Here is a 56,943-nt window from a genome sequence, read left to right as displayed (position 1 = left end):
GTTGATACCAAATTTGCTCATCAAAATGGGCAATTTGCCGCCCCAAATCTTTGGCTTGTTTTGGGTGTTTGCTGGCAAGAATTTGCGCCAAAATCGCATTATCATCAAATAATTCCGCTTTTTTCGCCATCATAAAATGTTCGGCGGTGGGGTAAACAATATTGTCCACCACAAAATCTCTCGGAAACCATTGACTGAAAACCGCTTTGTCAATTTGATTGTCCGATTTGGGTGTGTGTCCCCAAAAAGGTAAGTATTTGAATTTTTTGCCTTGTTGATGTGCTTGTTGTAAATCTGATAAATTTTGAATTATCATAAAGAATCCTTTCAGGCTGCCTGAAAATATATTGTCGTGTTCATTTAAGCCGCCCGCAAACCGCCCCAAGCCACCACCGCCGCGCCCACAAAACACAAAGCCGCACCCACATAATCCGTTGGACGCAACGCCACGCCGTCCACCCAACGCAGCCACAGCAAAGCCGTTGTGATGTACACGCCACCATAAGCCGCATAGATCCGACCACTCGCGCTTGGGTGCAAGGTCAATAAATAGGCAAATGCCGCCAAACTCATCGCCGCAGGCAGCAACAACCACGCACTTTTGCCTTGCCGCAACCACAAATAGGGCAACCAGCAACCCATTATTTCCGTCAAAGCCGTGATAATAAACAGTAATAAAATTTTAAACATATTTGTTTTGCAATTTTCAGGCAGCCTTTCAGTACACGACAAAAATCTTTCAGGCTGCCTGTAACCTGTCCCCTCTCCCGCTTGCGGGGGAGGGGACAGGTTTGTGGTTATTTCAAAAAATTGTCGTGTACTGAAAGGCTGCCTGAAAAAATCAATTGTCATTTTCCAGCCAATTATCGGGCTGATTGCGGATAATAATGTATTGTTTTCTAAACGCCATGCCTTCGCCAGCCCATGTTTTCGCATAATTTTTCAATGAATCCAGCGCGTCTGCCCAATCTTCGCCATTTACACGACAATCGGCGTTGTATTCGCCCTCGTCATCGCGTGAAACAAAAATCCGAATGGCGTAATTTTCCGCAGATTTCAACAGAGGTTCAAAGGCTTGCAAACTTTGTGTGAACAAACAGCATTCGCAAAATTCGCCATGCGTTTCACAGCTTTCTGCGTTTTGTTCACTTTCGTCTGGGGCGGGGTAAAAGCCGACCGAACCCAATAAAACCAAGCGTTTCAATGCTTCATTTTGAAAATCCATGTTTAAATACAAGTGATTGGCTTCATCGGGGCGAGCCGCGTCCCACAAGGTTTCCCAATCGGTTTTCAACCAAGTATCAAAGCCGCTTAACAGGGCTTCGTTCAGCGTTTCGCGTCCGCCAAATGAATATTGGTATTCAAAAATCCCATTGGGGAACAATTCTTTATGATGAATTTGAATGGTGGACGCGCTGCTAAACGAGCCGTCATTCAATTCAAAATTCCACAAAGCAGGCAGAAAATAATAGCCCGTATCGGGTTGATACAGCCAATATTCGTCCACAATTTCGGTTGGAATGTGATTTTCCGCTAATTTTTCTTGCAATAATAGGGCGACATTGATGACATCTTCGCCTGATTCGCCCGATTCCGTTTGCCAAGTGAGCGTGATGATGCCGTCATGGGCGGGGTTGTTGTCTAATTTTTTTAATTCCATGATGAAATTTCCTTAAAATACAATGGAAAAATTTTTTCAGGCAGCCTGAAAACTTAAAAACTTATTTCTCCAAACTCAATTCTGTGTGCTGATTATCCGCTTCTTCATAGGCTTCCACGATTTTTTGCACAAGTGGGTGGCGCACCACGTCTTCGCTGGTAAAAGTGTGAAAATACAAGCCTTCCACATCACGCAATTTTTCGTTGGCATCGCGCAAACCCGATTTGATGTTGCGCGGTAAGTCAATTTGGCTCAAATCGCCTGTAATCACGGCTTTTGTGCCAAAGCCAATTCGCGTTAAAAACATTTTCATTTGCTCGGGCGTGGTGTTTTGCGCTTCGTCCAAAATCACATACGCGCCATTGAGTGTGCGTCCGCGCATATAGGCAAGCGGAGCAATTTCAATCAAGCCTTTTTCCATCAATTTGGTTACACGGTCAAAGCCCATTAAATCATACAGCGCGTCATAAAGTGGGCGCAAATAGGGGTCCACTTTTTGCGCCAAATCCCCTGGTAAAAAGCCCAATTTTTCGCCTGCTTCTACGGCGGGTCGCACCAAAACAATGCGTTCTATTTGGTGTTTGTCCATTGCGTCCACTGCTGCTGCCACCGCCAGATAGGTTTTGCCCGTACCTGCGGGTCCGAGTCCAAACACGATATCGTGATTGAGCAAGGCGCGTATGTAGCCGTTTTGACGCGGTGTGCGTCCGCCTATGCTGCCGCGTTTGGTGTGGAAATAGTAGGCGTGGTTTTTATCTGTTTTTTCAATGTGTTGATTGTCTGCGGTTTTGGCCTCTACGGCGGCGAGGTTGATGTCTTCGTCTGACAATTCGCGCTGCTCGGCAATTTCCATGAGTGCAACAAGGGCATTGCGTGCGGCGTGGGCGTGGCTGCCTGAAAAGGTGAAATGGTCAAATCGGCGGCTGATTTGCGTGTCCAACAGTCGTGATAGGGTTTGCAAATGTTCGTCTAATGCGCCGCATAATCTTTGTAGCGCAACTGGGTGGTAATCTTCAAATTGTAAATGAACAGTGTGGCTCATATTTTGCTTGGGCTTTCGGGTTGGGATTTGCAGGCTGCCTGAAATCATATTGAATCTATAGTTGGGCAGCCTGAAAAATAGGTTCACAAAAAAATTCCCCAAATTCTACACCTAAAAAAGCATTTCAGGCAGCCTGAAAATAGGCAAGTTAATCTTAATCTTTACATTATGATATAATGAAAAAAATTGTTAATAAAAACTTGAAAATCAGCACCATGAACACACAAAAACAAACACTCGTTTCCATTATGCTGGTGTCGGCGGCAACGGCGCACGCGGTGGATTTGCCCACCGCCACCCAGCAAGCCAACGATGATTGGCGCAATCAGCAACAAAAAATCCAAGAATTGCAACAAGAGCAACATGAAAAAGCCGCTTGGACTTTGCAACAAAATCAAGCCAATCAGCCTACCAAATCAGGCGCAGACCGCTTTATCAAATCCGATAAAGAACGCGCCGAAGAATTGCAAGCCGCCACCGAAAGCACGGAATGTTTGCCGCAAAGCAAATTTGTCATCACAGGCATGAATTGGTTAGACCCCAATGATTTCAGGCTGCCTGAAAATGAATGTTTGAGCGCGAAAACTTTGAATCAGTTAAGCCGTGAGATTACCGCCGCTTACATTAAAAAAGGCTATGTCAGTACGCAATTGGATTTTACCAATGAAGGCGACACGGTAACGATTGCCGTGCGCGAAATGAAAATTCGGGAAATCACAGGTGGTAGTCGTAAGGTAAATGTAGCAACCTTGTTTCCCAATCATAAAGATAAACCCTTAAACGTCCAATATTTAGACCAAGGCATTGACCAAGCCAATAAAGTAAGCGGCAACAATGTCAGCATGGACGTGTACCCCCACGATGACGGCACGGCAACCATTGAATTGAAAAATGAAGCCAGTAAACCATGGTTTGGGCAAATCACGGTGGACAATAAGGGCAGTAAATCCAATCGGGCGGTGGCGCGATTATCGGCGGGTGTGGCGAGTCCTTTGGGGCTTTCAGACAGCCTGTATGTGGGCGCGTATGCGAATATGGCGCGAAATGAAAACCACAGTCAGGGTGCGAATGTGTTTTACACCGTGCCGTATGGTGTGTGGACGTTTAGCGCGTATGGTAGCGTGTCAGATAGCCGCAGCGTAACCGAATTTGCGTCTGGTGCTAAATTAAATTACGACAGCAAAAACAAAGCGGCGGGCGTAAAAGCCGAGCGCATGATTTCGCGTGGACAAAAACACATTACCTATGCCCATGCTGGTGTGGATTATCTGAATATTTTGAGTGAATACGGTGGCAGCAAAATCGCCATGCAAAGCCCCAAATTGGGTGTGGTGCAAGCAGGTTTGTCGCACACGCAAACTTTGGATAAAGGCGTGTGGTTGAGCGATTTGACCGTAGAACGTGGTACACGTATGTTTGGTGCGAAAGACACCGATTTGTCGCCATTTACCAGCCAATTTACCAATTTTGTGGCAAATACCACCTTGTCGCAAAACCGCCGTTTGGGGCAGAGCAAATGGATTTTGCGTAACCAACACCGTGCTTCGGTGCAATTTAGCGATGATGATTTGTACAGCACCAAACAAATTGGCGTTACCGACCGTTCTTCTGTGCGCGGTTTTGCCAATCTGACTTTAAATGGCAATAAGGGTGCGTATTTAAACAATACAGTATTTGCAAGACGTTATTTGGACAATGGCTTTTATATTGAACCATATTTGGGTGCGGACGCTGGTGTGATTAAAGATGAAACAGGCTGGCAACGCGCGTTTGGCGGTACAGTGGGTTTAAATTTTGCTTATGGCAGTAATTGGCAAATTAATTTGGAAAATGCTTATGGTGTCGCATATCCGAAACAATCTGACAAAATTCGTCAGCAGCAAGTAACCGCGTCCATTAAGTTTTTATTCTAGTGAAAATGCGATTGTTCAAAAAAACGGTGTATTCCTTTTTATTTTTTGAGAATTATTATTAAATTTAGTATGGATTTCAGGCTGCCTGAAGATTGTCCATCTTTTGAATTATGCTGGAATCATGATTTTTGGTTTTTTTGTGATAGTAAATGTAAAGAATTGGCATGAATTATGCTTCATTAGGAGAACATCTAACCTCTGTTGATTCATTTTACTTAAAGGATTCAATTATGAATACTCAACACAAATTATCTACAACGGGCAAATTGGCTGTGGTTATTGGCTTGGCTTATGCCACCCCCACATTTGCAGCCAATATTGAAGCAGTGCAAGGTGGTGCACAAGTTAATCAAAAAAATGGCGTAGACATTGTTAATATTGTTAAGCCTAATGCACAAGGTTTATCGCATAACCAATACAATAAATACAATGTATCTGATAAAGGTGCAGTATTAAACAATGCTTTACAAGCAGGTCAATCACAATTAGCTGGTTCATTGCAAGCCAATAAAAACTTTAATGGTAAAGCAGCTGAAGTGATTTTAAATGAAGTTGTCAGCAAAAATCCTTCTTTGATTTTGGGGCAACAAGAAATTTTCGGTATGGCGGCAGATTATGTGCTGGCTAACCCGAATGGTATTACTTACAACGGCGGCAACATCATCAATGCACCACGTGCATCTTTGGTGGTGGGTCAAGCTGAAGTAGTAAAAGGCAAAATTGATAATTTTAAAACCACAGGTTCAGGCAGCCTGAAAGTGGATGGTGCTTTGGGTGGGGTGTCTATTTTGGATTTGGTTGCACCTAAAGTGATTGTAAATGCAGGTGCTAAAATTCATGCTGATAAATCAATTAATGTGGTATCAGGTAAAAATAAAATTGGTTACAGCAATGGCGCAGTAGAGGTCATTACACCAGAACGCAGAGAGCGTCCTTTAGATGGTCAAATTTTTGGTAGCATGAATGCAGGTGCAATCCGTATTTATGCTACTGATGTTCGTGGTGGTCAAACCGTGAAAGGTGCTAATATTAACGCTAACAATAGTGTAGATGTATTTGTAGGTGGTCAATTAGATGTTGCAGGCTCAGATGTGTCTGGGAAAAACATCAATTTGAATTCACAAAATACCACTATTGATGGCATCGTTTCACGTACTTTAAACAGTTTGCCCAATACTACAGAAAGTGGTACTTTGGCACAAAATGTTAAGTATACCAAGCAAGAAGATTCTAGCACTCAAACATTTAAAGCCAGCAATATTAAGGCTTCTGATTTGTTGAGTTTGAATAATACAGGCGATTTACAAATTAAAGGTGCTAATATTGATGCAGGCAGCCTGAAAGTAGATGCTAATAATGTCAATGCACAAACCGCCATTACAGCTAATGGTACTTACAGTAACTATAAACGTACCAAAGGTTTATGGCATAATATCAGTACATCACAAACACGTGATGAAACCGCTCATCGTACAGCAATTACAGTAAAAAATGATGCCGTTATTGCAGCTAAAAACACTGTTAATTTACAAGGTGTGGCTTTGGCAGCAGGCAATAATGTAAAATTATCTGCTCATAATAACATTAAATTAAGTGGAAAAGCTGTAACCGATAGCTCTGAAGAGGGTTTAGATGTACGTAATGAATCAGGTAAATTAAAAACAGGTACTGCTGCTAAAGCATCTTTAAATCAAGAGTTTGTAGCAACTGAAATCCATGCTGGTGGTAATATTGGTTTGCAAACACAGGGTACTTTAACTGCTCAAGGTGCGAAAATTGCCACAAAAGGTGATGCCATCGTAGATGCTGATAAAGTAAATTTGGGTACAACCCATACGCAAATCAGCCATGCAGTAAATGATAAATTCAAATATTGGGGTGGTTTGGCTGGTGGTAAAGAAGATGGTAAAACATACACCCAAGAATATTTACAAGCTACATCTCTGATTGCTGATGGTCATTTGGTGATTGGTGCAAAAAATGGTGTGAATGTTTCAGGTAGCACAGTTAAAGGTGTTCAAGATGCTTTGGTAAATTCTGGTAATGGTAAATTAAACATTGCCGCAGCTAAAACCAATACATCCTCTTCGGAGTATACACGTACAGGAACTATTTTCAATATTACCAAAGATAGTTCTAGTAAGAGTAGTGATGTTGAAGTTGTAACTGGTGCTGCTTTGGAATCAGATACTAATTTGAAATTGGCATCACAAAAAGACATCAATGTATTAGGTAGCAGCCTGAAAGCCGCACAAAGTTTGGGCATCAAAACGGCAGGCAATTTAAATATTGCAACAGTTGCGGCAAATAGTCATACAACAGATAAATCATTCTCTATCAAAGGTTTTGCTGAGGGTGATGCGAAAGCCTCTGAAAAAAATGGCGATGTTGTTGCTGAAGCAACTGGTGGCATTGGTGTGCGTTTCACTAAAAAATCTAATGACACACAAACTAGTGACCAAGTGGGTAGTAGCTTAAATGCAGGCGGTAACATTGATTTAAATGCAAATAATCATGCGCGCATCACAGGTAGTGATATCAATGCTTCAGGCGATGTTAATATTAATGCACAAAATGTAACAGTAACCGCCGCACAAGACATTACTGTGAGCAATGAGACTTCTCGTGTTACCGAAATTGGTTTAAGTGCAACCGCAAGTGCAACAGGTTATGACCCTAAAGTAGGTGTGAAATTAGGTGTAGGAAGCCAATACGAAAGTGTTACCACAACCAATGGTACAGCTCAAGTAAGCAATATCACAGGCAGCAATGTTAATGTGAATGCAGATAAAAATATTACACATGAAGGCACAAAAATCAGTGCATTCAGTGGCAATATCACACAGTCTGCACAAAACATCACACAAACCAATGCCAATAACATCAATAATGTTGATAAAGTTCAACACGCTGGTGGTGCATTTATTGGTGGCGAAGTGTCTAGCAGTAATGGCTTGAAAGTGTCTGCTGGTATCTATGGTAATGGTGGCACCGCGCAAGGCGTGAGCAATACTGCGGTTTCAGGCAGCCTGAACGCTGCAAACAATGTTACTTTGACTGCGGATAAAGTAACCGATGTAGCAACCAATTATGACGTTGCCAACAACGTGAAAATCACTGCAGACCAATACAGCAACGAAGCTGCAACCAGCAACAGCAGCTATACCGCAAATCAAGGCGGTGCATCTTTAACCTTGTCTGCTAACACCAAAGATTTGACCAATGTGAATGTGAACTTGGGTGCTAAAGTAAATTATCAACACTTGAACACTGAAGCGAGCAACGCAACTATTGGCAACATGACTGCAGGCAGTGTGGATATTGTGTCTAAAAAAGATGTGAATTTTGCGTCTAATGTGAACACAACTCAAGGTGTGAACATCAGTTCTACTGATGGCAATGTTACTTTCACACAATCTAATAACACATTGAGCAGCACTTCTACAGGTGTGGACGTAGGCTTGAATGTGGGTGCGACTGTGAACGTGGCAACTGGTGTGGTATTGCCTAAAGGTGGTGCTGGTGTAGAAGTAACACACGGCAAGAGCAACAGCAGCACAGGCACGGCTGGCACGATTACTGCTGACGGCAGCGTAAAAGTAACTGCCAACGACAATGCAAGCATTGCTATCAATGGTGCAAGCATTATCTCTAACGGTGCGGTGAATTTGACTGCGGGAAATGTGAGCAGCTCTGCTTTGGAACACAGCAAAGATTCTTTGAATGTGGCTGTAGGTGGTAACTTCAGCTTGGGTACAGGCATGGTTACTGAAACCACTGAACACACCGAAACTTATATGGTGAAAGATAACTACTGTGCACCTCCACGCGAAGAAACTGTTACTTACACCACCGAAGAAGAAAAATTGGCAATTGATAGCGTGAGCGTAGGCGCACATGCTGATGTAACCAAAGAAAGTGGCGTGAGCCATACAGCCAACAAAATCGTTGCTAAAGGTGAAGGTGGTGAAAAAACCAAATTGATTCCTGCTATTGATGATACAGGTCCACAAATCGTTAAAGTGAAAACCGATGGTGGCTTGACCATTAATGCGACCAATACAAATGGTACAGGTATTACAACTGCTGGCACGAATATGGAAGCTTCAACAGCAACATTGACGGCTGCAGGTGGCAATGTTACTTTGGGTAGCGCAGAAGGCAGCCTGAAACGCACAGGTGGTGGTGCAGGTTTGAATATTTCAGGTGATATTTGCGAAGATGGTTGCTTCAAACCAACTGCTGGTAATGCTTATGTTAATGTTGATTTAGCAAACAACAAAACCTACACAGGCAGCAGCTTGAATGCCAATAATGTGAATATTACTTCTGCAGGCGATTTGAACCTGAACAGCAGCACCATTACCGCACAAAATGTTACCGCTAAAGTAGAAGGCGATGTAAACATTGTTTCACAACAAAACATCGTTGATGAAACCAAAGTGGGCTTGGCTGCGGCTGGCGGCAAAGGCATTGACCCGAAATCTTTGACAACAACTGAAACCGTAACCACCACTATGGTGTACGATGTGGTAACAGGTACTTGGTGTGCGCCTGAACACAAAACAGTTGTGGTAGAAGAAACGCATGAAGAAACCTACGTTGATGCAGGTAAAGTAGCTGGTCAAGTATTGAGCGACTTGCAAAACGGCACCATTATGGGTGTGAAAGCAGAAGCGAAAATTGACGTGGACGTTGAGAAAAGCAAAACTTCTCAAGCAGCAGGCATTACCGCAAACACATTGGATGTGAATGCAGGTGGCGATGTTGCTCTGAAAGGTGGCACGGTTCAATACGAAAACGGCACAGGTTTTGGCGATAGCAAAGTGAGCGTAACGGACAACCAAGACAGCAGCAAAACCTTCACTTTAGGTGTAGACGTAGGTACAAACGTACCGAAGATGGTGTCTTATGGTATCCAACACGCAACAACGGGTACTTCTCCATTGTTCAACACCAGCGCAACCAGAGCACAAGCAGTGGTTTTGGGTGATTACACCAAAACAGAAACGCCTGTAGCACCTGTGGTGGATGTTGTAACGAATACAAATGTTGACCCATTTGACCCATTCTCACAACAACCGATTGTGATTGGCAATCCTGTACAACCTACACCACCTACACAACCTACAGAAGATGTAGAACCAGAAGTATAATTGATGCAATGATTCTGAATGTAGCATGAAGTAAGAATAGCCCCCCAATGAATTGCGTATTCAATTGATTGGGGGGCTTTTTATTGCGTAAAATATTTTCAGGCTGCCTGATTGTGTGAATTTGCGTGTAATGTGATGTAATTTCTTTATAGTAAAATCAATTCATTACAAAAATAAGCATATCTTTGACAAATTTAACATTTGCACTCAAAGCAATTAAACGCTAAATTACGATAAGGCAGCCTGAAAACCAGTTTGCCCATTAAGAAAAACACATAATGATTCATTCAAATCAAATTGGAGATTTCTCAATGTTACACATAGATCCTACCGAATTAAATTCAAATACCCCATTGAAAAAACAGAAATTTTATCAAATTCTGTATGTGCAAGTGATTTTTGCCATTGTGGTGGGTATTTTGCTGGGACATTTTTTCCCGCAAACAGGCGAAGCAATGAAACCGCTTGGCGATGCGTTTATTAAAATTGTGAAGATGATTATCGCACCTGTGATTTTTCTGACAGTAGTAACAGGGATTGCGGGCATGAACAATATGAAAACAGTCGGGCGCGTGGCGGGTAAAGCGTTTGTGTATTTCTTAACTTTTTCCACTTTGGCATTGATTGTCGGCATGGTGGTGGCAAATGTGATTAAACCAGGTTCTGGTTTAAATATTGACCCCGCCACATTAGACGCCAGCAAAGTGAGTAATTTCGTAGAAAAAGCCAAAGACAGCAGCGTGGTCGGCTTTTTGATGGACATTATTCCCACCACCGTGGTTAGCCCATTAACCAACGGTAATATTTTGCAAGTACTGTTTGTGGCGATTTTGTTTGGTGTGGCTTTGGCGAGTGTGGGCGATAAGGCACGCCCGATTACCAATTTATTGCAAGAATTGTCTGCGCCTGTGTTTAAAATGGTATCTATGCTAATGACTTTGGCACCGATTGGCGCGTTTGGTGCGATGGCATTTACGATTGGTAAATACGGCATTAAATCAGTCAGCAGCTTGTTGATGTTGGTGGGGACGTTCTACATTACTTCGTTTTTGTTTGTGGTGTTTATTTTGGGTGCGGTGGCGAAATACAATGGTTTTTCCATCATCAAATTAATCAAATACATCAAAGATGAATTATGGCTGGTATTGGGAACTTCGTCTTCGGAAGCAGCTTTACCAACTTTAATGCAAAAAATGGAAAAGGCTGGCTGTGAAAAATCAGTAGTGGGTTTGGTGATTCCAACTGGCTACTCATTCAATTTGGACGGTACCAATATTTACATGACGATGGCAGCCTTGTTTATCGCGCAAGCGGTGGGTATTGAATTGAGTTGGGGAGAGCAACTGACTTTATTGTTAGTTGCCATGTTGAGCTCCAAAGGCGCGGCTGGTGTGACAGGGGCGGGCTTCATTACTTTGGCAGCGACTTTATCTGTTGTACCGAGTGTACCTGTAGCAGGTATGGCATTGATTTTAGGTGTTGATCGCTTTATGTCAGAATGCCGTGCACTGACCAATTTGGTGGGCAATGCGTGTGCGACTGTAGTGGTGGCGCGTTGGGAAGGCGCGTTGGACAAAGAGCAGTTGGATAAAGTATTGAATGCTGCGGATAAATAACGGTATTTGTATCTATTTGAAATAAACAGGCAGCCTGAAAAACAAAATGGTGTTTTCAGGCTGCCTTATTTATGTTTGATTTTATAGTTAATTTAAAATATAGTGAATTCAATTTAAATCAGTACAGCGTTGCCAGTTTCCTTATGGGTCGCTGTCGCCTTGTCCTGATTTAAATTGAATCCACTAACAAACCCTGTTCCCCAGTTGGCAGCGTGCTGCTCATGTCCACATTTTGCCGCGCCAATAAACACTCGCCCACCGCCACATTCATGCTGCTTAATCCTGTGTACATACTGGGAGATCTTGATTTTCCCAAAATTATCAGTAAACGCTACAAAAAATAGGTAAACGCGTGTAAAATGTCGCGTTTACATCGTTTAGCGGTAAAAGTGGGCAAAAGCCATTTTTGCACCGAAACGCGGCACGTTTAACACGAGCGCATCACGTTTCAGGCAGCCTGAACACCTTTTCACTATTCCACTCATTCTTAAGGAAAAAAAATGCAAGTTTATTACGATAAAGATGCCGATTTGTCTTTGATTAAAGGTAAAACTGTTGCCATCATTGGTTATGGTTCACAAGGTCATGCCCATGCGGCAAACTTGAAAGATTCGGGCGTGAACGTGGTGATTGGTTTGCGTCAAGGTTCGTCTTGGAACAAAGCTGTGGCGGCTGGTCATGAAGTATTGAGCGTAGCAGAAGCCACCAAAAAAGCAGACGTGGTGATGATTTTGTTGCCCGATGAAAGCGCACCTGCGGTTTACAATGCCGAAATCCACGCCAATTTGAAAGACGGTGCCGCTTTGGCATTCGCGCACGGCTTTAACGTACACTACAACCAAATCGTGCCACCGAAAAATGTGGACGTGATTATGGTTGCGCCAAAAGGCCCAGGTCATACCGTTCGCAGCGAATTTTTGAAAGGCGGCGGCGTGCCATCTTTGATTGCGGTTTACCACGACAACACGGGCAAAGCACGCGACATCGCCTTGTCTTACGCGGCAGCGAATGGCGGCACCAAAGGCGGCGTGATTGAAACCAACTTCCGCGAAGAAACCGAAACCGACTTGTTCGGCGAACAAGCGGTATTGTGCGGCGGCGCAGTTGAATTGGTAAAAGCGGGCTTTGAAACTTTGGTTGAAGCGGGTTACGCGCCTGAAATGGCTTACTTTGAATGCTTGCACGAGCTGAAATTGATTGTGGATTTGATGTACGAAGGCGGCATTGCCAACATGAACTACTCCATTTCCAACAATGCGGAATACGGCGAATACGTTACTGGCCCAGAAGTGATTACGCCTGCAACCAAAGAAGCGATGAAAAAAGCCTTGTACCGCATTCAATCTGGCGAATACGCAAAAATGTTTATCCAAGAAGGTGCAACCAACTACGCGAGCATGACCGCTCGCCGCCGCTTGAACGCCGACCATCAAATTGAAAAAGTGGGCGCGGAATTGCGTTCTATGATGCCTTGGATTGCGAAAAACAAATTGGTTGACCAAGACAAAAACTAATCCATTCATGAATTGAATGACAAAATGAATACAGGCAGCCTGAAAAATGTTTCAGGCTGCCTTTCAGTACACGACAATTTTTCCAATCACAAATCATGTAGGGTGCGCCGTGCGCACCAAATGACTGAATAATTTAAATATTGTGGTGGATTTGGTGCGCACGGCGCACCCTACTGTTATTTTTGTCGTGTACTGAAAGGCTGCCTGAAACTATATGACAGGAAAGAAATAAAGAAATCATGAGCAAAATCCGTGTTTTGACAGGTGTAACCACCACAGGCATTCCGCATTTGGGCAATTATGTGGGCGCGATTCGCCCCGCCATTCGTGCCGCTGCGCAGGACAATGTGGAAAGTTTTTTGTTTTTAGCGAATTATCACGGCATCATCAAATGCCACGACCCGAAAATGATTGCCGAATCCACCAAAGCGGTGGCGGCAACTTGGCTGGCTTGCGGTTTGGATACCGAGCGGACAGTGTTTTATCGTCAATCTGATGTGCCTGAAATTTTGGAATTAAATTGGATTTTGACCTGTATCACAGCAAAAGGTTTGATGAACCGCGCCCACGCCTACAAAGCCGCCGTAGACAAAAATTTGGAAGATAAGCAAGACCCTGATTTTGAAATAGAAATGGGTTTATACAGCTACCCGATTTTGATGACGGCAGACATTATTATGTTTAACGCGCACCAAGTTCCCGTTGGGCGAGACCAAATTCAACACGTTGAAATGGCACGAGATATTGCCCAGCGTTTCAATCATCGTTTTGGCAAAAATATTTTCAGGCTGCCTGAAGTGGTAATTGATGAACAAGTGGAGTTGTTGGTGGGTTTGGACGGGCGCAAAATGTCCAAATCGTATGGCAACACGATTGAGCTGTTTCTCACACCTAAACAACGTCAGAAAGCGGTCAATCAAATCATCACGAATTTGAAAGAGCCAAGCGTACCCAAATTTAAAGGTGAAAGCCCCATTTTTGAAATGTATCAAGCCTTTGCCACAGCAGCCGAATACTCGGAATTTGAACGTGCATTAAATGACGGTTTGGCGTGGGGCGAAGCGAAGAAATTGCTCGCGGCGAAAATTGGCGCGGAATTGGAGCCTTTGACGGACAAATACCATGATTTAATCGCCAATCCGCAGCAAATTGAAGATATTTTGCAAGCGGGTGCCGCCAAAGCGCGAGCGGAAGCGCGTGAGACTTTGGCGCAAGTGAAAGAAGCGGTGGGAATTAAATCATTGGTTTAACTAAAATTTAAATATCAAGGCAGCCTGAAAACTTTTCAGGCTGCCTATTTTTATTACAACATCACAAAGTGATTTTGTTCAATATCCAAACCTGCCGTTACTTTGGCAAAAGTAACAAATTCGGCTTGCGTACCCTTGCCATCTTGGTCGTAACGCAATTCGCCTGTGGCTTTGTTGTATTGCATATAATCGCTAAATTGGGTCAATGTGTTTTCGTGGAACACGCTGGACAGGGCGATTTTGTCATCGTTCACATTGAAATCGGTGATGATGTCCACTTCGTTTGCTGCCCATGTGTTGAACACAAATTGGTCTTTGCCTGCACCGCCTGTGAGCGTGTCCACGCCCAAACCGCCGTACAAGATGTCATCGCCTGCATCGCCTTGCACTTGGTCGTTACCATTGCCACCCATTAAGGTGTCGTTGCCATCTTTACCTGCGATTTTGTCGTTGCCTGCACCGCCTTGAATCAGATTGTGCGCGGCGTTGCCTGTGAGCAAATCATCGTGGGCGGAACCAATCAGGTTTTCCAATTGTGTGCCGTAACCAATAAAGGACACGCCTTCGGCAATTTCGTGTACGCGAACCACTTCCGCTTTATCATCGTTGCCTGTGTAAGGCGTTAAATTGCCGTTTTCATAATCAGACCGTAATACGCTCACGCCTTTGAGTAAACCAAAGCTGGTGCCAGTATCGTTTTTATCGGCGTAAATCAATGAGCCAGGGCTTAAATTCACATTCACGCCTTGCGCTTCTTTGGACGCGTCAAATGTGTCCACACCTGCGCCGTCCCAAATGTAAATATCGCCATCGGCACTTTGTGGGTTGTAATCTTTAAAGGTGTAAGTATCGTTGCCAGCACGATGAGCCGTGTTCACACCATAGAAATAATGCAAAGTGGCAATATCATACAAATGCGGCTCGCGCGGATTATTGACCACATCACGCAAATAACTCATGGTGGTGAAGCTGCCTGAATCTTGTTCCGCAGAAAAATGTGGAATGCTGTTTGGTTCACCCTCATCTAAATGTGGATGTTTGAAGCCCAATGAATGCAAGGTTTCATGCACGGCAGTTTGAATGCCTTCATCGGTATTCAATGTTCTGCCTTTAATATGGAAAAAGCCACTACTTAAATACACATCACCGCCCATAGATGATTGACCTGCCTTGCCCACAGGTTTCCCATAGTCATCATTAAATGCGCCTGCACCGTTCACTCTAGTGAAATCCACCAAATAGAAATCCAAATTGGATTCTTTCACCGAATTGACTTCCACAAAATCCACATTGGCATATTTTTCAATCATTTCAATGGTGGTGTGAATTGCCTGTGTATTTTCGTTATTAAAGGCAACAGGATTCATCTGAAGCAACCTATCAAAATTATATTTGGCAAGAAAATCATAGGTAGGTTGTGCCCCCACATGGTTTTCATAATTGGTATCAAAGCCAAATTTCGTCCATGTTGCCTTATTGGATGGGCTACCTCGCATTTCATCCAATTCTGTTTGGGTGGGAATATGATAGGTAATCACACGTTTATTACCATAAATATGACCTTCTAAATAACCCAAATGCTGATTGGCACCATCACCATCAGTATGTTCATAATCATAAGCCAGATTTTTAATAAAATACGGTGCATTAATATCCGCACCCACAGGGTTTTCTACCGTTGTGGGCTGTGCGTGTTGATTACCTGCGACAAATTCTTCGGCTTTGGGAACAGGCTGCACCACCGTGTATGACAATACATCGGTTTTATCGGGCTGACGCGCCAATACCGCTTCCACTTTTTTGTCGCTGTCTTGCACCAAATCTTGCGTGGAAACTTTTGTAGTGAATTTGCCATTGCCATCTACGCTTGCGGTATAAGTTTGATTATTCAACAAAATATTAACCGCTTCCCCAGCCACAAACGAACCTTTCAGGCTGCCTGAAAGGGTTTCCGTATCTGTTGCCGTTTTCATATTGGCAATGGTATAGCTGCCCTGATTGCCAGAAACCACAGGGCTATTGAGCGTAATCGCCTCCGCAATATTATTCAGTTGGCTATTGATGGTTTGTGGAATGCTTGCTTCAAAACCAATGGAATCAGGATAGAAAATGTGATACTCGCGCTGATGTCCCACATCGTAGGAAATCGGCTGCCCTTGTAAGGCGGTTAATTCCTCAGTCGGTACATCAAACGTAAACGTATAACCCTTGCTTGCTTTGTCATACACCAAGCCAACGCGTTCAAAAGTTTTGCTGCCAATGGTCAGCGCAATATTTTGCAAAATGCCTTTGGCGCGGAAAATCGGTGCTTGCCCACTCACATCAAGGCTGCCTGAAATGCGCGTTAAAACAGGTGTTTCATTCAACGCCACCACATTATCATCGCTCACATGCTCCAGCGTTAAACTAACAGGTTCGCTTGGCTCAACCGTGTAAGTCGCCACATTTTGCGCCACAGACGAATTACCCGCTTTATCGGTTACGATAATTTTTGCGCTAATTTGTTTATCCGAATCCGCCGCCAAATCCGCACCGTTCACCATCGCGGTAAATGTGTTGCCCGAAACGGTCGCGTTCACATCTTTACCATTGACGTTTACTGTTACTTTTGCCGTTGCGCCACTTTCCAAATTGCCAATATTGCCCGTAACTTGCAAATCAGTTTTGGAAACTTCATTTAAATTCAAAATATTGTTTTCGGCAATTTGTTTAATTTCTACGCTAGCGGTAGGCGCAACAGTATCCACCTGATACACCAAAGGCGCAGATGTTGCTGTTTCGCCATTTGCTGTAACTTTCGCCACAATTTGTTTCAGGCTGCCTGCAACCAAATCTTGCCCTTTAACGGTCGCCGTAAATGTACCGTCTGCTTGAACCTGCGCTTGGGCAATGGATTTGCCATCAATCAGTAAAGTTACTGTGCCATTAGCGGCGTTGGTGGTTTTGCCTGAAATGGTGTATTGCGCGGTTTGTTCGGCGATATTGATGATATTGTCATCGGTAATTTTGTTGGTGGAAATTTGTACCGTTGGCATGGGCTTGGGTTGCGGCTCAACCCTATAAGTCGCCACATTTTGCGCCACAGACGAATTACCCGCCTTATCCGTTACGATAATTTTTGCGCTAATTTGTTTATCCGAATCCGCCGCCAAATCTGCACCGTTCACCATCGCGGTAAACGTGTTGCCCGAAACAGTCGCCGCAATATCTTTACCATTAACATTAATTGTTACTTTTGCCGTTGCGCCACTTTCCAAATTGCCAATATTGCCCGTAACTTGCAAATCAGTTTTGGCAACTTCATTTAAATTCAAAATATTGTTTTCGGCAATTTGTTTAATTTCTACGCTGGCGGTAGGCGCAACCGTGTCCACCTGATACACCAAAGGCGCAGATGTTGCCGTTTCGCCATTTGCTGTAACTTTCGCCACAATTTGTTTCAGGCTGCCTGCAACCAAATCTTGCCCTTTAACAGTCGCCGTAAATGTGCCGTCTGCTTGAACCTGCGCTTGGGCAATGGATTTGCCATCAATCAGTAAAGTTACTGTGCCATTAGCGGCGTTGGTGGTTTTGCCTGAAATGGTGTATTGCGCCGTTTGTTCGGCGATATTGATGATATTGTCATCGGTAATTTTGGTCGTAACAATCCGCACCGTTGGCTGTGGTTTAGATGGCGGTGTAGGATTACTCGGTGGCGGTGTGCTTGGTGCAGGATTGCTAGGCATAGGTGGTGTACTTGGCGTAGGATTGCTGGGTGTGGGTGGCGTGCTTGGTGCAGGGTTTTGATTATTCGTACTTTCTTCACCCGAACCACTACCGCCAGCCGCCGCCAACAAACCCACACCCAAAACACCCACCGCCCCCAAAGCCACTTTTGCGCCAGTCGTCATGCCAACTTGCGTTGCCACTTCCGCACTCGCCGCCGTAACTGTCGCGGTTTGCGGCGCAATCGGCATCAACACACTGCCATCACCCAAAGCCAGCGTGGTTTGCATATTCATCAGCTCGTATTTATCAACAATTTCCGCAAAATCACGATAATTTTCAATCACTAAAAATGGCTGCGTGGCATTTCGCTCGGCAAACACCAGCAAATCTTGCCCCGCCACCTGCGTGTGTGGCTCAATCATTAATGCGCCATGTTCATTGAGCAATTGATATTTTGCCCCTGCTTTGGCAGGAATGCGCAGGGTTTGATTGGCGCGAATGGGGAAATCTTGAATTTGTCCATTATGGATAACGCGTAAAGTGCTTACTGCCATGATATTGCCTTTCCTAAAATAAAAATGAATGATGTATTGTAAATAATTTTGCAGAAAAACGCTTTGATTTTTATAAAATAATCAGCCTAAACTAACGCATTTTTACAACACAAGCAATTTATAGTGAATTCAATTTAAACCAGTACCGCGTTGCCAGCTCCCTTATGTACTCAGTGTACACGGCGGTCGCTGTCGCCTTGTCCTGATTTAAATTGAATCCACTATACATTCCCAAAAATAAAGGCAGCCTGAAAACCAGTTTCCCTAGTTTTCAGGCTGCCTTATTGATTCAAAAAAACAATCAAGCCAAAGCCTTACGCGCCCCTGCAAACAAACGATACCACCCACTCAATTCGTTGTCGCGCCACTCATCGGGACACCAACTCATCTGCGCGGTGCGGAACACGCGTTCGGGGTGCGGCATCATAATCGTTACGCGACCGTCCGTTGTGGTAATGCCCGCAATGCCGTTGGGCGAACCATTTGGATTTAAAGGATATTCTTGCGTAACTTGACCCCAGCCGTCCACATATTGCAGGGCGATGTTCACATCATTTGGCACCGCACCATTTGAATTTAAATGCCCAAAATCCGCACGCCCCTCGCCATGACTCACGACCACAGGCAACATCGCGCCACGCATTTCACGCAAAATTAACGATGGCGAATCAGACACTTGCACCATGCTCAAACGCGCCTCAAATTGTTCCGATTGATTGCGCTTGAACTTCGCCCAATTTTGCGCGTTGGGAATGATTTCCGCCAAGTTGCTGACCATTTGGCAACCGTTGCACACGCCCAAAGTTAAGGTATTGGGATTGTTGAAAAATTCGGCAAATTCATCGCGTAATCTGGGGTGGAACAAAATGGATTTCGCCCAACCTTCGCCTGCGCCCAACACATCGCCATAGCTGAATCCGCCACAGGCTGCCAACATTTGCATATCGGACAATTTCACACGATTTGCCATTAAATCAGACATATGCACATCAATCGCTTGGAAACCTGCACGATGGAACGCTGCCGCCATTTCCAAATGACCGTTCACACCCTGTTCGCGCAAAATGGCGATTTTCGGTTTCAGGCTGCCTGAAATGTAGGGCGCGGCAATGTCTTCTTTCAAATCAAAGGGCCAATCGGCAAACAAACGCGCTTTTTCATCGCCAATCAAGGCAAATTCGCTGTCGGCACACGCTGGATTGTCGCGCAATTTTTGGATTTGGTAAGACGTTTCTTGCCACGCTTTTTGCAAATCCAACAAATCAAAAACGTGATTTTCATCGCTTTCAATTCGCATTTGCGTGTGATTGGGCTCAACCGCACCGATTTGGTAAATGGTTTCGGCAAAATCGTAATTTTCAAAAAGTGCTTGAATGTATTGCAAATCTTCCGCGCGAATTTGCAACACCGCACCCAATTCTTCGTTGAACAAAATGTCCAAATCCGACACATTGTTCACGAGTTTTTCCATGGCAAAATCTTCGTTCAAATCCAACACAATGCCGCAACGCCCTGCAAACGCCATTTCCGCCACCGTTGCCAACAAGCCGCCATCGGAACGGTCGTGGTATGCCAAGATTTTGTTTTCATTGATTAAAATTTGCATTAAATCAAAGAATTTTTTCAGGCTGCCTGCGTCAATATCGGGGCTTTCGCCGCCCAAATCGTTCCACACTTGGCTCAATGCCGAACCGCCCATGCGCGATTTGCCCATGCCCAAATCAATCAGCAATAACACGCTGTTTTCAATCGGTTTTAAATCGGGCGTAACGGTTTTGCGAACATCTTGCACGGGCGCAAATGCGGACACAATCAAACTCAAAGGCGAAACAACGGCTTTGTTTTCGCCATTTTCCTGCCACACGGTTTTCATGGACAGGCTGTCTTTGCCCACAGGAATGCTCACGCCAAGTGTTTGACAAAATTGGGAAACCGATTGCACGGTGCGATACAAATTCGCGTCTTCGCCTGCCACACCGCAGGCTGCCATCCAGTTGGCGGACAATTTGATGTTGCCGATGTCGCCAATGTTCACGGCGGCGATGTTGGTCATTGCCTCGCCCACGCACATTCTGCCCGAGGCGGGCGCGTCAAATAAGGCGAGTTGTGGTTTTTCGCCCATGCTCATCGCCTCGCCCTTGTGGGTTTGAAAGCCCATCAGCGTTACCGCGCAATCGGCAACTGGCACTTGATATTTGCCCACCATTTGGTCGCGGTGGGTCATGCCGCCTACGGTGCGGTCGCCAATGGTAATCAGAAAATGTTTGCTGGCAACGGCTGGCAAACGCATAACGCGGTAAACACTTTCTGTTAAATCATATTGTTGTGATTGGAATGCGCGTTTTTCAGGCTGCCTGAAAAGGTCGGTGCGTGTGGTTTTTGGCGGTTTGCCCAACAACACATTCAAAGGCAAATCCACAGGATTGTTGCCAAACACATCATCGCGCACCTGCAAATGACCGTCATCGGTTGCCGTGCCGACTACGGCAAAGGGGCAACGTTCACGTTCACAAATTTTTGTAAACAATTCAAGATTTTCAGGCAAAATCGCCAAAACGTAACGCTCTTGCGCCTCGTTGCACCAAATTTGCATGGGCGACAAACCGTGTTCTTCCAAAGGCACATCGCGCAATTTGAACACCGCGCCACGCCCTGCATCATTGACCAATTCGGGGAAGGCGTTGGACAAACCGCCTGCGCCCACATCGTGTATGGAAATAATCGGATTTTTGTCCGCGCCCAATTGCCAGCAACGGTCTATCACTTCTTGAGCGCGGCGTTCAATTTCGGGGTTGCCGCGTTGCACGGAGTTGAAATCCAAATCGGCTGCATTGCTGCCTGTGTCCACAGACGAAGCCGCGCCACCGCCCAAACCGATGAGCATGCCCTTGCCGCCCAGTTGGATTAACAATGCGCCTGCGGGAATTTCGTGTTTATGTGTTTGTTCTGCTTGAATATTGCCCAATCCGCCTGCAATCATAATCGGCTTGTGAAAACCGCGCACGCTGCCTGAATGCGCCATTTCAAAAGTGCGGAAATAGCCCAATAAATTGGGGCGACCAAATTCATTGTTGAAAGCCGCACCGCCAATGGGCGCGTCCATCATGATGTCCAAAGGCGAGGCGATGTGGTGCGGTTTGCCGTAGGGGATTTCCCATTTTTGTTTAAAATCAGGAATGTGCAAATTGGAAACCGTGTAGCCTGTCAAACCTGCTTTGGGGCGTGAGCCGCGACCTGTTGCGCCTTCATCGCGGATTTCGCCCCCTGCACCCGTTGCCGCGCCAGCGAATGGGGCGATGGCGGTGGGGTGGTTGTGGGTTTCCACTTTCATGATGATGTGGGTGTTTTCCTGATGAAATTCATAGGCTTGATGATTGGGATTGGGGTAGAAACGCGCGATGTTTGCGCCCTCAATCACCGAAGAATTGTCTTTGTAGGCAACGATGGTGCCGTTGGGCGATTTTTCGTGGGTGTCGCGTATCATGCGGAACAGCGATTTTTCTTGTTTTTCGCCATCTAACACAAAGTCGGCATTGAAAATTTTGTGGCGGCAATGCTCGGAATTGGCTTGCGCGAACATCATCAATTCCACATCGGTGGGGTTGCGGTTTAAATTTTGATAATTTTCAATCAGATAATCAATTTCATCGGGCGACAATGCCAAGCCCATGTTTTGATTGGCTTGTTCCAAAACACGTTTGCCACCGTTTAAAACATCAATGGTTTCAAAAGTTTGCTGATTGTGCTGTGAAAACAGTTTTTCGGCTGCCTGAAAATCGGACAACACCGATTCGGTCATGCGGTCGTGGAGCAAATCTGCCCATTTTTGGCGTTGTTCGTTGTTCAGGCTGCCTGAAAGCGTAACCGCCATGCCGCGTTCAATGCGTTCAATTTCTTGCAAACCGCAGTTGTGGGCGATGTCGGTGGCTTTGCTTGCCCAAGGCGAAATCGTGCCAATGCGCGGGGTAATCAGGAAAAAATTGCCCAACATTTCAGGCGCGTGGACGCATTGCGCCGCCAACAATGCCTGTAATTTTTGTACGGTTTCATCGCTCAAAGCGGCTGGCGATGACACAAAATACCAGTATTCGCTGGCAAATTGGCTTTCAGGCAGCCCCAAATTTTGGGCTTTTTGCAATAATTTTTCTACACGAAAAGGGGATAAGGCGGACGCGCCGCGCAGAGCGGTAATCACAGACATGGTGGGCGAACTCACGGAAGTTAATTAAAAAAGATGGAGCTTAATTATACCCTAAATTGTCTATTGGTTTTCAGGCTGCCTGAAATACGTTAAAAATTCATGTAGGGTGCGTATTGCGCACCGAAATTTTCATTATTTGAATCATTTGGTGCGTGATACCCACCCTACATTTTAGGTGTTAGTAAAAATTGTCGTGTACCCAAAGGCTGCCTGAAATACGCCATCACAAACCGCAATTTTGGATAGATGATAAATAAGTTTTCAATAATTCAGGCGTTAAAACGTGGCTGCCTGAAAGATTGATGTGCTTGACTTGCTTAATGGTTTTGGCGCGAATCTGATAATACGGGCGCGCGCTGCGGACGTGCGACCAATGCCACACTTCTTCGTCATGCCCCTTTTTGCGCCCCTGCGAATAGACTTGGCAAAAACCAAATTTTCGCGCATTTTTTTGCAACCAACGCAGCGTTTTTTTACCGTCCGCGCTCGCCCAATAGCTTGGTTTTAGGCTATTCAAATCCACATCACTCCCCCAATGGTGGCGGCTAAACGCTGGTGGACTGGAATAGCGCAACACGGCTTGCAAACGCGTTTTATCGTTGCCCGAAGTCTGCTGCCATTTGCGTTGCCACAGATTTTTTTGATGGTTATACGAGCGAAACGCGGAAATCACGCGTAAATTCACGCCATCTTTACGCGCGGCGAGTATCATGCGCTCCAAATCGGGCAGGACATTTTTTTGAATATACTCGGTTTTATTGGCGTATTTGCTGGGTATGCGTACCAAACGCGCGTCTTTTTGCGGCGAAACCATGCCGCTTACTTGATTGAGTGTGGGCGTGGTTGTGGATTTGGGTGTGGCTTTTGGCGCGGGCGTGGCTGCCCACAAACTGAAAGACAATATATTGATAAATAAAAATAAAAGAAACTTCATTTTCAGCATGGCATTTTAAATGGACAATTTGATGAGACAAGGCGTTATTGTAATGGATTTTGTTATAATTTTGCCCAACCCATTTTTTCAGGCAGCCTGAACCCATGAAACTCAATCCCCAACAACAAGAAGCCGTAGAATATCTCGGCGGTGCATTGTTTGTGCTGGCTGGCGCAGGCAGTGGCAAAACGCGCGTCATCACCGAAAAAATCGCCTATATGCTGCAATCGGGCTATAAACCCCATCACATTGCCGCCATCACCTTTACCAATAAAGCGGCGAAAGAAATGCAAGAACGCATTACACAGCGTTTGGGCAAGGAACGCACACGCGGTTTAACCGTGTCCACGTTTCATGCGCTGGGCATGCGGATTTTGCGCGAAGAAGCGGGACACATTGGTTATAAAAAGAATTTTTCCATTTTAGACAGCTCGGACAGCGCGAAAATCATCGCAGAAATGCTGGACACCACAGGGCGCGAAGCCATTTTTAAGGCGCAACACCAAATTTCCTTATGGAAGAATAACTTGCTTGAGCCAGCACAAGTCTATGCTTTGTGTGAGGACGAATGGCAAACGCAAATTGCCCAAGTATATACTTTGTATCAGGAAACTTTATTGCATTATCAAGCGGTGGATTTTGATGATTTAATCAGGCTGCCTGCCATTTTATTGCGCGATAACCGCGAAGTGCGGCAGAAATGGCAAACGCGTTTGCAATATTTATTGGTGGACGAGTGTCAGGATACCAATGCTTGTCAATATATGTTGTTGAAATTATTGACAGGTTTGGAAGCGCGGTTTACGGTGGTGGGCGATGATGACCAGTCTATTTACGCGTGGCGCGGCGCGAATATGGAAAATTTGCGCCGTTTGCAAGAAGATTATCCGCAGCTTAAAGTGATTAAATTGGAACAAAATTATCGTTCTACGGCGCGGATTTTGCGGATTGCCAATGCGCTGATTGGGCATAATCCCAAATTATTCCCGAAAACCTTGTGGTCTAATTTGGGCGAGGGCGAGGCGGCGCGGATTGTGGCGTGTCGTGATGAAACGCACGAAGCGGAGTATGTGGTCGGGCAAATTCAGGCAAATAAGGCAATTTATGGCGCAAATTATGCAGATTTTGCCATTTTGTATCGTGGTAATCATCAGGCACGTGTGTTTGAAGAGACTTTACGTGCGGCGCGGATTCCGTATCAAATTTCGGGCGGACAAAGTTTTTATGATAAATCAGAGATTAAGGACGTTTTGGCGTATATGCGGCTGCTGGCAAATCCCAATGATGACCCTGCGTTTTTACGCGCCGCCACCGCACCCAAACGGGGAATCGGCGACATGACTTTGGGCAAATTAAACGAGTATGCCAAAGCGCATGAATGCAGCTTGTGGGCGGCTTCAGGCAGCCTGAACGCGCTGGCGGAATTGTCCACGAAAAGTCGGGAAGCGGTGCAGCAATTTATGGCTTTGTTGCGCGATTATCAGCTACGCGCGGCGCAGGACGCGGCTGGCGATGTGATACAAGATTTGTTGGCAGATATTCGTTATGAAGATTATTTGATTGATTTGAATGCGGAAAATATTAAATCGGCAGAAAATCGTTGGCGCAATGTGCAGGATTTGTGCGACTGGCTGCGGCGCAAATCGGACGAAGATGGGCGCAATTTAATTGAATTAAGTCAAACCATTGCGCTGATGACACTATTGGAAGGCAAAGACGGGGAAGAGGTGGACGCGGTGAAATTGTCCACTTTGCACGCGTCCAAAGGTTTGGAATATCCTTTTGTGTACTTGGTGGGCTGTGAGGAAGGCTTGTTTCCCCATGCCGACAGCGTGGAAGAGGGCGGCTTGGAAGAGGAACGGCGGCTAATGTATGTCGGCATTACCCGTGCCAAACAACAGCTGACGATGACGTATTGCAAAAAACGCAAACGCGCTGGCGCGTGGCAATATCCTGAACCAAGCCGCTTTTTTGATGAAATGCCCAGCGATGATGTGGTGCAATCGGGGCGTGGGCAGGGGGCTGCGGTGTCGCAGGAACAGGGGCGGAAAAATTCGCAGGCGTTGTTGGCGATGTTGGATAGGAAAATGGGGAAATAGGGGGTTCAGGCTGCCTAACCGTAGGGTGCACCCTACGAATATTTCAGGCAGCCTGAAAAATCAAAACGCCCCTTTAATTATGCGTAACCAATCTTTCCAACCCAATACAGGTCTTTGATTAAAAACATCATATTTCACGCCGTCTAATTTCTGCAAAATCGTTTGCCCGCCCAACACAATCATACGCAATTCAAAACCCACGCGCCCTTTCAGCGTTCTGCCCAAAGGCGAACCTGCGTGTAGCATTTTAAATGCGCGTTCACATTCATACGCCATCAGGCGTTGAAAAGCGAAATCTGCTTTACCATCAGCGATTTGCTGTTCGGTTACACCAAATTTTCGCAAATCTTCTTGCGGAATATACACGCGATTTTTTTGCCAATCCACCGCCACATCTTGCCAAAAATTAATCAATTGCAAAGCGGTGCAAATCCCATCGCTTTGCCCCAAACTGCGCTCATCATGCACGCCATACAAATGCAACATCAGCCGCCCCACAGGATTCGCCGACCGCCGTGCATAATCCACCAATTCGCCAAAATTTTCGTAGCGTTTTTTCACCACATCTTGCGCAAACGCGTCCAGCAAATCATAAAAAGGCTGGAGCGGAATCTGGTGCGGCGCAATCGCTTCGTTTAATAAATGCTGCATCAGTGGCGTTTCAGGCTGCTTGTTTTGTTGAATTAAATCAAGCTCGTGGATTAATTTGTTTAACTCGGCAATGCGTTGTTCGGGGGCGATGTCGCCTTCATCGGCGATGTCGTCTGCGGTGCGGGCAAAGGCGTAAATCGCGTGGGTGGGTTTACGCAAATGGCGCGGCATGGCGAGCGAGCCAACAGGGAAATTTTCATAATGATTAACAGACATTTGGGGAAACTTTCAGGCAGCCTGCAAAATCGTAGGCGCGTATTCAAAAAATCAAAAAACATTCAGGCTGCCTGAAACAGACAGCCTGAAACCACATGAAGATTAATCCGCAAATTGCATTTTCATGCGTTCACGGCGTTCCTGCGCTTCCACCGACAAGGTGGCAGTTGGACGCGCCAACAGGCGTTTTAAACCAATTGGCTCACCTGTGTCGCGACAGAAACCGTATTCACCCTCGTCAATATCGCGCAGCGATTCTTGGATTTTGCTTAACAATTTGCGTTCACGGTCGCGAGTACGCAATTCCAGTGCGTATTCTTCTTCTTGAGAAGCGCGGTCGGCTGGGTCGGGCGCGAGTTCGTGTTCCTGCATATTGTTGGTGGTGATAGACGCTTTTTCAATTAATTCGTCTTGCAATTTAACCAATAATTCGCGGAAAAATGCCAATTGCGCCTCATTCATATAATCGTCTTCGGGACCATTCCAGTTCAGAATGTCCTGTTCGGTTAGTTTTTTAGTCATGATGTTGTTTCCTTTTGTTTTTTCGTGAAAAATGAAACTACTTTAAGATTGAAGCCGCGCATAGTAACACACTTTTGCAATTATCCAAAGAAACCCATCTTGACCTGTATCAATTTTTCCAATTCTTGCAACACCCTACGTCTGGCAACAAAGAAAATTAAATGGTCATTTTCTTGCAAAATATGGTCGTGGTTACGCCCCATAATCACTTCTTCATCGCGAACAATTGCGGCAATATGGCAGCCTGTGGGAAATTTGATGTCGCTGATTTTTCTGCCAACCAGTACCGAAGTTTTCTCATCGCCATGCACCACCACTTCAATCGCTTCCGCCGCGCCGCGTCGCAAGGGGTACACCGCCGCAATATCGCCGCGCCGCACATGTGCTAACACGCTGCCAATGGTAATTAAATGTGGTGAAACAACTATATCTATTTGATTACCCGTGATTAAATCCACATAACGCGAGCGGTTAATAATGGAAATCACGCGTTTTGCGCCCAGATTTTTGGCGAGTAGGGCGGACATAATATTGTTTTCATCGTCATTGGTAATCGCGCAAAATACGTCAATTTCATCAATGTATTCACGCGATAGCAAATTTTCATCACTGGCTGAACCTTGTAACACCAGCGTATTGTCCAAATTTTCTGCCAGCCATTCGGCGCGTTGGTGGCTGTTTTCTATGAGTTTGATGTTGAACTTGTTTTCCAATTGTTTCGCCAAACGGTAGCCAATATTGCCACCACCTGCAATCATTACGCGGCGGCGGCTATTGTCGTATTGAAACATGGAACGCATGACCGCTTCCAAGTGCAAACTATTGACAATAAAGCAAATTTCATCGCCTTCTTCAATGCGCGTGTCGGGATTGGGAACGAGTAGGCGGTTATTGCGGTAAATGGCGCAGATTTGACAATCGGTGTGTTCGGGCAAATCTGCGTTGATTTCTTGGATATTTTTATGTTTAATTTGGTCATACGATTTGGCTTGGGCGATGACCATTTTCACTTTATCGTGGGCAAAGGGTAATACTTGCAAGGCACGAACATAGTTTAATAAACCCGCCAAATGTTCCGTAACCAATTGTTCTGGGTGAATGGAATCTGTAATGCCAAACGCATTCAGGCAGCCTGAAATCTGGTCATCTTCATCAGATGACGGCTCACCGTATTCCAAATAGTCGGTGGAACGAACCCGCGCTATCCGATTGGGAATATTGAAAAAATCCGCCGCGATTTTGCACGCCACCAAATTGGTTTCATCGCTGCGGGTGAGCGCGAGCAACATATCGGTGTCTTTTGCACCAGCCTGTTCCATTAAAATGGGGGACGCGCCGTTGCCGACTATGGTTTGCACATCTAAATGATTGCTGACTAAACGCAGCGCGTGTTCATCGGTGTCAATGAGCGTGATGTCGTGATTAGACATGGCGGCAAGTTCGTGGGCAATGGCAGAGCCGACTTGTCCACTACCAAGTATAAGAATTTTCATGATTTTTTGATGATGGAGTAAGTGATTGGTGGGTTTCAGGCTGCCTAACAGTATGCGACAATAATATGTAGGGTGCGTACCACGCACCAAATCATTTAATTTAAATGACTTGATAATTCGGTGCGTAATACGCACCCTACATGAGTTTTGTGGTGTACTGTAAAGCAGCCTGAAAATCAATCCACCGATTGAGGCGCAGAAACGCTTAAAGTAGGCACTTGAGCTTTTAACATCACCGCACCACCTTGATTGGGCAACCATTTTTCCTGCACGCGCCACACACCTTGACCATCTTCCACGCGAATATACCAATGCACGGTTGGTGGCAAAGGCTCAAATTGCGCTGCAAATTCATTGCCATTAATCGCTTTTAATTCAATTGTGCGGTCTTCATCTTGGCGCGTGGGGTGCAGCAGCAGCAATTTCACGCCATTTTGCGCTTCAAATTGACCATTTACAAACACTTTCACCGCCGAACCTTCGGGATTAAACATCACTTGCGCCGAAATATTGCGTTCCAGCGCGTGATTGTCGCGGTCAATTTGTAAATTAATGTGTTTACCGTCTTTATAATAATCATCGGAAACCATGTCTTGCGCGTGCGTTTTTGCAATGCCAAAGCTGACAAAGGCAGCAATCACCACCAAAATCGGGCCACTCATCAACATCCAAAAAATCGGTTGGCGATAAAATGGCGCGTTGTCATTGTGTTTAGTTTGGGATTCAGGCGTTTGAGTCATTGTTTTTCCTTGTGAATGTGTTTTCAGGCTGCCTGAAATTTTATAATTGCCCCAATTTCAATTGCACCAATTCACGGCTAGCCGAATTTTCAGGCAATTTATCCAATGCCAATTGATATGCTTCTGCCGCTTCCTTATTTTTGCCTTGCGCGGCGAGTACATCGCCTTTCGTCTCGTTCATCAACGGCGCAAAACTGTCATCAACAGGCGTATTCAACACAGATAATGCTTCATCAAATTTCTTTTGCTGCAACAACACATTGGCTAAACTCTGCGCGGCGGCAGCCTGAAAAAGCGGTGCTTTCTGATTGTCCAACACCCAACGATACGCCGCCGCAGCCTCGTCTAATTTACCATTATCAAACAAAGTTTTAGCTGTTTCCAAACTCGCTTGCGCTGCCGCCGCCGATTTCCCATGCGATTGCTGCAACGCCGATAATTTCGCCGTATCGCCCTTCACTTGCGCCGCGAGCGTGGCGGCTTCCTGATTTTGGCTGTTTACTTGCCCCTTGTAAATCACATTGCCCAAATAACCCAAAGCCGCCGCCACCAAAGCCGCAAATACCCATTTGCCGCCCGTTTGCCATAAATGTTTTGCGTTTTCAAGTTCTTGCTGTTCATCATGATGTGCTGACATTATGCTTTCCATTCATTCAATTTTGAAATTAATTCATGAGCGGGAATCGTGATTTGCCCACGCTCGCCACGCAAATCTTTCAAGGTAACTTCTTGATTTGCCAATTCACTTTCGGCAATAATCAAGGCGAATTGTGCGCCTGACTGGTCGGCGCGTTTAAATTGATTTTTCAATTTGGTGCTGCCTGAAAATTGCGCCACGTCAAAGCCATTTTCGCGCAAGATTTTGGCGTATTTCATCGCTTGCAAAGTCGCGCCATCGCCTTGTTGCATAATGAAAACATCAGGGAAATCCGCCACTTGCAGACTGCCATGTTCGTGCACCAACAGCAACAAACGCTCAATCCCCATCGCAAAACCAATGGACGGCGCGGCTTTGCCCCCCAATTCTTCAATCAAACCATCGTAACGCCCACCGCCGCACACGGTCGCTTGTGCGCCCAATTTATCGGTTGTCCACTCAAAAACGGTGTGGTTGTAGTAATCCAAACCACGCACCAAACGCGGATTTTCCACAAATTGAATCTCCAAACCCGTCAGCAAATCTTTGAATGTTTGATAATGTTTTTTGGAATCTTCGCCCAAATAATCAATCAAACGTGGCGCATTATTGCAAATTTCTTGCAAATCGGGATTTTTCGTGTCCAAAACGCGCAATGGATTGGTGTGGAGACGGCGTTTGCTGTCATCGTCCAATTTGTCTTCAAATTCAGTCAGATAGGCAACCAAAGCGGCACGGTGGGCGGCGCGTTCTTCACGATTGCCCAAGCTATTGATTTCCAAAGTCAAATATTGCAAAATACCCAACTCACGCCACAAATCGGCACACATCGCCACCATTTCCGCGTCAATATCGGGGTCGGCAAAACCGAGTGCTTCAATGCCGACTTGGTGGAATTGGCGGTAACGCCCTTTTTGTGGGCGTTCGCGGCGAAACATCGCGCCCATGTACCACAATTTGCGTGGGGCTTCGTGCAAAAGATTGTGTTCCACCACCGCGCGCAGGCAGCTTGCCGTGCCTTCGGGACGCAGGGTGAGGCTCAATGTGTCGTTGCTGTCGGCAAAGGTGTACATTTCTTTGCCAACCACATCGGTTTCTTCGCCAATGGAGCGCACAAACAGGCTGGTTTGTTCCACAATGGGGGTGCGAATTTGCTTGTAATCAAATCGGCGTGTCCAGTTTTGAATTTTGTTTTCAAAGGCTTGCCAATAAGCCGATGTGAGTTTGAAATCTTTTTGTTCGGTGGGCAGAAGGTCGTTCATGCCTTTTACGGATTGGATTTTTTGTCCCATGGTTTTGTTTTTCCAGTAAAAATGGTTTTTCAGGCTGCCTCTCAACTTTTTTGAAATTAATTGATTTATAATATTAAAGTGATTCAATTGAAATCAAGACAAGGTGATGGCAACCACCATATACACCGAGTACACATAAGTGAGCTGGATAACGCTGTACGAATTTTATTGAATTCACTATAAAATCATTTTTTCACTTGTTTTCAATTAAATCAATTCTGGCAAAAGAGTTGAGAAAAGTGCTCATTATAACCGATTTTTGTCTCTTTCAAGTTGCCTGAACGATTGTGCTTATTTCAAATCAGAAAATAGGCAATAATAAACACATTCCCTCCCAATACATTAAAGTATTGAGAGGGAATATATAGATTTATTTATTCATTTTATTGAGTGTAATTAAGCGATTTAAAGCATTGTGCAATTCTTCTTCTGTGAAAGGTTTGCAGATAAAACCTCGTGCACCATACTGTAAGGCATGTAAAGCAGTTTCTTTATCCGCTAAAGCAGAGACGACCAAAATACTCACATCACTGCTTTCTGCCACAATTTGTTTGATACACTCCAAGCCATCCATTTGGGGCATGGTTAAGTCCATTGTTACTAAATTTGGTTTTAATTCCTTAAACTTATTCAATGCTTCCACGCCATTATTTGCGTGTGCCACAATTTCAATATTGCTAGACTGAAAAATGCGCTCAATACGATTACGGATAATATTAGAATCATCAACAATCATCAATGTATATGCCATAATTAGTCGCCCTTATTTTTGAGGAAAAGAAATATGAATTTGAGTAAACTGTTTAGCAGAACTGCTTACATTCATTTTCGCACCCATATCATGACTTAATTGTTTCACAATGTCCATGCCTACACCACGCCCCGCATCTTCATCCTGTGCTGAGGCGGTAGAAATGCCTGATTGGAACATTACATTCAACAAATCTTTGCTGGATAATTGAGCGACTTCTTTGGATGAATATAAACCAGCTTCTACAGCTTTTTCGCGTAATTTATCCCAATCAATACCCTTACCATCATCTTTCACTTGTAAATGGTCTTTGTTGTGATGAGACTCTAGGCTTAAAATGACCACACCTGTTTGTGGTTTGCCCATGGAATTACGTTCTGCAGGTGTTTCAATACCATGCACAATGGCGTTTTTCAATAATTGGGTGGTAATATCTTTATAGATAGACATAGTTTGTTCACTTCGAGCCATATCATCAAAGCCCAGCACTTGTACCACCACTTTTTTACCTTGACGATGAGCAATTTCTTGTGCGTATTGTGAAAAATAGCTTTTCCAATAGCTTACATTTTCGGATTGTGCATTGCTAGGTTCGCTAATACGAACAGAAGTACTGTCTTGTAAATTTAAGCGTTGTAGTAAACTTTCAATAAAAGACACCATATTAATCATTTCATCGAGTGTTACCGTAAAAGGTAAAAAATCATCACCTTTTAATTTCATGCGACTTTTTAATTGTTTTAGCATTTCTTCTTGTTTTTCAGCTAATCCAACTAAAGAGGCTAATTTCACGGCAGAAGCATCGCCCTTTAAACTATGAGTTTCGCGGTACAATTGTTCAGTTTTATCACGTAAATTTATAGTATTGTCTTGCTTTAAAATATTATTCATACGTTCAAGACGCTCTTTAGTTTCACTGATAAAGCGCAACAATTGATGGCTATCAGTATTAAGTAAATAGCCTATCATTTCAATTTGACTATCATGTTGAACGCGGTCTTTTTCCATTTGTTCTTGCAAGCGAATTTCTTTGGTGATGTCCACCACACTCACAAACACACTTTCTACTTGTGTTTGACTTTCGTCCAAGACACGTAAAAAGCTAAATTCCACAAATTTTTGATGGGCAAAACCATATTCATCTAAATAGGATACTGCAACTTTTTTCAAGGGATTTAAATCTTGAATTAACTCTTCCACTACCCAGTGATTGTACAATTGATCTACAAATAGTTTGGTAGTATTCATGTCTTTTTGGTTAATAATGCCTTGCAGTAAATCATACAATGTACGACCTGCAATGTTTTTTTGGCACAAAATTTCTTCTAATTTAGCTGAATATTGTTCAGCAATAACCAAATCTTTGTTAATCAAAAACAAGCCTTCGTTTACTGTGTTCATGATATCATCTGTTTGGCGTTTAGCGAAATCAAGTTGCGTATCTGTTCGCACCAAACGTTTTAATACACGGAACACAATTAGTGTAAAAATAATTACTGCTAAAATTACACCCAAAATTTGGATAGTACGTAAAATAGCGGCGTTATTAGATGTTGTAATATTTAGATTATTGGTAATACTGTTTAATTCAGCTTGTAGAGGTTTATTATACAAACGTGTATAATCTACCAAATAATCGCTGATGTTCTTATCTAAAATTTTATTTTGAATACCATTGGAGAAGTTAGCAAGTAAGCCTTCATAGGGTATCCAAATTTGCTCAATATGGTTTAAATGATTCAGAATTTCTACATCATCTGCTCGTTCTAATTCCACTACACTGCCATCTAACATATTGACACGACCGCCTTCTTTCAAGGCTTTTAGTGTATCATTAAATATTACTCGCGCTTTTTCAATATCGGCAATACGATATAATGCCGTTTGTGGCAAAGTATCAAACGGAATTTGTGTGGCGATATTTTCAGGCTGTGTATTGACTTGGCTGGCAGCAGTTGTTGGTATGGCTGTTTGATTGTTAGCAGGAATAGTTGCAGCAGAGGCAGCCTGAACAGCAGTATTGGCTGCCAATTGATTGGTACCATATAAGTTAATATTCAGCAGATTTTGCGTTAATTCTTGTGTAATTACAGATTGTTGTAACAACACTTTTTGTGTGTTTGCTACTTGTTCAAAACGCTTGGTGGTAAAATAAGTGAGCAATGCCAAAACCAAAATTAAGGTAAAAAATGAACCCACTAAGATTAATAAGCTGCTGTATTTTTTAACAATATTCGTTTGAATAGAATTGGGGGTGTTGGTTGTCATCACATTTCCATTCTAAAAAATTATTGATTGGCTTGATTATTATTTGACACAATAAACGGAACAAGTAATTGTTTATCATAAATATGATAATCTAAACCTTGTGTCAAAGGCTGCTTATTGGCTAAATTCATTGCCAATTGCATGGCTGCGGAAACTTCATGGTAAAAATCTGTTTCAATAGAATCCACTATTTGCCCATTTTTAATCATAGCTTCAGTAGGGGTAAGGCGGTTTACACTAAATAAAGGAGTAGTGGCTTTTTGATTTTTTTGCATCGCATTGACAATACCATAACTCATACTGTCTGCACTACTCACAATGACTTCAACTTGTTCAAATGTGGGGTCAGTTATCCATTTATTGGCTGTTTCTTCCGCCACATTGGTTTGGAATCTGCCTATGCCTGTCAATAAAATTTGAGCCTTGGTGTTTAAAACAGGATAGTTTTCAATGGTAGATATTACCCAATCACCACGACTTTTGGTGTGTGCTTGAGCAGGGAAAGCATCCATAATGGCTAATTGGATTTTACCGTCTTTGTTTTTATCCCATTGTGGATTTTTCTTCCAGTTTTCCAAAATGGATAAACCCAGTGCTACCGAGCCTTGTGCTGGGTCGCTATTAACAAAATAGGCATCTTCGCAGGCTGCCATATTTTTGTCTCCTGGATTAATTACATAGAATACCAAAGGTACTTTGCCACAATATTTTTTAATGTATTCACCACCTTTGCTGCCATCAACTAAATTAATGATCAGTGCTTTGGCACCTTGTTCAATCATTTTATCTAGATGAGCGTATTGTTTATCTACACTGCCTTCAGCATTTTCTAACAAGAGTGTGAGATTTGGGATGCTCTGTTTTGCTTGTTCGGCGGTTTGATATACTTTTTGTAAATAGGGGGAATTATGGTCATTGCGTGCTACCACAAAACCAATGGTTGTGGGCGGCACTTCGGTAGCTGCTGTATTGTGATGGTGCTTGTGTTCTGAACAGGCTGATAGAGCCAGTATGGCAAGTATGTAAGCGGTTAGGCGATGTTTTTTCATTTGAACTCCCATTGTTGAAGAAACGATAAAGTGAAAAATTAAAAATCCCATACCCATAGTTTGACTAAAGATTTAAATTTAGTTTATTTAAGTAATTGTTTTTTATGATTATGTAATTGCGTGTAATTAAATGATAAGCAATTTTTCAATTAAATCAGTTTTAAAATAAAGAGTTAGAAAAATATTTTGTATTATTATATTTAGTTTTTATTGGACTTTTTAAGATAATGCTATTTTACCAATTGATGAATCGGTATTCAATCATTTTTTTACAAAAAATTACGTTTTACCGCTAATTTCATATTTTTTGTGTTATTTGTTTACAGTTTTTGGGTTTATATGTTATGTTATTATATATGGTAAATCACTTGATTTTGTAGAATGTTCAGGCAGCGTGAAACACAATGTAGGCTAAATCAATTAAATAAAAGGATTTTTTTATCATAAAATCCTCTAGTTAATCATATAGGCTAGGTAAAATCTGTTTGTGCCACACTTAAAATGCGCCATTTTGTGCCATCAAAATGCAAACGCGACACACTGGCATTGGCAGGGCTTTTGTATAAAATCGCTGATTTATCAATGGATTTGAGCAGAGCCACAATCGCCATACCATGCGACACCACCAAAACCCGCCCTTCATCGGGGCTGTTTGCCACCACTTGTGCCATACCACGTTGTAATCGTTGAACAAATTGCGCTTCCGTTTCCGCGCGTGGGTCAAGTTGCGACACGGTTTCCGCCAACACATTGTGGTCTGCATGACGGTAAAAATTCAGCCATGTTTCCACATCGGCAATGCCACGATGAGCGATGATTTTTTCATACAAATCATTGCCATAGTTACCCTCAAATTGCCCAAAATGATATTCGCGCAAATCGTTCAACGCCATAATCGGCAAATGCGGTTGGTGTGCCAAAATCAATTGCGCGGTCGTTAAAGTACGCGGTAAAGTGCTGCAAAAGGCAGCCTGAAAATTGTGTCCGCGTAATTTGTCGCCCAATTCCTGCGCCACGCGCTTGCCATCTTCTGTTAAAGGTGAATCTGCCCAGCCTTGCAAACGCTGGGTAACATTAAATTCGGTTTCGCCGTGTCGAGTTAAGTAAATTTCTAAATTTTTCATTGTGTTAATGGATTGGAGTGGGAAAAAGGAAAGAATTATCTTAAATCTTTCATACTCATTAGGCAATGAAAACCGTGTACAATTTACATTATTCATGACTACTCAAAAATTTGATGATGGATGATCAACAATTATTGCGTTACAGTCGCCATATTTTATTAAACGAAATTGGCGTGGAAAATCAGGAAAAATTATTACAATCAACGGTTTTGGTGGTGGGGTGTGGTGGATTGGGGACGGCGGCGTTGCCATATTTGGCGGCGGCTGGTGTCGGCAAACTCATCATCGCCGACCATGACACGATAGACGAAACCAATTTGCAACGCCAAATTACTTACGCCGAAACCGATACAGGTAGCCTGAAAGTTGAAAAAATGGCGCAATTTTTGCGTGAACGCAACAGTCAATGCATCATAGAAGTCCACCCACATTATTTGAATACGGACGATTTAAATCAATTGACCGCACAAGCCGATGTGGTGTTGGATTGCAGTGATAATTTTGCTACGCGCCAAGCGGTTAATGCGGCGTGTGTGCAAAATCGCAAGCCTTTGGTGTCGGGGGCGGCGGTGCGATTTGATGGGCAACTGATTGTTTTTCGTGCGGATTTGGACGAGGCTTGTTACCATTGTTTATTTGATATGGCGCAGGCTGATGATGGCGCGTGTGCCTTGTTTGGCGTGTTTGCGCCTTTGGTGGGCGTGATGGGGGCGGCGCAGGCTGCCGAAGCTTTGAAAATATTGATGAGTTTGCCTGTGGCGGCGAATGTGTTGCGTTGTTATTCCGCTTTGACGGGCGAATGGCAGCAGTTTAAATTTGTGAAAAATCAATCGTGTCAAATTTGTGCTGCTGTTGGACAATCATCAATCATCTAGATTGATTTGAGTGATTTACTGGAAATTTAAGACAAGGAAAATAAGAAATGGTAGGTGCTTTGGCGCATTGCAAAGTGGCGGTGGAAAATCAAGCTCAATTTGAAGCGATGATGCGCGATTTTATTCGCCATGTTCGTCATCAAGAGGGTTGTTTGGATTACCATTTTGCCAAATTAACAGGCAAGGACACGGAATACATTATTCTGCAAAAATGGACAACATTTCATGCTTTGGAAGCGCATTTGTCGTCTGCGGAATTTACCCAGAAAGCCATGAAATTGGTTGCTTTATCCGATGGTTTTTTGGCGACTGAAGTATTCCAAATTGTGTATTAAATTGGGGGCGGTTACTGGAATGTGCAAAGTAACCGCCCTGATTATTTGACACCAAAGGCAGCCTGAAATCTTTGCCCAATACCATAAATTGCGTATAATCACAGGTTTTTACCTTTTATTATTGCACAAGAAAATGTCAGAACCCCATACACACGGTTTCAGTATCAGCAAAGCGATTAAACGCTATTTAATCACAGGGATTTTGGTATGGTTGCCCATTTCTGTAACGATTTGGATTTTAACGTCTATTATCAATTCCGCCGACCGCTTAATTAAACTTTTGCCCGAACAATGGCAGCCTGAAAAATACATCGGGCTGACTTTCCCAGGTATAGGTGTTTTGTTGGCGATTGTGTTGCTGTTTTGCACGGGGATTTTTGCGGCGAATGTGATTGGGCGCAAAATCATTGAAGGCTGGGACAGTTTGATGGGGCGCATTCCTGTCGTTAAATCCATCTATTCCAGCGTGAAAAAAGTATCGGAAAGTTTGCTTTCGGACAATTCGCGTTCGTTTAAAACGCCTGTGTTGGTGCCGTTTCCGCAGCCAAATATTTGGACGATTGCGTTTGTTTCAGGCAGCGTACCGCAATCGGTGTTGGACGCGCTGCCTGAAAAATCGGGCTATGTTTCGGTGTATGTGCCGACCACGCCTAATCCAACAGGTGGTTATTATATTATGGTCAAACAAGAAGACATCATCGAATTAGATATGAGCGTGGATGAAGCATTAAAATACGTCATTTCACTCGGTATGGTTATGCCTGATGAATTACCCATAAAAAAAACAACGCATAAGGAATCGTGATGCGAACAGCAACCTTTTTGATGCCCACAGCCTATTTTTCTATTCCTGTGGGCGTTGCCGCACTGGCTTTGGCTTGGTTTCATGTTTTACCTTTATGGCAAGGTGCAGAAACTGTCGGTACGGTATTAGGTGGCATTGCCATCGCGTTTTGGACACTGTTTTTGAGTTTATATATTTATAAATTGTTTGCTTTCCGAGAACAAGTCAAAGAAGAATTTTATTGCCCAATACGCTTTTCTTTTCCAGCCTTAATTTTTATTAGTACAATGTTGGTTGGAGACATACTGTACCATTGGGAATGGCATCTACTAGGTAAAATACTCATATGTGGTAGCATTACAGGGCAGTTGTTTTATGCTTTTATTCGCATTGGTTCACTTTGGAGTGGCGAACATTTTAGCCAAGATGCTGTTCAGCCACCCTTTTACTTGCCAGCCGTAGCCAGTAACTTTACCTCTGCTAGCTCATTGGTAATATTAGGGCAGACCGATTTAGCCTATCTGTTCTTTGGTGCAGGTCTGCTGGCATGGTTGATGTTTGAACCCATATTATTACAACGCCTACGAACTCAACCTTTACCTGCAACAAACCGTGCTACGATTGGCATTGTATTGGCGCCCGCCTTTGTGGGTAGTAGTGCATACTTAAGCCTAAACGGCGGAGAGGTGGATTTGCTGGTAAAATTATTATGGGGATATGGTTTATTACAACTTTTATTCTTGTTGCGAATTGTGCCTAGCCTATTAAAAAATGGATTTTCAATCGGATTTTGGGCATTTTCATTCGGATTAGCATCAATGGCAAACAGTGCTATTGCCCTGTATCAACATAGTCAACTGACGCATTTAGCCATGATTGCTTTTGGTTTTGCAAACATCATCATTGCAAGTCTGTTGTTTGGAACAGGAATAAAAATGATAAAAAAACAATTCTGGGTGAAATAAAACCAATACAGAACGGAACAAAATCAAAATGATAAAAATTAAACGGCATTGTGCCGCGTACGGGTGCGGTGGGCAAAATCCAATCGGTGTATTGCCGCGACCCTGACAGCAATTTGATTGAGATTAGCCAATATGTTTGATGTTTCAGGCAGCCTGAAAAGGGAAAATGATGATGAAATGGGTAAAATATGGGATTTTATTTCAACCTATTAGCGCACATGCTGGCAAAGACCCAACAGGCGGTGTCAATAATTTTTAGTTTATTTTATTTTTGGTTCTGATTGCTGTGGCGATATGGTGGTGGGAACACAAAGATTAGTTTTTCAGGCAGCCTAAAAAGGGAAAAATCATGTTTGCATTGTTATTCAAAATACTTGTCAATCAACCAAACTGGCACGATTTACCCGAAACGCAACAAAAACGCGCCAAAGTCGTTTTATTTGGTTTTGGATTTGTGCTTGTGTTTGTGATTTTGATGGTGTTGTTGGCAATATTGGTTTTATGGCACAACCAACAGGTTTTTTTGAGCATTTTGCCTGCTTTGATTGTGTTTGTGCTCGCCTTACCGAAAATCAGGCGCATTTATCAAAACCGAATCAAAGCCATTTTAAGCCAATCATGATTCAGGCAGCCTGAAAAGAAAAACAGGAACAAACATGATAAAAATCCAATCGCTAGACCATTTGGTTTTAACTGTTGCCGATGTGCAAAAAACCATTGATTTTTATGTGAATGTGTTGGGTATGCAAGAAATCACATTTGGCGAAAACCGCAAAGCCCTGCTGTTTGGCAAGCAAAAAATCAATTTGCACCAAAAAGGCGCGGAAATTTTGCCCAACGCGCAAAATGCCAACTGCGGCACGGCAGATTTGTGTTTGCTAACCAGCACGCCATTAAATGAAGTATTGCGGATTTTGCAAGCGCACCACATTGCGATTTTGGAAAACGGCATTGTGCCGCGTACGGGCGCGGTGGGCAAAATCCAATCGGTGTATTGCCGCGACCCTGACGGCAATTTGATTGAGATTAGCCAATATGTTTGATGTTTCAGGCAGCCTGAAAAGGGAAAAATCATGTTTGCATTTTTATTGAAAAAAATCTCGCAAAACCCCGAGATACAATGGCAAGATTTATCCCCTGAAAAACAAAAATCCGTTAAACTTATTTTATGGATTTTCGTTTTCGTGCATATCAGTTTGATAATCGGTATGATGCCATTTTTCTATTTATCGTATCGTGGTGCACCGCTACATTTTCCAGTATTTTTAGCTGTTACTTTGATGATTATTGGTGCACCCAAAAGCATACAAATTTACCGAAATCGCATTCAAAAAATACTGGCAAGCAAAAATCACCCATTAGAATAAGTTTTCAGGCAGCCTGAACAATACACCCCCTACTTTCGTAGGGGCGGATTTTATATCCGCCCTTGCCACAAACCCACATTATGCCCGAACGCAAAAACATTCGCCTGAAACACCACGATTACACCAGCCACACCGCGTATTTCATCACGATTTGCACACACAATCGGCAACACCTGTTTGGCGAAATCCAAAATGGCGAAATGCACTTCAATCTAATCGGCAAAATGATTGACGAAATGCTTTTCAGGCTGCCTGAAAACTTCGGGCAAAGTCAAATGTTGGCAAAAGTCATTATGCCCAATCATTTGCATTTTATTTGGCTACATCAAGACACGGCGACATTATCCGATGTGGTCAAAACCCTGAAAGGACGAGCCACAACCGTTTATCGTGCATATTTGTACAATCACGATTTGCCCTTTAAAAAATTGTGGCAACGCGGTTACCACGAACACGGCATACGCAGTGAACAGGATTTTTTAAAAATCGCACAATACATTGAAAATAATCCAAAACAATGGGAATTGGATTGTTTTTATCCACACGAAAATGGTGGCAAAGGGCGGATATGAAATCCGCCCCTACGAATTGAATAAACAACATATTATTTCATTATTTAACAAGGAAAAACAAAAATATGCGTACCAATTATTGCGGCTTAATCAGCGAACAATATTTAGACCAAACCGTAACCGTCAAAGGCTGGGTGCACCGCCGCCGCGACCACGGAGGCGTGATTTTCATTGACTTGCGCGACCGCGAAGGCATCGTCCAAGTCGTGATTGACCCCGACACCCCCGAAGCCTTTGCTTTGGCAGACAGCGCGCGCAGCGAATATGTGTTGAGCATCACAGGTCGCGTGCGTGCGCGCCCCGAAGGCACGGAAAACGACAAAATGGTTTCAGGCAAAATTGAAATTTTGGCAAAAGAAATTGAAATTTTGAACGCTGCCGCCACGCCACCGTTCCCGATTGACGAAGACAACATCAGCGAAAACGTGCGCCTGACCCACCGCGTGATGGATTTGCGCCGCCCACAAATGCAGAAAAACCTGCGTTTGCGCTACCAAGTGGCGATGGGTGTGCGCCGTTATTTGGACGCGCAAGGCTTTATTGACATTGAAACGCCCATGCTCACGCGCTCCACGCCCGAAGGTGCGCGCGATTATCTCGTGCCAAGCCGCGTTCATGCTGGCGAATTTTTCGCTTTGCCACAATCGCCCCAGTTGTTCAAACAGTTGCTGATGGTGGCGGGTTTTGACCGCTATTATCAAATCACCAAATGTTTCCGCGATGAAGATTTGCGTGCCGACCGCCAGCCTGAATTTACCCAAATTGACTTGGAAACTTCATTCTTGTCTGAAAATGAAATCATGGACATCACCGAAGGCATGGCAAAACAGGTGTTTAAAGACGCTTTGGGTGTGGATTTGGGCGAATTTCCGCGTATGCCTTACCGCGAAGCCATGTTCTATTATGGTTCGGACAAACCCGATATGCGCGTGAATTTGAAATTCACCGAATTGACCGAATTGATGAAATCGGAAGAATTTAAAGTCTTCCGCGCTGCTGCCGATATGAAAGGCGGTCGCGTGGTGGCATTGCGCGTACCCAATGGCGCAAAATTGAGCCGCAAAGACATTGATGATTATACGAAATTTGTCGGCATTTACGGTGCGAAAGGCTTGGCGTACATCAAAGTAAACGATGTGAACAACATCACCAATGATGAAAATAGCGGTTTGCAAAGCCCCATCGTGAAATTCTTGTCGGAAGGCTGCCTGAAAACGATTATCGCGGAAACAGGCGCACAAAATGGCGACATCATCTTCTTTGGCGCGGACAAAGCGAAAATCGTGAACGAAGCCATTGGCGCATTGCGCATCAAAATCGGACACGAACACGGTGCGGCAGACGGCTATTTTGTGGACGAGTGGAAACCGCTTTGGGTGGTGGATTTCCCCATGTTTGAATACGATGAAGAGAATGACCGTTGGGCAGCCGTACACCACCCATTCACATCGCCCAAAGTGGGACACGAAGATTTGATGGAATCCGACCCTGAAAACTGCTTGGCGCGCGCCTACGACATGGTGTTGAATGGCTGGGAAATCGGTGGCGGCTCAATCCGCATTCACCGCGCGGACATTCAAGAAAAAGTGTTTGCCGCGCTGAAAATCACGCCCGAAGAGCAACAGGAAAAATTCGGTTTCTTGTTGGATAACTTGAAATACGGTGCGCCACCACATGGCGGTTTGGCGTTTGGTTTGGACCGCTTGGTTACGCTGATGACGGGCGCGGAATCCATTCGTGATGTGATTGCCTTCCCGAAAACGCAACGCGCTCAATGCTTGCTGACCAATGCCCCCAATACGGTGGACGAAAAACAATTACGCGAATTGAGTTTGCGTTTGCGCGTGAAACAGGAAAATCCGCAAGGGTAATGTTTTAATTTTTAATTTAAATTCAGGCAGCCTGAAAAGTGTTTTGGCATTTTTCAGGCTGCCTGAACAATTTTTCATTGATATAGCAAGTGTAGGGGGGCACTCGTTGCCCACGCGGTTTGGGTTGTGCCATCAATTTAATTTTGATATTCCACTTATCCAAAATTCTGTTTCAGGCAGCCTGAAATCCATATTTCACTTTAAAATTTTGTTTTGGTGTGTTGAAGCATCAAGTGGTGTATCAGTCTCGTGCTTCGGTGATTTAACACCATATTCGTTACATTTTTAGTTTTAGGGATTGACAGGAGCGACAGTATCTACGCTGGCTATTTTCTATTTCTTAAAAAACACCCCAATCGCACAGTACCAAAAACCAAACAAGCCACCAACCAAGCAGGTGCAATAAATAAAGGCGACCATGCACTCAATTCATCCGTATTATCCGCATTTTGTGCGCTTGACCAATACCAAATATAGGGAATGAACCACAGTACCATTATCGCAAATGGCAAGGCAAACCGCATACGCCAACGAATTGTGAGCCATGCAACAAGCACACCAATCAAGGCATGAATGCCAATAAATTCTCCCCAAGACATCAACATTTCCTTATCAATCATGAACCCAATAAGCATAATCTGAATAAAAGAGTATGGCAATCTTTCAGGCTGCCTTTTGCTATAATTGCGCCCACTTAATTTGATTGAAAACAAAACCATGAAACCCGACCTAAACCAAATTCTCTGCAAAGACCGCCATTTTCTCAAAACCGCTTTCAGGCAGCCTGAAATCCATATTTCACTTTAAAATATGGATTTATGGTGTATGATTAAACAGCGTGGGCAACGAGTGCCTACCCTACATAATTCATTCAATTTAAATAAAATCATGAAAAACATCATCATTTTGGACGGTGGCATGGGGCGCGAACTCCATCGGCGTGGCGCACCGTTTCGCCAACCCGAATGGTCGGCTTTGGCATTGACCGAGTCGCCCGAAAGCGTGCAAGCGGTTCATGCGGATTTTATTCGTGCTGGGGCGCAAGTCATCACAACCAACAGTTATGCGATTGTGCCGTTTCACATTGGCGAAACGCGTTTTGCGAATGAAGCGCGACAACTGGCTGATTTATCGGGAAAATTGGCACAACAGGCGGTGCAAGCATGTGGCGTAAAAGTGCAAATTGCTGCGTCTTTTCCGCCGCTTTTTGGTTCGTACAGACCTGATTTGTTTGATGAAAATCGTGCCGATGAATTGGCTCAACCTTTGTTGGACGGTTTGTTGCCCTATGCGGATATTGTGTTGGCGGAAACGGTCAGCAGCCTGCAAGAAGCGGCATTTTGGTATGGCAAATTGAAACATTCGGGCAAACCGATTTGGTTGTCGTTTACCCTAGACGACACGAAAAAATATGAACAGGCGATTTTGCGTTCTGGCGAAACGGTGTTTCAGGCTGCCGAAACAGTCAAAAATTGGGATATTGACGCGATTTTGTTTAATTGCAGCCAGCCTGAAATCATGGCAAACGCGATTGTTGCCGCCAAACAGGTTTTGCACAATCGCATGAAAATTGGGGTGTATGCCAATGCCTTTGAACCTGTGCAAGGCGAAATGAATGACGCAAATGGCGAACTTGACCCCATTCGCGCCGATAATTCGCCCGAAAATTATGTGGCGTGGGCGCGGACTTGGGTGAACGCTGGGGCGGAGATTGTGGGCGGTTGCTGTGGGATTGCGCCTGAACACATTGGGGCGTTGGCGCGGTATTTTCAGGCTGCCTGAAAATATGTGGGATTTGCCGCGAAACTTTGGGGGCGGCACTTTAAGCGTGGGTATGGCGGCGCAACGCCATGAAAAAATTCAATTAACCACGCTCATTTTTTCAGGCTGCCTTACAGTACACAACAATCTTTCACAACAATCTTTGATGTTGCCACAAACCTACCCCCTCCCCCTATGCAAGGGGGAGGGCTGGGGTGGGGGTTAGAAATCCAGAGTGCCACCCCCACCCTAACCCTCCCCCGCCAGACGGGGGAGGGAACAGATTGCAGGCAGCCAAACAATTTTTGTCTTGTGCGTTCAGGCTGCCTGAACAATCATTTCATCATCACAATCAAAAAAATGCGGTAAAATCGCGGCTTTTCTTTTCAAAATTTCTTTTAATAATCAGAGTATTTTATGTCTAGCAAAACACAAATTGGTTTGACCGCACTCACGGCTTTGGTCATCAGTTCCATGGTCGGTTCGGGCGTTTTCAGTCTGCCGCAAAATATGTCTGCTGTGGCAGGTTCGCAGGCTTTGTTAATCGGTTGGTTGATTACAGGCTTTGGGATTATTTTCTTGGGGATTTCATTCGCTTGTCTTGCCAAATTGCGCCCCGATTTGGACGGTGGCATTTACACCTACGCGCGTGCGGGTTTTGGCGATTTGGTGGGATTTTTGTCGGCGTGGGGTTATTGGTTGTGTACTACGATTGGCATTGTGGGCTATTTGGTGGTGGCGTTTGAAGCGGTCGGCACATTTACCGATACGCCACAATTCACGCTGTTTGGGCAGGGCAACACGTTTTGGGCGTTTTTGGGCGAAAGCGCGGTGGCATGGTTGATTTACGGTTTGGTGGCACGCGGTATTCGTGAAGCGGCTGGCATCAATTTGTTGGCGACTGTGGTTAAAATTTTCCCTTTAATGGTGTTTGTGGGTTTGGCGGTGTATTTTTTCCGCTCAGACATTTTTATGGCAGACTGGACGGGCGCAAGCATCGTCCCCGAAGAAGGCGCAGACAACAGCATCATAAGCCAAGTCAAAAATACCATGTTGATTACATTATGGGTTTTTACGGGTATTGAAGGCGCGTCTGTGTTGTCCAAACACGCCAAAAACCGCAGCGATGTGGGCAAAGCAACCATTTTGGGCGTGGGTTTGGTGCTGGTGTTGTATGTGGCAATCACGCTGTTGGCTCAAGGTGTGTTGCCACGCAGCGAGATTGCGGCAATGTCCAATCCATCTATGGCTGGGGTGTTGGCGCACATGGTGGGCGATTGGGGCAAGATTTTGATTAGCGTGTGTTTGATTGTGTCGGTGTTGTCGTCTTATTTGAGCTGGACTTTGTACGCGACCGAAATTCCGCATTTGGGCGCGAAAAATGGCGCATTCCCCAAATCATTTTTGACTTTAAACGGCAATCTTGTACCGAAAAACGCTTTGTTGTTCACAACTTTGACCGTGCAACTTTGCCTGTTTTTGGTTTGGCAAACGGGCAACAGTTACCAAGCCTTGTTGTTGATTTCCACGTCCATGATTTTGGTGCCGTATTTGTTGGTGGGCTTGTTTTTGTTGCAACAGGCGATGAAACAGAATTTGGCGTTTCAATACAAGGCGATTGGTGCAATCGCCAGCGTGTATGCTTTGTGGATTGTGTATGCGGCTGGGGTAAAGTATTTGTTGTTGTCGGTGCTGTTGTATGCGGTGGGCGTGGCGTTGTTTGCGTATTCGCAGAAACAATTTCACGGCAAATTGCAATTTAAACGCGCAGAATGGGCGATTGTGGCGGTGTTGTTGATTTTGGCAATGCCTGCCTTAAATGCGTTTTGGGGTTCATGATTTTTCAGGCAGCCTGAAACCTTTGCAAAACCCCTAAAATTTGATTTTTTAAAATTTTAATATTTTGAATTTTAAGAAATTTATTTTTTAGAAAAGTTCACAGAATAGGGTTGTGCAAAGGTTTCAGCCTGAAAACTTTTCAGGCTGCCTGATTTTATAATAGTGGATTCAATTTAAATCAGGACAAGGCGATAACGAGCACCGTGTACACCAACAACGCTGTACTGGTTTAAATTGAATTTACTATAAAATTAAATCAAATCAACAATCTTGTTTACCATACATATCTTGGCGCAACAAGCTGCGTACATCGTCGTCCAATTCTGCCAACACACGCGCCGCGTCTGCATTGTCCGTGCCTTTCACGTCTAAATACACTTTCACTTTTGGCTCGGTACCCGATGGGCGCACAATTACGCGATTGCCATTGTCCAAATAGTACACCAAAATTTCCGCAGGTTCGGCATGGTTGGCGTAATCTTTGGTTTGCACGACTTTTGCCGCGCCGATTTGCGTGATGGGATGGGCGCGTAACGCCGCCATCAGCGCAGGAATGTCCGCCAATTCACGCATACGCAAGGAAACTTGTGCGCTGGCATACGCACCAAATTCCGCCGCAAATTCAGCCATATAGCTTTGCAATGATTTGCCTTGCGCTTTCAGGCTGCCCATCAAATCCACAAAAGCAATCGCAGCAGAAATACCATCTTTGTCCGACACCGTTTCAGGATTGACCAAATAGCCCAAAGATTCTTCAAAACCATAAATTAAATCAGGCACTTTGGCGATGTATTTGAAACCTGTAAGCGTTTCTTCGCCTTGCAAACCATAGCGTTTGGCAATTTCTAACAAAGCTGGCGATGACACCAATGAACACGCCATTGCACCTTTTTTTCCTTGTTTTTCAGCTTGTTGGGCGATGTGCCACGCCAAATAGCAGCCCACCATATTACCATGCACCGATTTCCAATTGCCATCTGAATCGGGTAGGGCGATGGCGAAACGGTCAGCGTCTGGGTCGTTGGCGATAATCAGCTCGGCATGTTCTTGTTTTGCCAAAGCAATTGCCAAATCCAACGCGCCTTTTTCTTCGGGATTGGGGAAGGCGACGGTGGGGAACGCCGCGTCTGGTTCAGCCTGTTCCGCGACAATATGTGGTAGAGGCAAACCAGCAGCCTGAAAGGTTTTCAGCAACACTTCTTTGCCCACGCCGTGCAGCGCGGTATAAACATAATTCAATTCAAATTTGGGTGCGACCGCGATTTTCGCTGTGGTATCAATGTATTGCGTAATCAAATCTTCGCCCAAAACGGTGTAATCATCGCTACGCGCATATTCATTAATTTGAATTTGGGTTGCCAAATCAATTTGTTGGGCAATGTCTTTATCGGCAGGCGACACGATTTGTCCGCCGCCGTGTTGTTTGCCCAAATACACTTTATAGCCATTATCTGCGGGCGGATTGTGGCTGGCGGTAACCATCACGCCTGCCGTCAAATCCAAACGGCGTAAGGCAAATGCCAACACAGGTGTAGGCAAACAACGCGGCAATAAATACGTTTTCACGCCTGCACCCGCCATGATTTGCGCCGTGTCTTCGGCGAAAATTTGCGAATTTTTGCGCCCATCGTAACCAATGACCACAGATGGCTCTTTATCGTTGCGAATCAGATAATCCGCCAAGCCTTTCGCCGCTTGCGCCACCAATACGCGATTCATGCCCATACTGCCTGCTTGTAAACGCCCACGCAAGCCAGCCGTGCCAAATTGCAAGCGGTCGGCGAAACGGTTTGCCAATTCTTTTTCGGCTGATTCGTTGCCGCTTTGGGCTTGGTCAAGCAGGGTTTGCAATTCGGCTTTGGTTTCGGGGTCGGGGTCTTGTGCCAACCAGTTTTGTGCTTTTTGGTGTAATTCGGTCATTTTAATGTCCTTTGTTGGGGGGAATATGTTTTCAGGCTGCCTTTTCGTACGCGACAATATTCATGTAGGGTGCGTATTACGCACCGAAATGCCAAAATACCACATTATTTGAATGATTTGGTGCGTGGTACGCACCCTACATTGGGCATGGTTGCATATTTTCAGGCTGCCTGAATATTATTTCAATTCTGCCAAACCTTCTTTTGCCAATGTTGCCACTTCTTCATTGCCCAACTGATTGGCGGCGGCGGAGTACCATTTTTTCGCGGCGGCTAAATCCTGTGTCGTGCCTACGCCGTCATGCAACATGGTGGCGGCGATGTATTGCGCTTCGGGGAAACCTTGTTGTGCCATAGATAAAATTTTCTGAAATGCGGCTTCGGCTTGATTATTTTTTAAGGCTTCGCCAGCTTCTTTCATGGTAACGCGATAGTGGTGTACCATCGCTTCGTCTTGTTGCGGCGTGGGTTTGGGGGCAGCCTGCAAACTGCCGACCAATAATGCGCCGCTCAAAAACAGCCAAAAATTCGTTTTCATCAAATTATCCCATTCAAAAAGAAAACAAAAGTGTAGCAGAAAACCGTTTTTTCAGGCAGCCTGAAAATCAGTTAAAATGAATATTTTATCTACCCACATTCACATTTTATGTTTCAGCAAACTTTTACCGCCCTGCCGCCGCTTTCCTTGTACATTCACACCCCATGGTGCATTCAAAAATGCCCCTACTGCGATTTTAATTCCCACACCATCAAATCTACGCTGGACGAAACGGCATACATTAACGCCTTACTGATTGATTTACAAAATGAATTACCCTATTTTTGGGGGCGAAGCATAGACACTATTTTTATCGGCGGTGGCACACCCAGCGTGTTTCAGGCTGCCAGCATAGACAAATTATTGAGTGGCATACGTTCACTCGTGAAACTGAATCCCGAAGCCGAAATCACCCTAGAAGCCAATCCCAGTACATTTGAATATGAGAAATTTCAAGGTTTTAGAGATGCAGGCATTAACCGCCTGTCTATCGGCGTACAAAGTTTTGATAACGCACAATTAAAAACTTTGGGGCGCATACACAATGCCGATGAAGCCAAACAAGCGATTGAACACGCCAATCAGATTTTTGAACGCGTGAATATTGACCTGATGTACGCCTTGCCGCACCAAAATATTCAGGCAGCCTACAAAGATGTACGCACAGCGATTGAATTTGGCACCAGCCACATCAGCGCGTATCAGCTTACCCTTGAACCCAACACCGCGTTTGGACACACGCCGCCCAAAGGTTTGCCGCAAGACGATGAATTGTATGAAATTGAATTGGCAGTCCATGCCGAATTAGCCGCCGCCCAATTTGTCCAATACGAAACCAGCGCATTCGCCACCGCACCCCATCAACGCGCACGGCATAATGTGAATTATTGGCAATTTGGCGACTATATTGGCATTGGCGCGGGCGCGCACGGCAAATTGACCCATCACGACCGCATTGAACGCACCACCCGCCGCCGCCACCCAGCCGACTATCTCGCCGCCATGCACGGCAACCCAAACCATGCAATTGAACGCAAAATCGTGCCAACTGAAGATTTGCCATTTGAATTTATGATGAATGCTTTGCGTTTGGTGGACGGCGTACCCAGTCATTATTTTAGTGAACGCACAGGTTTACCCATCGCCAAAATCGCCCCACACATTAAAATCGCCCAAGCAAAAGGATTGTTGGATAGCAATCCAATGTATTTTCGCCCAACGGAATTGGGGCGGCGTTTTTTGAATGATTTGATAGAGCTTTTTTTGTAAATTGATTTTTCAGGCTGCCTGAAAATGCGTTTACCCTTATAATCTGCATTTTCTCATTCACACAAACGAGTTACCTCATGAAAAAACCACAACGCAATGGCTACGCACGCATAGACCGAGTCAAAGAACAAGTCATGCGTGAACTCGCCGATTTGGTACGCACAGGCTTGAAAGACCCACGCGCAGGTTTCATCACCATCAACGATGTGGAAGTTACCCGTGATTACAGCCACGCCACCGTTTACTATACTGTCTTGAGTGGCGACCGCGAAACCAGCGCAGAAGCATTGGAAAATGCCAAAGGCTTTTTACGCAGCGAATTATCGCGCCGAATCACCGTATTCCGCACCCCCGAATTGCATTTTGAATACGATGAATCTTTGGAACGCGGCGTGAATTTGTCCCATTTAATTGACCAAGTCGCCAGCGAAAAACCGATTGAAGATTAAGAACCTGCGTTCATAATCTTAATAGCTTGCTTTTATCGCTACTTCATGCGTCTACTGCGTTGGCTTTCCACGCCAATATTTCAATATTGGCATGAAAAGCCGCCTTGTATTCGCAAGAATTATCCATAAAATCAAGCCATCAATCTTACGAACACAGGTTCTAAGCCCTAAATTCATTCGGCAGCTTTTTTCAGGCTGCCTGAATTTGTTTTTTATAAAATTAATCAATATATTACCATTATGCAATTTTCTAAATTCGGACAAAAATTTACCCAAAAAAGTGGCATTTTGCAATTGATGGACGACTTGGGTAACGCGCTTGCCAGCGACCAACCCATCAATATGCTGGGCGGTGGTAATCCTGCCAAAATCGCTGCCGTCAATGAAAACTATCAGCGCGTATTGGAAAAAATAGTCGCGGAAAATCAAGCCATTGACAGCATTGCTAATTATTCCACACCGCAAGGCGATTCGGTTTTTATTCAAACGCTTGCCGATTTTTTCCGCGCCGAATACGGCTGGGACGTGCAGCCTGAAAACATCGCTCTGACCAATGGTTCACAAAACGCATTTTTCTATTTATTTAACCTGTTTGGCGGTGAATTTGATAGCGGAAACAAAAAGATACTGTTGCCACTCGCCCCCGAATACATCGGCTATGCAGACGCGCATATTTCAGGCAGCCATTTTCTTGCTGTGCGCCCCGAAATTGAGCGCGTGCAGCACAATAATCAGGCAGGCTTTTTCAAATATCGCGTGGATTTTGACGCATTGGCGCAATTGCCCGAATGGGAACGTGGCGAAATTGGTGCGATTTGCTGTTCACGCCCGACCAATCCCACAGGTAACGTCTTGACCGATAAGGAAATGGCGCAATTGGATGCATTGGCGCAAAAACACGGCGTACCGTTGATTATTGACAATGCTTATGGTGCGCCGTTCCCAAATATTATTCATACGGATAATACTTTGATTTGGCACGATAATATTGTACTGTGTTTCAGTTTGTCCAAAATTGGGCTGCCGAGTGCGCGCACAGGTATTGTGTTGGCAAATAAAGAAATCATCAAGGCAATCAGTAGCTTAAATGCGATTATCAATTTGTCGCCCACGCGTTTTGGTGCGGCGATTGCCACGCCGATGTTGCAAGATGGCAGCCTGAAAGATTTATCGGACAATGTGATTCGCCCATTTTATGCAGAACAGGCAGAATACGCCATTTCCCTTTTGCAACAAGAATTTAAGGATTATCCGCTTGCCATTCATCAACCCGAAGGGGCGATTTTCCTGTGGCTGTGGTTTGAAAATTTACCGATTTCCACCAATGAGTTATACGAAATTCTGAAACAACGCGGCACGCTGATTATCCCCAGCGAATTGTTTTTTGTGGGGCTGGACACGGCGGATTATCGCCACGCGCACGAGTGCATACGCATGAGTATTGCTGGCGATAAAACTGTTTTGCAACAAGGGATTAGCACCATTGGCGAAGTGGTGCGTGGATTGTATGACCAATAAATGTTCAGGCTGCCTTTCGGTACTCAATCATTTTTAAAATTGCCACCAATCTATTCCCACGTCTCTAACGGGGGAAGGTTAGGGGGGGAAACCTATGGAAACAAATACCTATTTGCGCTACTCAACGAGCCAACCCCACCCTAACCCTCCCCCGCAAGCGGGAGAGGGGACAAGTTTCAGGCAGCCTGAAAGTTGTTGTCATGTATTGAAACGCGCCACGCTGGTGTTTTGTGCGGGTGCGCCCAATCCTGAATTGTCCATTTTAAATCAAGGATTTGATTTATTGGTGGGTGTGGACGGCGGCGCACGCGTTTTGGCGACACACGGTTACGCGCCCGATTGGGCGATTGGCGATTTTGACAGCGCACCGCCGCCCGAATGTCGCCACATTCTGCGTTTGCCGCCCGAAAAAGACGACACGGATTTGGAAGCGGCGTTGCTGCATATTTTGCCGAATTATCCTGTTGAGCAAATTGAAAAAATTGTGATTTTGGGTGCGCTAGGTGGTGGGCGGCTAGACCATTTATTAGCCAATATTTGGTTGGCGCAGCAGCCGCGTTTTGCGCATTATGTGGAAAAATTTTTCTTTTGGGAACAAGGTAATACGCTGAAATTTTACCGTGCAGGCTGCCATCATATTCGGCGCGAATGGGATAAGCGGTATTTGTCGTTTATTGGGCTGACGGCTTTGCGTGGCGTGAGTTTGCGTGGCGTGAAATATGGCGTGTCGGAGCAAGATTATCCGCAGCCCATCGCTTTGATTAGCAATGAATTTTTGGATGATGAAATGGGTTTGTATTTGGGAGATGGTTTGGTGGCGGCAATTCAGTCGCGTGATTTGATTTAAAAAATAAGGCAGCCTGAAAATATTTTCAGGCTGCCTTATTTTTTAAATTTAAAATTTTTTAAATCAAATCAATCACGCACATACATAACTTGTACATCGTAATCGTCTTCGTTCCAATCATCGTCATCATCGTCAAACTCATTTTGCCATTCTACTTCCTTGCTCAATGAAGAATGCAAGCCGCTTTCCAAACGCAGTACCGACAATAAATGGTAAATATCCGCAGGCATGGGGGCTTCAAACGACACCAGCTCGCCCGATGTGGGGTGGACAAAACTCAAACGGTAGGCGTGCAAGGCTTGTCGCCCCAAGCCTTTCACCACTTCTTTCACGGGTTGCGAGCAAACATGGCGCGGATTGCCATACACAGGGTCGCCCGCCAAAGGGTGTCGCGCTTCTTTCATATGCACGCGAATTTGGTGGGTGCGCCCCGTTTCCAAACTGCATTCAATATAGCTATGTGCATGATAACGCTCCAAAACTTTAACATGCGTAACCGCTTCTTTACCACCAAATTTCACAACCGCCATTTTCAGGCGATTGTGCGGGTCGCGCCCAATCAAGGTTTCAATTTTGCCATCAAACGGCACAATGCCGTCTGCCACCGCCCGATAAATGCGTTTTACGGTGCGATTTTGCAATTGTTGCACCAAATGATTTTGTGCAGGCAGTGTTTTCGCCACCACCATCAAACCACTCGTGTCCTTGTCCAAACGATGAACAATGCCTGCACGTGGTACTTGCGCTAATTCAGGGCAATGCGCCAACAAGCCATTGAGCAGTGTCCCTGTCCAATTCCCCGCCGCAGGGTGGACGACCAAACCCGCAGGCTTATTCAATACAATGACGGTATCGTCTTCAAACACGATGTCCAAATCCATTTGTTCGGGTTCAAAGGCTTGATTTTCATTGATTTGTTGGATTTGTACGTCTAATTCTTCGCCGCCGATTAATTTGTCTTTTGGGGTGGCGACTTTGCCGTTGCACAACACGCCGCCGTCTTTAATCCAAGTGGTGATACGGCTGCGCGAGTAATCGGGTAATAATTTTGCCAATGCCGCGTCCAAGCGCGTACCAGCCAATTCGTTGGGAACGGTTAATTTAACCGTTTCGCTGCTGGCGGCTGGCTGAAAATCGCCCAGTTCGGCTAATTCATCGTTTAATTCGTAATCTAATTCGTTGTTCATATTGATTTATCATCATAAATAATGTGTCATTATACCAAAAGGCAGCCTGAAAAGCGTGATTTCAGGCTGCCTGAAATCGTTTATAATCCCTCTTCCATTCGCAAAACGGAAACCCCATCATGCCCATCATTCACTCCCTACTGGACACCGATTTATACAAATTTACCATGCTGCAAGTGGTGCTACACCAATTCCCACAAGCACACGGCGTGTACGAATTTCGCTGCCGCAACACCCACACCGCCTACCCATTGCGCGACATTCAAGCCGATTTGGAACAGGAATTGGACGCGCTTTGCACACTCAAATTCACGCAAGATGAATTGAATTATTTGCGTGGTTTGCGCTTTATCAAAAGCGATTTTGTGGATTATTTGGAATTGTTTCAATTAAAACGGCGATTTGTGCGCGTATGGGGCGATGATGATGGGCGGCTGAATATTCGTGTGGAAGGTCCGATGATTCAGGCGATGTTTTTTGAAATTTATATTTTGGCGATGGTGAATGAACTTTACTTCCGCCGCTTGGAAACGCCCGACACGTTGGCGGAAGGCGAACGGCGTTTACAAGAAAAAATCGTGTTACTCAAAAAATTAGCCGCCCGACAACACCCGCAAGACAATCCGTTTTTAATCTCCGATTTTGGTACACGCCGCCGCTATACTCGGGCGTGGCAGGAACACGTTGTTCGCAGTTTTCAGGCTGCCGTGCCCGATGTGTTTCGCGGCACGAGCAATGTTTACCTAGCCAAAACGCTGAATATGACCCCCATCGGCACGATGGCGCATGAATTTTTACAAGCTTTTCAAGCCCTTGATGTGCGATTACGCGACTTTCAACGCGCCGCCTTGCAAGCATGGGTAAACGAATATCGCGGCGATTTGGGCATTGCGTTGACTGATGTGGTGGGTATGGACGCATTTTTGCGCGATTTTGATTTGTATTTTGCCAAATTATTTGATGGCTTGCGCCACGATAGCGGCGACCCCTATGTGTGGGGCGACAAAGCCTACGCGCATTATCAAAAATTGAAAATTGACAGCCGCACTAAAATGCTCACCTTTTCCGATGGGCTGGATTTGGAAAAAGCATGGGATTTGCACCAATATTTCAAAGGGCGATTTAAAACCAGTTTTGGCATAGGCACCAATTTAACCAATGATATGGGACAAGATACGCTGAATATTGTTTTAAAATTGGTGGAATGCAATGGGCAGTCGGTCGCCAAAATTTCCGACACGCACGGCAAAACCATGACCACCAATGACACCTTTTTGGCGTATTTAAGACAAGTATTTAAAATTGAACAATAATTTCTTCAGACTGTCTTTCATTATCCTACAAATTTTTGTCTACCACTCATCTGTTCCCTCTCCTGTGGGAGAGGGTTAGGGAGAGGGTAAAACTAGCAATACTCAACGATTTCCCCTCTCCCCAGCCCTCTCCCACAGGAGAGGGGGTAGATGGCAGTATCTCAACGATTGCAGCAATATTTTATTTTTATAGGGTAACGAAAGGCAGCCTGAAAATATTGAAACGAGAAAATAAATGAATTTACGCGAAGATTTACAATTAATTTACGACTGGATTCCCGAACAAAGTCATGTGTTGGATTTGGGTTGCGGCGATGGCGAATTATTGGCGGCACTCACGGCGCACAAAAATTGCACAGGTTATGGCGTGGAAATCGCCACCGACAGCGTTCAGGCTGCCATTGAGCGCGGTGTGAATGTGATTCAAGCCGATATTGAGCAAGGTTTGGCGGCATTTGGCAATCACAGTTTTGATGTGATTGTGTTGAGTCAAACCATTCAATCCATGCGCGACACGCAAGCGATTTTGCGCGATTTGACCCGCATTGCCAAACAAGCCATTGTTAGCTTTCCCAATTTTGGCTATTGGCGCAACCGCTTGCAAATTGCGTTCGGTGGGCAAATGCCCGTGAGTGAGCGTATGCCACATCAATGGTACAACACGCCTAATATTCATTTGTGTACGCTGCAAGATTTTGAACTATTGTGTGCTAAAAATAATCTGCGCGTTTTGGAACGTGCCGTGATGACGGGTAATAAGCGCGTGGAAAAATTGCCGAATGTGTTAGGGAGTTTGGCGTTTTATCGGGTGGGGTAATGATAATTCAGGCAGCCTGAAATTTAAAACCATTTGAATTTGAAAAATATTTTTTGATTTTTATGGTTGTTTGGCTTACTTTTCTAAAAAGTAAGTCGCCGCGCGGCGAAAGAGCGCACGCCGTAGGCAAACTTTAATTGTTTGTCGTATATTGAAAGGCAGCCTGAAAGGTTTTCAGGCTGCCTTTCAGTACACGACAAAAAATCGGACGACCTGTTTTGGGTTTGAAAAATAGTCCAAAGTTGCCATCATCAACATGGCAGCTTTGGCAAGCTGCTCTAAACCAACACGAAAAATACCTTGCGATAAACGTTCATGAGATTTAGG

47 protein-coding genes and 1 pseudogene are annotated in these 56,943 nt (G+C 44.6%); 25 read left to right on the top strand and 23 right to left on the bottom strand.

The window, feature by feature from the left end; all coding sequences use genetic code 11:
* The 4 genes from Q338_RS02930 to Q338_RS02915 form a co-directional block, all read right to left on the bottom strand.
* Positions 1–412: NADAR family protein (locus tag Q338_RS02930; protein WP_248784401.1), on the bottom strand; the 412-nt coding region annotated here is incomplete at its 3' end.
* On the bottom strand, positions 361–690 hold the full coding sequence (locus tag Q338_RS02925) for a YnfA family protein (protein ID WP_034291776.1): 330 nt from the start codon (positions 688–690) through the stop codon (positions 361–363). The genes Q338_RS02925 and Q338_RS02930, both read right to left, overlap by 52 nt.
* A gap of 151 nt (positions 691–841) precedes the next feature.
* On the bottom strand, positions 842–1,660 hold the full coding sequence (locus Q338_RS02920; protein WP_051968445.1) for a DUF6348 family protein: 819 nt from the start codon (positions 1,658–1,660) through the stop codon (positions 842–844).
* Positions 1,661–1,721: 61 nt separating this feature from the next.
* Positions 1,722–2,702, bottom strand: coding sequence for a PhoH family protein (locus Q338_RS02915; protein WP_034291774.1), 981 nt, complete (start codon positions 2,700–2,702; stop codon positions 1,722–1,724).
* A 215-nt stretch (positions 2,703–2,917) separates the two neighbouring features.
* Here Q338_RS02915 and Q338_RS02910 point away from each other — a divergent pair, with 215 nt between their 5' ends.
* The 3 genes from Q338_RS02910 (at position 2,918) to Q338_RS02900 (ending at position 11,387) form a co-directional block, all read left to right on the top strand.
* Positions 2,918–4,615: a ShlB/FhaC/HecB family hemolysin secretion/activation protein gene (locus Q338_RS02910; protein WP_034291792.1), complete on the top strand. Its 1,698-nt coding sequence runs from the start codon at positions 2,918–2,920 to the stop codon at positions 4,613–4,615.
* 230 nt (positions 4,616–4,845) lie between these two features.
* Positions 4,846–9,771 carry a hemagglutinin repeat-containing protein gene (locus tag Q338_RS02905; RefSeq protein ID WP_034291772.1) on the top strand — a complete coding sequence of 1,642 codons (4,926 nt, stop codon included), beginning with the start codon at positions 4,846–4,848 and terminating at the stop codon, positions 9,769–9,771.
* A 311-nt stretch (positions 9,772–10,082) separates the two neighbouring features.
* The gene (locus Q338_RS02900) at positions 10,083–11,387 is read left to right on the top strand and encodes a dicarboxylate/amino acid:cation symporter (RefSeq protein ID WP_034291771.1); all 1,305 of its coding nucleotides are present in this window, start codon (positions 10,083–10,085) and stop codon (positions 11,385–11,387) included.
* A gap of 169 nt (positions 11,388–11,556) precedes the next feature.
* On the opposite strand, the gene Q338_RS15295 is transcribed toward Q338_RS02900, so the two are convergent.
* Positions 11,557–11,679 carry a hypothetical protein gene (locus tag Q338_RS15295; RefSeq protein ID WP_280517468.1) on the bottom strand — a complete coding sequence of 41 codons (123 nt, stop codon included), beginning with the start codon at positions 11,677–11,679 and terminating at the stop codon, positions 11,557–11,559.
* A 208-nt stretch (positions 11,680–11,887) separates the two neighbouring features.
* Between Q338_RS15295 and ilvC the strand changes: the two genes are divergently transcribed.
* Positions 11,888–12,901, top strand: a complete 1,014-nt coding sequence (ilvC, locus tag Q338_RS02895; RefSeq protein WP_034291770.1) for a ketol-acid reductoisomerase — start codon at positions 11,888–11,890, stop codon at positions 12,899–12,901.
* 239 nt (positions 12,902–13,140) lie between these two features.
* A complete protein-coding gene (trpS, locus tag Q338_RS02890; RefSeq protein WP_034291768.1) occupies positions 13,141–14,151 on the top strand; it encodes a tryptophan--tRNA ligase in 1,011 nt (336 codons plus the stop codon).
* A 53-nt stretch (positions 14,152–14,204) separates the two neighbouring features.
* On the opposite strand, the gene Q338_RS14330 is transcribed toward trpS, so the two are convergent.
* From Q338_RS14330 to Q338_RS02875, 3 genes are all read right to left on the bottom strand, one after another.
* Positions 14,205–18,413, bottom strand: coding sequence for a M10 family metallopeptidase C-terminal domain-containing protein (locus Q338_RS14330; protein WP_034291767.1), 4,209 nt, complete (start codon positions 18,411–18,413; stop codon positions 14,205–14,207).
* A 301-nt stretch (positions 18,414–18,714) separates the two neighbouring features.
* Positions 18,715–22,614 carry a phosphoribosylformylglycinamidine synthase gene (gene purL, locus Q338_RS02880; protein ID WP_034291790.1) on the bottom strand — a complete coding sequence of 1,300 codons (3,900 nt, stop codon included), beginning with the start codon at positions 22,612–22,614 and terminating at the stop codon, positions 18,715–18,717.
* A gap of 223 nt (positions 22,615–22,837) precedes the next feature.
* On the bottom strand, positions 22,838–23,548 hold the full coding sequence (locus tag Q338_RS02875) for a M15 family metallopeptidase (protein WP_051968442.1): 711 nt from the start codon (positions 23,546–23,548) through the stop codon (positions 22,838–22,840).
* A gap of 104 nt (positions 23,549–23,652) precedes the next feature.
* On the opposite strand from Q338_RS02875, the gene Q338_RS02870 reads away from it, so the two are divergent.
* Entirely contained in the window at positions 23,653–25,647 is a 1,995-nt protein-coding gene (locus Q338_RS02870) for a UvrD-helicase domain-containing protein (protein ID WP_034291765.1), read from the top strand.
* A gap of 60 nt (positions 25,648–25,707) precedes the next feature.
* Here Q338_RS02870 and hpnC read toward each other — a convergent pair whose 3' ends face one another.
* The 10 genes from hpnC to Q338_RS02820 form a co-directional block, all read right to left on the bottom strand.
* A complete protein-coding gene (gene hpnC / locus Q338_RS02865) occupies positions 25,708–26,514 on the bottom strand; it encodes a squalene synthase HpnC (RefSeq protein WP_034291762.1) in 807 nt (268 codons plus the stop codon).
* 102 nt (positions 26,515–26,616) lie between these two features.
* Entirely contained in the window at positions 26,617–27,036 is a 420-nt protein-coding gene (gene dksA, locus Q338_RS02860; RefSeq protein WP_034291760.1) for an RNA polymerase-binding protein DksA, read from the bottom strand.
* Between the two features lie 80 nt (positions 27,037–27,116).
* Positions 27,117–28,529, bottom strand: coding sequence for a Trk system potassium transporter TrkA (trkA, locus tag Q338_RS02855; protein WP_034291786.1), 1,413 nt, complete (start codon positions 28,527–28,529; stop codon positions 27,117–27,119).
* 176 nt (positions 28,530–28,705) lie between these two features.
* A complete protein-coding gene (locus tag Q338_RS02850; protein ID WP_034291758.1) occupies positions 28,706–29,269 on the bottom strand; it encodes a FixH family protein in 564 nt (187 codons plus the stop codon).
* Between the two features lie 40 nt (positions 29,270–29,309).
* Positions 29,310–29,906 carry a YfgM family protein gene (locus tag Q338_RS02845; RefSeq protein WP_034291757.1) on the bottom strand — a complete coding sequence of 199 codons (597 nt, stop codon included), beginning with the start codon at positions 29,904–29,906 and terminating at the stop codon, positions 29,310–29,312.
* Positions 29,906–31,198 (bottom strand): histidine--tRNA ligase, encoded by a 1,293-nt coding sequence (gene hisS / locus Q338_RS02840; RefSeq protein ID WP_034291755.1) that lies wholly within the window; start codon positions 31,196–31,198, stop codon positions 29,906–29,908. Before hisS ends, Q338_RS02845 begins: the two co-directional genes overlap by 1 nt.
* A 370-nt stretch (positions 31,199–31,568) precedes the next feature.
* Complete coding sequence (locus Q338_RS02835) at positions 31,569–31,949, bottom strand: response regulator (protein ID WP_034291753.1); 381 nt, start codon at positions 31,947–31,949, stop codon at positions 31,569–31,571.
* Between the two features lie 12 nt (positions 31,950–31,961).
* Positions 31,962–34,217, bottom strand: a complete 2,256-nt coding sequence (locus tag Q338_RS02830) for an ATP-binding protein (protein WP_034291751.1) — start codon at positions 34,215–34,217, stop codon at positions 31,962–31,964.
* 20 nt (positions 34,218–34,237) lie between these two features.
* Entirely contained in the window at positions 34,238–35,266 is a 1,029-nt protein-coding gene (locus Q338_RS02825; protein ID WP_034291750.1) for a substrate-binding domain-containing protein, read from the bottom strand.
* Between the two features lie 470 nt (positions 35,267–35,736).
* Positions 35,737–36,390 (bottom strand): histidine phosphatase family protein, encoded by a 654-nt coding sequence (locus Q338_RS02820; protein ID WP_034291749.1) that lies wholly within the window; start codon positions 36,388–36,390, stop codon positions 35,737–35,739.
* Between the two features lie 116 nt (positions 36,391–36,506).
* On the opposite strand from Q338_RS02820, the gene Q338_RS02815 reads away from it, so the two are divergent.
* The 10 genes and pseudogenes from Q338_RS02815 to aspS all read left to right on the top strand — a co-directional run bounded on the left by Q338_RS02815 (position 36,507) and on the right by aspS (position 43,159).
* A complete protein-coding gene (locus Q338_RS02815) occupies positions 36,507–37,265 on the top strand; it encodes a HesA/MoeB/ThiF family protein (RefSeq protein ID WP_034291785.1) in 759 nt (252 codons plus the stop codon).
* Positions 37,266–37,312: 47 nt separating this feature from the next.
* Complete coding sequence (locus Q338_RS02810; protein WP_034291747.1) at positions 37,313–37,600, top strand: putative quinol monooxygenase; 288 nt, start codon at positions 37,313–37,315, stop codon at positions 37,598–37,600.
* A 133-nt stretch (positions 37,601–37,733) separates the two neighbouring features.
* Positions 37,734–38,405 (top strand): DUF502 domain-containing protein, encoded by a 672-nt coding sequence (locus Q338_RS02805; protein WP_034291783.1) that lies wholly within the window; start codon positions 37,734–37,736, stop codon positions 38,403–38,405.
* A complete protein-coding gene (locus Q338_RS02800) occupies positions 38,405–39,349 on the top strand; it encodes an SLAC1 family transporter (RefSeq protein WP_034291745.1) in 945 nt (314 codons plus the stop codon). The genes Q338_RS02805 and Q338_RS02800 overlap by 1 nt, the downstream gene beginning before the upstream one ends.
* Positions 39,350–39,387: 38 nt before the next feature.
* Positions 39,388–39,489, top strand: a pseudogene (locus tag Q338_RS15445) (VOC family protein); the annotation flags it as partial.
* Positions 39,490–39,698: 209 nt separating this feature from the next.
* A complete protein-coding gene (locus Q338_RS02795) occupies positions 39,699–39,971 on the top strand; it encodes a hypothetical protein (RefSeq protein WP_034291743.1) in 273 nt (90 codons plus the stop codon).
* A gap of 37 nt (positions 39,972–40,008) precedes the next feature.
* Positions 40,009–40,392 carry a VOC family protein gene (locus tag Q338_RS02790; RefSeq protein WP_342766995.1) on the top strand — a complete coding sequence of 128 codons (384 nt, stop codon included), beginning with the start codon at positions 40,009–40,011 and terminating at the stop codon, positions 40,390–40,392.
* Between the two features lie 30 nt (positions 40,393–40,422).
* On the top strand, positions 40,423–40,716 hold the full coding sequence (locus Q338_RS02785; RefSeq protein ID WP_034291739.1) for a hypothetical protein: 294 nt from the start codon (positions 40,423–40,425) through the stop codon (positions 40,714–40,716).
* A 62-nt stretch (positions 40,717–40,778) separates the two neighbouring features.
* The gene (locus Q338_RS02780; protein ID WP_169815836.1) at positions 40,779–41,288 is read left to right on the top strand and encodes an REP-associated tyrosine transposase; all 510 of its coding nucleotides are present in this window, start codon (positions 40,779–40,781) and stop codon (positions 41,286–41,288) included.
* A 65-nt stretch (positions 41,289–41,353) separates the two neighbouring features.
* Positions 41,354–43,159, top strand: coding sequence for an aspartate--tRNA ligase (gene aspS, locus Q338_RS02775; RefSeq protein WP_034291736.1), 1,806 nt, complete (start codon positions 41,354–41,356; stop codon positions 43,157–43,159).
* A 22-nt stretch (positions 43,160–43,181) separates the two neighbouring features.
* Here aspS and Q338_RS14320 read toward each other — a convergent pair whose 3' ends face one another.
* Positions 43,182–43,322, bottom strand: a complete 141-nt coding sequence (locus tag Q338_RS14320; protein ID WP_156961025.1) for a hypothetical protein — start codon at positions 43,320–43,322, stop codon at positions 43,182–43,184.
* Between the two features lie 163 nt (positions 43,323–43,485).
* A complete protein-coding gene (locus tag Q338_RS02770) occupies positions 43,486–43,758 on the bottom strand; it encodes a hypothetical protein (protein WP_147293711.1) in 273 nt (90 codons plus the stop codon).
* A gap of 289 nt (positions 43,759–44,047) precedes the next feature.
* Here Q338_RS02770 and Q338_RS02765 point away from each other — a divergent pair, with 289 nt between their 5' ends.
* The 3 genes from Q338_RS02765 (at position 44,048) to Q338_RS02755 (ending at position 46,759) form a co-directional block, all read left to right on the top strand.
* Entirely contained in the window at positions 44,048–44,941 is an 894-nt protein-coding gene (locus tag Q338_RS02765) for a homocysteine S-methyltransferase family protein (protein WP_034291781.1), read from the top strand.
* Positions 44,892–45,146 (top strand): hypothetical protein, encoded by a 255-nt coding sequence (locus tag Q338_RS02760; protein ID WP_147293712.1) that lies wholly within the window; start codon positions 44,892–44,894, stop codon positions 45,144–45,146. Before Q338_RS02765 ends, Q338_RS02760 begins: the two co-directional genes overlap by 50 nt.
* Before the next feature lie 191 nt (positions 45,147–45,337).
* Entirely contained in the window at positions 45,338–46,759 is a 1,422-nt protein-coding gene (locus Q338_RS02755; protein WP_034291731.1) for a basic amino acid/polyamine antiporter, read from the top strand.
* 261 nt (positions 46,760–47,020) lie between these two features.
* Here Q338_RS02755 and Q338_RS02750 read toward each other — a convergent pair whose 3' ends face one another.
* Complete coding sequence (locus tag Q338_RS02750; RefSeq protein WP_034291729.1) at positions 47,021–48,679, bottom strand: phospho-sugar mutase; 1,659 nt, start codon at positions 48,677–48,679, stop codon at positions 47,021–47,023.
* 177 nt (positions 48,680–48,856) lie between these two features.
* Entirely contained in the window at positions 48,857–49,216 is a 360-nt protein-coding gene (locus Q338_RS02745; RefSeq protein ID WP_034291727.1) for an SEL1-like repeat protein, read from the bottom strand.
* 108 nt (positions 49,217–49,324) lie between these two features.
* Here Q338_RS02745 and hemW point away from each other — a divergent pair, with 108 nt between their 5' ends.
* The 4 genes from hemW to Q338_RS02725 all read left to right on the top strand — a co-directional run bounded on the left by hemW (position 49,325) and on the right by Q338_RS02725 (position 53,299).
* Positions 49,325–50,485: a radical SAM family heme chaperone HemW gene (gene hemW, locus Q338_RS02740; protein ID WP_034291725.1), complete on the top strand. Its 1,161-nt coding sequence runs from the start codon at positions 49,325–49,327 to the stop codon at positions 50,483–50,485.
* 77 nt (positions 50,486–50,562) lie between these two features.
* Positions 50,563–50,934, top strand: a complete 372-nt coding sequence (gene rbfA / locus Q338_RS02735; protein ID WP_034291723.1) for a 30S ribosome-binding factor RbfA — start codon at positions 50,563–50,565, stop codon at positions 50,932–50,934.
* A gap of 240 nt (positions 50,935–51,174) precedes the next feature.
* Complete coding sequence (locus Q338_RS02730; protein ID WP_034291721.1) at positions 51,175–52,452, top strand: valine--pyruvate transaminase; 1,278 nt, start codon at positions 51,175–51,177, stop codon at positions 52,450–52,452.
* A gap of 94 nt (positions 52,453–52,546) precedes the next feature.
* Positions 52,547–53,299, top strand: a complete 753-nt coding sequence (locus Q338_RS02725) for a thiamine diphosphokinase (protein ID WP_084693486.1) — start codon at positions 52,547–52,549, stop codon at positions 53,297–53,299.
* A gap of 68 nt (positions 53,300–53,367) precedes the next feature.
* Here Q338_RS02725 and rluD read toward each other — a convergent pair whose 3' ends face one another.
* Positions 53,368–54,486, bottom strand: a complete 1,119-nt coding sequence (gene rluD, locus Q338_RS02720) for a 23S rRNA pseudouridine(1911/1915/1917) synthase RluD (protein WP_034291719.1) — start codon at positions 54,484–54,486, stop codon at positions 53,368–53,370.
* Positions 54,487–54,605: 119 nt separating this feature from the next.
* Here rluD and pncB point away from each other — a divergent pair, with 119 nt between their 5' ends.
* A complete protein-coding gene (gene pncB, locus Q338_RS02715; RefSeq protein WP_034291717.1) occupies positions 54,606–55,799 on the top strand; it encodes a nicotinate phosphoribosyltransferase in 1,194 nt (397 codons plus the stop codon).
* Positions 55,800–56,034: 235 nt separating this feature from the next.
* A complete protein-coding gene (gene metW, locus Q338_RS02710) occupies positions 56,035–56,616 on the top strand; it encodes a methionine biosynthesis protein MetW (protein WP_034291715.1) in 582 nt (193 codons plus the stop codon).
* Positions 56,617–56,943: the final 327 nt, after the last annotated feature.

The sequence above is a fragment of the Alysiella crassa DSM 2578 genome, from assembly GCF_000745955.1.
Taxonomy (GTDB): domain Bacteria; phylum Pseudomonadota; class Gammaproteobacteria; order Burkholderiales; family Neisseriaceae; genus Simonsiella; species Simonsiella crassa.
This window is presented reverse-complemented; position numbering and strand designations above follow the sequence as displayed.

Bases quoted from the DNA above. Each gene is read 5' to 3' on its own strand.
- Q338_RS02920 (WP_051968445.1), bottom strand. From the start codon at position 1,660: ATGGAATTAAAAAAATTAGACAACAACCCCGCCCATGACGGCATCATC.
- Q338_RS02785 (WP_034291739.1), top strand. From the start codon at position 40,423: ATGTTTGCATTTTTATTGAAAAAAATCTCGCAAAACCCCGAGATACAA.
- Q338_RS02850 (WP_034291758.1), bottom strand. From the start codon at position 29,269: ATGACTCAAACGCCTGAATCCCAAACTAAACACAATGACAACGCGCCA.
- dksA (WP_034291760.1), bottom strand. From the start codon at position 27,036: ATGACTAAAAAACTAACCGAACAGGACATTCTGAACTGGAATGGTCCC.
- Q338_RS02755 (WP_034291731.1), top strand. From the start codon at position 45,338: ATGTCTAGCAAAACACAAATTGGTTTGACCGCACTCACGGCTTTGGTC.
- Q338_RS02800 (WP_034291745.1), top strand. From the start codon at position 38,405: ATGCGAACAGCAACCTTTTTGATGCCCACAGCCTATTTTTCTATTCCT.
- Q338_RS02805 (WP_034291783.1), top strand. From the start codon at position 37,734: ATGTCAGAACCCCATACACACGGTTTCAGTATCAGCAAAGCGATTAAA.
- Q338_RS02825 (WP_034291750.1), bottom strand. From the start codon at position 35,266: ATGAAAAAACATCGCCTAACCGCTTACATACTTGCCATACTGGCTCTA.
- Q338_RS02815 (WP_034291785.1), top strand. From the start codon at position 36,507: ATGGATGATCAACAATTATTGCGTTACAGTCGCCATATTTTATTAAAC.
- Q338_RS02795 (WP_034291743.1), top strand. From the start codon at position 39,699: ATGTTTGCATTGTTATTCAAAATACTTGTCAATCAACCAAACTGGCAC.
- Q338_RS02765 (WP_034291781.1), top strand. From the start codon at position 44,048: ATGAAAAACATCATCATTTTGGACGGTGGCATGGGGCGCGAACTCCAT.
- Q338_RS15295 (WP_280517468.1), bottom strand. From the start codon at position 11,679: ATGTACACAGGATTAAGCAGCATGAATGTGGCGGTGGGCGAGTGTTTA.
- Q338_RS02835 (WP_034291753.1), bottom strand. From the start codon at position 31,949: ATGGCATATACATTGATGATTGTTGATGATTCTAATATTATCCGTAAT.
- hemW (WP_034291725.1), top strand. From the start codon at position 49,325: ATGTTTCAGCAAACTTTTACCGCCCTGCCGCCGCTTTCCTTGTACATT.
- Q338_RS02870 (WP_034291765.1), top strand. From the start codon at position 23,653: ATGAAACTCAATCCCCAACAACAAGAAGCCGTAGAATATCTCGGCGGT.
- hisS (WP_034291755.1), bottom strand. From the start codon at position 31,198: ATGGGACAAAAAATCCAATCCGTAAAAGGCATGAACGACCTTCTGCCC.
- pncB (WP_034291717.1), top strand. From the start codon at position 54,606: ATGCCCATCATTCACTCCCTACTGGACACCGATTTATACAAATTTACC.
- Q338_RS02745 (WP_034291727.1), bottom strand. From the start codon at position 49,216: ATGAAAACGAATTTTTGGCTGTTTTTGAGCGGCGCATTATTGGTCGGC.
- Q338_RS02770 (WP_147293711.1), bottom strand. From the start codon at position 43,758: ATGTCTTGGGGAGAATTTATTGGCATTCATGCCTTGATTGGTGTGCTT.
- Q338_RS02845 (WP_034291757.1), bottom strand. From the start codon at position 29,906: ATGTCAGCACATCATGATGAACAGCAAGAACTTGAAAACGCAAAACAT.
- Q338_RS02730 (WP_034291721.1), top strand. From the start codon at position 51,175: ATGCAATTTTCTAAATTCGGACAAAAATTTACCCAAAAAAGTGGCATT.
- Q338_RS02810 (WP_034291747.1), top strand. From the start codon at position 37,313: ATGGTAGGTGCTTTGGCGCATTGCAAAGTGGCGGTGGAAAATCAAGCT.
- rbfA (WP_034291723.1), top strand. From the start codon at position 50,563: ATGAAAAAACCACAACGCAATGGCTACGCACGCATAGACCGAGTCAAA.
- Q338_RS02750 (WP_034291729.1), bottom strand. From the start codon at position 48,679: ATGACCGAATTACACCAAAAAGCACAAAACTGGTTGGCACAAGACCCC.
- Q338_RS02820 (WP_034291749.1), bottom strand. From the start codon at position 36,390: ATGAAAAATTTAGAAATTTACTTAACTCGACACGGCGAAACCGAATTT.
- Q338_RS02905 (WP_034291772.1), top strand. From the start codon at position 4,846: ATGAATACTCAACACAAATTATCTACAACGGGCAAATTGGCTGTGGTT.
- Q338_RS02910 (WP_034291792.1), top strand. From the start codon at position 2,918: ATGAACACACAAAAACAAACACTCGTTTCCATTATGCTGGTGTCGGCG.
- Q338_RS02925 (WP_034291776.1), bottom strand. From the start codon at position 690: ATGTTTAAAATTTTATTACTGTTTATTATCACGGCTTTGACGGAAATA.
- Q338_RS02875 (WP_051968442.1), bottom strand. From the start codon at position 23,548: ATGAAGTTTCTTTTATTTTTATTTATCAATATATTGTCTTTCAGTTTG.
- purL (WP_034291790.1), bottom strand. From the start codon at position 22,614: ATGTCTGTGATTACCGCTCTGCGCGGCGCGTCCGCCTTATCCCCTTTT.
- ilvC (WP_034291770.1), top strand. From the start codon at position 11,888: ATGCAAGTTTATTACGATAAAGATGCCGATTTGTCTTTGATTAAAGGT.
- Q338_RS02915 (WP_034291774.1), bottom strand. From the start codon at position 2,702: ATGAGCCACACTGTTCATTTACAATTTGAAGATTACCACCCAGTTGCG.
- Q338_RS02830 (WP_034291751.1), bottom strand. From the start codon at position 34,217: ATGACAACCAACACCCCCAATTCTATTCAAACGAATATTGTTAAAAAA.
- trkA (WP_034291786.1), bottom strand. From the start codon at position 28,529: ATGAAAATTCTTATACTTGGTAGTGGACAAGTCGGCTCTGCCATTGCC.
- Q338_RS14330 (WP_034291767.1), bottom strand. From the start codon at position 18,413: ATGGCAGTAAGCACTTTACGCGTTATCCATAATGGACAAATTCAAGAT.
- hpnC (WP_034291762.1), bottom strand. From the start codon at position 26,514: ATGTCTGTTAATCATTATGAAAATTTCCCTGTTGGCTCGCTCGCCATG.
- rluD (WP_034291719.1), bottom strand. From the start codon at position 54,486: ATGAACAACGAATTAGATTACGAATTAAACGATGAATTAGCCGAACTG.
- trpS (WP_034291768.1), top strand. From the start codon at position 13,141: ATGAGCAAAATCCGTGTTTTGACAGGTGTAACCACCACAGGCATTCCG.
- aspS (WP_034291736.1), top strand. From the start codon at position 41,354: ATGCGTACCAATTATTGCGGCTTAATCAGCGAACAATATTTAGACCAA.
- Q338_RS02900 (WP_034291771.1), top strand. From the start codon at position 10,083: ATGTTACACATAGATCCTACCGAATTAAATTCAAATACCCCATTGAAA.
- metW (WP_034291715.1), top strand. From the start codon at position 56,035: ATGAATTTACGCGAAGATTTACAATTAATTTACGACTGGATTCCCGAA.
- Q338_RS02725 (WP_084693486.1), top strand. From the start codon at position 52,547: ATGGAAACAAATACCTATTTGCGCTACTCAACGAGCCAACCCCACCCT.